This is a genomic window from Janibacter sp. Soil728, assembly GCF_001428305.1.
Lineage (GTDB): Bacteria > Actinomycetota > Actinomycetes > Actinomycetales > Dermatophilaceae > Janibacter.
The window spans coordinates 57,297-113,754 of sequence record NZ_LMRZ01000006.1 but is presented as its reverse complement, the minus strand read 5'-3'; the positions used below and the strand labels follow the sequence as shown (position 1 = coordinate 113,754).

51 protein-coding genes and 1 pseudogene (2 of these 52 only partly in view) are annotated in these 56,458 nt (G+C 69.7%); 30 read left to right on the top strand and 22 right to left on the bottom strand.

From position 1 onward, the window contains the following. A protein-coding gene (locus ASG73_RS13740) for a pirin family protein (protein WP_055996373.1) crosses the window boundary here: on the bottom strand, nucleotides 1-804 show its 5' portion. The gene continues 114 nt to the left of window position 1, outside the view; only the first 804 of its 918 coding nucleotides appear in the window; it begins with the start codon at nucleotides 802-804; the stop codon falls past the left edge of the window. A 61-nt stretch (nucleotides 805-865) separates the two neighbouring features. On the opposite strand from ASG73_RS13740, the gene malQ reads away from it, so the two are divergent. From malQ to ASG73_RS13710, 6 genes are all read left to right on the top strand, one after another. Beyond that, nucleotides 866-2,959, top strand: coding sequence for a 4-alpha-glucanotransferase (gene malQ / locus ASG73_RS13735; RefSeq protein ID WP_055996370.1), 2,094 nt, complete (start codon nucleotides 866-868; stop codon nucleotides 2,957-2,959). A gap of 228 nt (nucleotides 2,960-3,187) precedes the next feature. Further along, complete coding sequence (locus tag ASG73_RS13730; protein ID WP_235499463.1) at nucleotides 3,188-4,780, top strand: peptide ABC transporter substrate-binding protein; 1,593 nt, start codon at nucleotides 3,188-3,190, stop codon at nucleotides 4,778-4,780. 170 nt (nucleotides 4,781-4,950) lie between these two features. Beyond that, complete coding sequence (locus ASG73_RS13725; protein ID WP_055996364.1) at nucleotides 4,951-5,880, top strand: ABC transporter permease; 930 nt, start codon at nucleotides 4,951-4,953, stop codon at nucleotides 5,878-5,880. Then, entirely contained in the window at nucleotides 5,873-6,865 is a 993-nt protein-coding gene (locus ASG73_RS13720; protein ID WP_055996361.1) for an ABC transporter permease, read from the top strand. The genes ASG73_RS13725 and ASG73_RS13720 overlap by 8 nt, the downstream gene beginning before the upstream one ends. Nucleotides 6,866-6,884: 19 nt before the next feature. Further along, nucleotides 6,885-7,895 carry an ABC transporter ATP-binding protein gene (locus ASG73_RS13715; RefSeq protein WP_055996359.1) on the top strand — a complete coding sequence of 337 codons (1,011 nt, stop codon included), beginning with the start codon at nucleotides 6,885-6,887 and terminating at the stop codon, nucleotides 7,893-7,895. Next, the gene (locus ASG73_RS13710; protein ID WP_055996356.1) at nucleotides 7,888-9,042 is read left to right on the top strand and encodes an ABC transporter ATP-binding protein; all 1,155 of its coding nucleotides are present in this window, start codon (nucleotides 7,888-7,890) and stop codon (nucleotides 9,040-9,042) included. Before ASG73_RS13715 ends, ASG73_RS13710 begins: the two co-directional genes overlap by 8 nt. Before the next feature lie 111 nt (nucleotides 9,043-9,153). Here the strand turns inward: ASG73_RS13710 and ASG73_RS13705 are convergent, their stop codons facing one another. The 5 genes from ASG73_RS13705 to ASG73_RS13685 form a co-directional block, all read right to left on the bottom strand. Next, on the bottom strand, nucleotides 9,154-10,302 hold the full coding sequence (locus ASG73_RS13705; protein ID WP_055996353.1) for an ABC transporter ATP-binding protein: 1,149 nt from the start codon (nucleotides 10,300-10,302) through the stop codon (nucleotides 9,154-9,156). Beyond that, the gene (locus ASG73_RS13700) at nucleotides 10,299-11,354 is read right to left on the bottom strand and encodes an ABC transporter ATP-binding protein (RefSeq protein WP_055997537.1); all 1,056 of its coding nucleotides are present in this window, start codon (nucleotides 11,352-11,354) and stop codon (nucleotides 10,299-10,301) included. The genes ASG73_RS13705 and ASG73_RS13700 overlap by 4 nt, the downstream gene beginning before the upstream one ends. Before the next feature lie 5 nt (nucleotides 11,355-11,359). Continuing rightward, a complete protein-coding gene (locus tag ASG73_RS13695; protein WP_235499462.1) occupies nucleotides 11,360-12,358 on the bottom strand; it encodes an ABC transporter permease in 999 nt (332 codons plus the stop codon). Next, a complete protein-coding gene (locus ASG73_RS13690) occupies nucleotides 12,355-13,362 on the bottom strand; it encodes an ABC transporter permease (RefSeq protein WP_055996350.1) in 1,008 nt (335 codons plus the stop codon). Before ASG73_RS13690 ends, ASG73_RS13695 begins: the two co-directional genes overlap by 4 nt. 91 nt (nucleotides 13,363-13,453) lie before the next feature. Then, nucleotides 13,454-15,112, bottom strand: coding sequence for an ABC transporter substrate-binding protein (locus ASG73_RS13685; protein ID WP_055996347.1), 1,659 nt, complete (start codon nucleotides 15,110-15,112; stop codon nucleotides 13,454-13,456). Nucleotides 15,113-15,415: 303 nt separating this feature from the next. Between ASG73_RS13685 and typA the strand changes: the two genes are divergently transcribed. Genes typA through ASG73_RS13660 form a run of 5 tightly spaced genes read left to right on the top strand, consistent with a single transcriptional unit; the run spans nucleotide 15,416 to nucleotide 22,223 of the window. Next, nucleotides 15,416-17,311, top strand: coding sequence for a translational GTPase TypA (typA, locus tag ASG73_RS13680; RefSeq protein ID WP_055996345.1), 1,896 nt, complete (start codon nucleotides 15,416-15,418; stop codon nucleotides 17,309-17,311). 13 nt (nucleotides 17,312-17,324) lie between these two features. After that, a complete protein-coding gene (locus ASG73_RS13675) occupies nucleotides 17,325-19,073 on the top strand; it encodes an ABC transporter substrate-binding protein (RefSeq protein ID WP_055996342.1) in 1,749 nt (582 codons plus the stop codon). Further along, complete coding sequence (gene mshB, locus ASG73_RS13670; RefSeq protein ID WP_055996339.1) at nucleotides 19,070-19,981, top strand: N-acetyl-1-D-myo-inositol-2-amino-2-deoxy-alpha-D-glucopyranoside deacetylase; 912 nt, start codon at nucleotides 19,070-19,072, stop codon at nucleotides 19,979-19,981. Before ASG73_RS13675 ends, mshB begins: the two co-directional genes overlap by 4 nt. After that, nucleotides 19,978-20,466 carry a flavin reductase family protein gene (locus ASG73_RS13665; RefSeq protein ID WP_055996335.1) on the top strand — a complete coding sequence of 163 codons (489 nt, stop codon included), beginning with the start codon at nucleotides 19,978-19,980 and terminating at the stop codon, nucleotides 20,464-20,466. The genes mshB and ASG73_RS13665 overlap by 4 nt, the downstream gene beginning before the upstream one ends. Nucleotides 20,467-20,471: 5 nt before the next feature. After that, nucleotides 20,472-22,223 (top strand): VanW family protein, encoded by a 1,752-nt coding sequence (locus tag ASG73_RS13660; protein ID WP_055996332.1) that lies wholly within the window; start codon nucleotides 20,472-20,474, stop codon nucleotides 22,221-22,223. A 135-nt stretch (nucleotides 22,224-22,358) separates the two neighbouring features. Here ASG73_RS13660 and ASG73_RS13655 read toward each other — a convergent pair whose 3' ends face one another. Genes ASG73_RS13655 through ASG73_RS13640 form a run of 4 tightly spaced genes read right to left on the bottom strand, consistent with a single transcriptional unit; the run spans nucleotide 22,359 to nucleotide 28,501 of the window. Next, the gene (locus ASG73_RS13655) at nucleotides 22,359-23,399 is read right to left on the bottom strand and encodes an ABC transporter ATP-binding protein (protein ID WP_055996329.1); all 1,041 of its coding nucleotides are present in this window, start codon (nucleotides 23,397-23,399) and stop codon (nucleotides 22,359-22,361) included. Next, the gene (locus ASG73_RS13650; protein ID WP_235499461.1) at nucleotides 23,396-24,898 is read right to left on the bottom strand and encodes an ABC transporter permease; all 1,503 of its coding nucleotides are present in this window, start codon (nucleotides 24,896-24,898) and stop codon (nucleotides 23,396-23,398) included. The genes ASG73_RS13655 and ASG73_RS13650 overlap by 4 nt, the downstream gene beginning before the upstream one ends. 10 nt (nucleotides 24,899-24,908) lie before the next feature. Continuing rightward, the gene (locus ASG73_RS13645) at nucleotides 24,909-25,928 is read right to left on the bottom strand and encodes an iron ABC transporter substrate-binding protein (protein ID WP_055996323.1); all 1,020 of its coding nucleotides are present in this window, start codon (nucleotides 25,926-25,928) and stop codon (nucleotides 24,909-24,911) included. Continuing rightward, nucleotides 25,925-28,501: a non-ribosomal peptide synthetase gene (locus ASG73_RS13640; protein WP_055996320.1), complete on the bottom strand. Its 2,577-nt coding sequence runs from the start codon at nucleotides 28,499-28,501 to the stop codon at nucleotides 25,925-25,927. Before ASG73_RS13640 ends, ASG73_RS13645 begins: the two co-directional genes overlap by 4 nt. 60 nt (nucleotides 28,502-28,561) lie before the next feature. On the opposite strand from ASG73_RS13640, the gene ASG73_RS13635 reads away from it, so the two are divergent. After that, a complete protein-coding gene (locus tag ASG73_RS13635; protein WP_055996319.1) occupies nucleotides 28,562-29,107 on the top strand; it encodes a 4'-phosphopantetheinyl transferase family protein in 546 nt (181 codons plus the stop codon). Between the two features lie 125 nt (nucleotides 29,108-29,232). Here ASG73_RS13635 and ASG73_RS13630 read toward each other — a convergent pair whose 3' ends face one another. Further along, nucleotides 29,233-30,243, bottom strand: a complete 1,011-nt coding sequence (locus tag ASG73_RS13630; RefSeq protein ID WP_156466301.1) for a GNAT family N-acetyltransferase — start codon at nucleotides 30,241-30,243, stop codon at nucleotides 29,233-29,235. Nucleotides 30,244-30,265: 22 nt separating this feature from the next. Here ASG73_RS13630 and fdxA point away from each other — a divergent pair, with 22 nt between their 5' ends. From fdxA to ASG73_RS13615, 3 genes are all read left to right on the top strand, one after another. Continuing rightward, nucleotides 30,266-30,592, top strand: coding sequence for a ferredoxin (fdxA, locus tag ASG73_RS13625; RefSeq protein ID WP_007923767.1), 327 nt, complete (start codon nucleotides 30,266-30,268; stop codon nucleotides 30,590-30,592). Continuing rightward, nucleotides 30,589-31,746, top strand: a complete 1,158-nt coding sequence (gene dapC / locus ASG73_RS13620) for a succinyldiaminopimelate transaminase (RefSeq protein ID WP_055996312.1) — start codon at nucleotides 30,589-30,591, stop codon at nucleotides 31,744-31,746. The genes fdxA and dapC overlap by 4 nt, the downstream gene beginning before the upstream one ends. Nucleotides 31,747-31,876: 130 nt before the next feature. Then, nucleotides 31,877-33,160, top strand: a complete 1,284-nt coding sequence (locus tag ASG73_RS13615; RefSeq protein WP_055996309.1) for a citrate synthase — start codon at nucleotides 31,877-31,879, stop codon at nucleotides 33,158-33,160. Between the two features lie 156 nt (nucleotides 33,161-33,316). On the opposite strand, the gene ASG73_RS13610 is transcribed toward ASG73_RS13615, so the two are convergent. The 3 genes and pseudogenes from ASG73_RS13610 to ASG73_RS18505 form a co-directional block, all read right to left on the bottom strand. Next, complete coding sequence (locus ASG73_RS13610) at nucleotides 33,317-34,192, bottom strand: hypothetical protein (RefSeq protein ID WP_156466300.1); 876 nt, start codon at nucleotides 34,190-34,192, stop codon at nucleotides 33,317-33,319. 2 nt (nucleotides 34,193-34,194) lie between these two features. Beyond that, nucleotides 34,195-35,127 carry a 2,3,4,5-tetrahydropyridine-2,6-dicarboxylate N-succinyltransferase gene (gene dapD / locus ASG73_RS18430; RefSeq protein WP_055997529.1) on the bottom strand — a complete coding sequence of 311 codons (933 nt, stop codon included), beginning with the start codon at nucleotides 35,125-35,127 and terminating at the stop codon, nucleotides 34,195-34,197. Between the two features lie 264 nt (nucleotides 35,128-35,391). Further along, nucleotides 35,392-35,601 (bottom strand): annotated as a pseudogene (locus ASG73_RS18505) (helix-turn-helix domain-containing protein); the annotation flags it as partial. Between the two features lie 592 nt (nucleotides 35,602-36,193). Between ASG73_RS18505 and dapE the strand changes: the two are divergent. From dapE to ASG73_RS13575, 6 genes are all read left to right on the top strand, one after another. Further along, the gene (gene dapE, locus ASG73_RS13600) at nucleotides 36,194-37,270 is read left to right on the top strand and encodes a succinyl-diaminopimelate desuccinylase (protein WP_055996306.1); all 1,077 of its coding nucleotides are present in this window, start codon (nucleotides 36,194-36,196) and stop codon (nucleotides 37,268-37,270) included. Nucleotides 37,271-37,280: 10 nt separating this feature from the next. Next, the gene (locus ASG73_RS13595) at nucleotides 37,281-38,057 is read left to right on the top strand and encodes a TIGR00730 family Rossman fold protein (RefSeq protein ID WP_055996303.1); all 777 of its coding nucleotides are present in this window, start codon (nucleotides 37,281-37,283) and stop codon (nucleotides 38,055-38,057) included. Between the two features lie 3 nt (nucleotides 38,058-38,060). After that, a complete protein-coding gene (locus ASG73_RS13590) occupies nucleotides 38,061-38,366 on the top strand; it encodes a DivIVA domain-containing protein (RefSeq protein WP_055996300.1) in 306 nt (101 codons plus the stop codon). Continuing rightward, entirely contained in the window at nucleotides 38,344-39,663 is a 1,320-nt protein-coding gene (locus ASG73_RS13585) for a hypothetical protein (RefSeq protein WP_055996298.1), read from the top strand. Before ASG73_RS13590 ends, ASG73_RS13585 begins: the two co-directional genes overlap by 23 nt. 119 nt (nucleotides 39,664-39,782) lie before the next feature. Beyond that, on the top strand, nucleotides 39,783-39,962 hold the full coding sequence (locus ASG73_RS13580) for a DUF3117 domain-containing protein (protein ID WP_055996295.1): 180 nt from the start codon (nucleotides 39,783-39,785) through the stop codon (nucleotides 39,960-39,962). Nucleotides 39,963-40,114: 152 nt separating this feature from the next. After that, complete coding sequence (locus tag ASG73_RS13575; protein WP_055996292.1) at nucleotides 40,115-40,471, top strand: hypothetical protein; 357 nt, start codon at nucleotides 40,115-40,117, stop codon at nucleotides 40,469-40,471. A 3-nt stretch (nucleotides 40,472-40,474) separates the two neighbouring features. Here the strand turns inward: ASG73_RS13575 and ASG73_RS13570 are convergent, their stop codons facing one another. Next, the gene (locus ASG73_RS13570; RefSeq protein WP_055996289.1) at nucleotides 40,475-41,107 is read right to left on the bottom strand and encodes an O-methyltransferase; all 633 of its coding nucleotides are present in this window, start codon (nucleotides 41,105-41,107) and stop codon (nucleotides 40,475-40,477) included. Between the two features lie 59 nt (nucleotides 41,108-41,166). On the opposite strand from ASG73_RS13570, the gene sigE reads away from it, so the two are divergent. The 3 genes from sigE to ASG73_RS13555 are packed head-to-tail and all read left to right on the top strand — an operon-like array spanning nucleotide 41,167 to nucleotide 43,705. Continuing rightward, nucleotides 41,167-41,802 (top strand): RNA polymerase sigma factor SigE, encoded by a 636-nt coding sequence (sigE, locus tag ASG73_RS13565; protein WP_055997525.1) that lies wholly within the window; start codon nucleotides 41,167-41,169, stop codon nucleotides 41,800-41,802. Nucleotides 41,803-41,836: 34 nt separating this feature from the next. Then, nucleotides 41,837-43,324: a trypsin-like peptidase domain-containing protein gene (locus tag ASG73_RS13560; RefSeq protein WP_235499460.1), complete on the top strand. Its 1,488-nt coding sequence runs from the start codon at nucleotides 41,837-41,839 to the stop codon at nucleotides 43,322-43,324. A gap of 3 nt (nucleotides 43,325-43,327) precedes the next feature. Continuing rightward, on the top strand, nucleotides 43,328-43,705 hold the full coding sequence (locus ASG73_RS13555) for a hypothetical protein (protein ID WP_156466299.1): 378 nt from the start codon (nucleotides 43,328-43,330) through the stop codon (nucleotides 43,703-43,705). 75 nt (nucleotides 43,706-43,780) lie between these two features. Here the strand turns inward: ASG73_RS13555 and ASG73_RS13550 are convergent, their stop codons facing one another. Genes ASG73_RS13550 through ASG73_RS13535 form a run of 4 tightly spaced genes read right to left on the bottom strand, consistent with a single transcriptional unit; the run spans nucleotide 43,781 to nucleotide 47,329 of the window. Beyond that, nucleotides 43,781-44,923 (bottom strand): Mrp/NBP35 family ATP-binding protein, encoded by a 1,143-nt coding sequence (locus tag ASG73_RS13550; RefSeq protein ID WP_055996286.1) that lies wholly within the window; start codon nucleotides 44,921-44,923, stop codon nucleotides 43,781-43,783. Between the two features lie 48 nt (nucleotides 44,924-44,971). After that, complete coding sequence (locus tag ASG73_RS13545; protein WP_055996283.1) at nucleotides 44,972-45,514, bottom strand: DUF1003 domain-containing protein; 543 nt, start codon at nucleotides 45,512-45,514, stop codon at nucleotides 44,972-44,974. After that, nucleotides 45,507-46,781 carry a magnesium transporter MgtE N-terminal domain-containing protein gene (locus tag ASG73_RS13540; protein WP_055997522.1) on the bottom strand — a complete coding sequence of 425 codons (1,275 nt, stop codon included), beginning with the start codon at nucleotides 46,779-46,781 and terminating at the stop codon, nucleotides 45,507-45,509. The genes ASG73_RS13545 and ASG73_RS13540 overlap by 8 nt, the downstream gene beginning before the upstream one ends. Nucleotides 46,782-46,816: 35 nt before the next feature. Continuing rightward, nucleotides 46,817-47,329, bottom strand: a complete 513-nt coding sequence (locus tag ASG73_RS13535) for a hypothetical protein (RefSeq protein ID WP_055996280.1) — start codon at nucleotides 47,327-47,329, stop codon at nucleotides 46,817-46,819. A 143-nt stretch (nucleotides 47,330-47,472) separates the two neighbouring features. Here ASG73_RS13535 and ASG73_RS13530 point away from each other — a divergent pair, with 143 nt between their 5' ends. From ASG73_RS13530 to ASG73_RS13515, 4 genes are all read left to right on the top strand, one after another. Then, complete coding sequence (locus ASG73_RS13530) at nucleotides 47,473-48,543, top strand: HpcH/HpaI aldolase/citrate lyase family protein (RefSeq protein ID WP_055996277.1); 1,071 nt, start codon at nucleotides 47,473-47,475, stop codon at nucleotides 48,541-48,543. Between the two features lie 3 nt (nucleotides 48,544-48,546). Then, nucleotides 48,547-49,416 (top strand): HpcH/HpaI aldolase/citrate lyase family protein, encoded by an 870-nt coding sequence (locus ASG73_RS13525; RefSeq protein ID WP_055996274.1) that lies wholly within the window; start codon nucleotides 48,547-48,549, stop codon nucleotides 49,414-49,416. A gap of 125 nt (nucleotides 49,417-49,541) precedes the next feature. Continuing rightward, the gene (locus ASG73_RS13520) at nucleotides 49,542-50,555 is read left to right on the top strand and encodes a L,D-transpeptidase family protein (protein WP_055996271.1); all 1,014 of its coding nucleotides are present in this window, start codon (nucleotides 49,542-49,544) and stop codon (nucleotides 50,553-50,555) included. 170 nt (nucleotides 50,556-50,725) lie between these two features. Then, complete coding sequence (locus ASG73_RS13515) at nucleotides 50,726-51,925, top strand: acyl-CoA dehydrogenase family protein (RefSeq protein WP_055996268.1); 1,200 nt, start codon at nucleotides 50,726-50,728, stop codon at nucleotides 51,923-51,925. Nucleotides 51,926-51,955: 30 nt separating this feature from the next. Here the strand turns inward: ASG73_RS13515 and ASG73_RS13510 are convergent, their stop codons facing one another. After that, a complete protein-coding gene (locus ASG73_RS13510) occupies nucleotides 51,956-53,323 on the bottom strand; it encodes a serine hydrolase domain-containing protein (RefSeq protein WP_055996264.1) in 1,368 nt (455 codons plus the stop codon). Nucleotides 53,324-53,403: 80 nt separating this feature from the next. Here ASG73_RS13510 and ASG73_RS13505 point away from each other — a divergent pair, with 80 nt between their 5' ends. Both ASG73_RS13505 and ASG73_RS13500 read left to right on the top strand, forming a co-directional pair. Then, a complete protein-coding gene (locus ASG73_RS13505; protein ID WP_055996261.1) occupies nucleotides 53,404-54,015 on the top strand; it encodes a general stress protein in 612 nt (203 codons plus the stop codon). Nucleotides 54,016-54,157: 142 nt separating this feature from the next. Continuing rightward, nucleotides 54,158-54,898, top strand: coding sequence for a PIG-L deacetylase family protein (locus ASG73_RS13500; protein ID WP_055996258.1), 741 nt, complete (start codon nucleotides 54,158-54,160; stop codon nucleotides 54,896-54,898). Nucleotides 54,899-54,913: 15 nt separating this feature from the next. Here ASG73_RS13500 and ASG73_RS13495 read toward each other — a convergent pair whose 3' ends face one another. Beyond that, the gene (locus ASG73_RS13495) at nucleotides 54,914-55,969 is read right to left on the bottom strand and encodes a MaoC family dehydratase (RefSeq protein ID WP_055996255.1); all 1,056 of its coding nucleotides are present in this window, start codon (nucleotides 55,967-55,969) and stop codon (nucleotides 54,914-54,916) included. A 155-nt stretch (nucleotides 55,970-56,124) separates the two neighbouring features. Next, a protein-coding gene (locus tag ASG73_RS13490; RefSeq protein WP_055996253.1) for an RBBP9/YdeN family alpha/beta hydrolase crosses the window boundary here: on the bottom strand, nucleotides 56,125-56,458 show its 3' portion. The gene runs 239 nt beyond the window's last position; the window shows 334 of its 573 coding nt (coding positions 240-573); its start codon lies beyond the right edge, outside the window; the stop codon is at nucleotides 56,125-56,127.

Sequence of the window (56,458 nt, the reverse complement as noted above, 5' to 3'; positions counted from 1 at the left end):
GGCCATCCACTGCTCGCGGGCAGCGACGATCTCGTCGTGGCTGCCCCCGATGAAGTTCCACCACATGACGATCTGCTCGCCGAGCGGCTCACCGCCGATGAGCACCAGGCGGGCGCCGGTGGCGGACCGGATGGTGATCGTGCGACGCCCGGGGGCGAGGTAGCCGAGCTCGCCGCGCTCCAGCGCGGTGCCCTCCAGGGTGACGTCACCGTCGTCGAGCAGGACCGCGTGCTCGTGCCCCTCGGGGACCTCGATCACCGTCTCGGCGTCGGCGTCGAGGAGGATCTCCGCGCCGGTGAGTGGAGTGTGGGTGGCGACGGGGGAGACGACATCGAAGAGCTCTCCGAGGAAGACCCTGGCGATCCCTCCGGGCACGAAGATCGGCTCAGGGACGTGGTGGTCGAAGCTGGGGGCTGTGCCCCGAGCGCGCGCGGGGAGGGCCAGCCAGAGCTGGACCCCGTGCAGCGTGCTCGTCTGCGGCGTCGAGAACTCCGAGTGGCTCACCCCGAGACCTGCCGTCATGAGGTTGAGCTCGCCGGGCCGCACGATCGCGTGCGCGCCGGTCGAGTCACGGTGCTCGACCTCGCCCGTGAAGAGCCAGGAGACCGTCGCCAGCGCGGTGTGCGGGTGACGTGGCACGACCATCCCGCCGGTCGCGGAGACGTCATCGGGGCCGAAGTGGTCGAGGAAGCACCAGGCGCCCACGAGGCTGCGCTGCCGAGAGGGGAGGGTCCGCCGCACGGGCATCGCGCGTGGGCCGCCCAGCGGCACCTCGCGTGGGATCAGGATCTGCACGTCGTCCACCACTACGACGCTACCCCGATCCCGGTGGACAGGGGTGGCCCGCCTCCTGAAAGGTGGCCCCGTGACCGATGCGACCGCCCAGATCGTCGACCTTGCCCGAGCGAAGGGAGTCGACACCCAGTGGTGGGACTGGCGCGGTGAGCACCGTGAGGTTCCCGAGTCCTCCCTGCGCGCCGTCCTCGAGGCCATGGGTGAGGACACCTCGAGCGAGGAGTCGCTCACCGCTGCGCTCGAGCGCACCCGAACCGCGCCGTGGCGCCGCGTCCTGCCCCCGACCGTCGTCCAGCGTGAGGGCGACCCCCTTCGCCTCCTCGTGCACGTGCCGCACGGCAGCGCGGTCCGGGTCCACGTCGTCCTCGAAGGGGACGATCGTCGTGATCTCGAGCAGCTGGAGCACGTGGTCGACCCGCGCGACGTCGACGGCGCACTCGTCGGCGAGGCCGCCTTCGAGATACCTGCCGACCTGCCGCTCGGCTGGCACCGGCTCGTCGCCGAGCCCGGCGACGCGTCGCTCCCGGACGGTGGTGAGCGAGCCGTGCTGGTCACCGTCCCGCAGCGGCTCGAGCTGCCGGCCCTGCTCCAGGAGGAGCCGCGCACGGGCCTGATGACGCAGATCTACCAGGTGCGCAGCTCGGGCAGCCAGGGCATCGGTGACCTGGGGGACCTGGCGGTGCTGGGGGAGTGGGCCGCCCGAGAGCACGATGCGCACTTCCTCCTCGTCAACCCGCTGCACGCTGCCGAGCCGATCGCGCCGATGGAGCCGTCTCCGTACCTGCCGACCTCGCGTCGCTTCCTCAACCCGGTCTACATCGACCTGAGGCTCGTGCCGGGACTGGAGGACCTGCCCGCGCCGGCCCGCGCCCGGGTGGAGGAGCTCGCGGACCGAGCGCGCGAGCTCAACACCGTCGACATGATCGACCGTGATGCCGCCTGGGCGCTCAAGGACGCAGCGTTGCGCATCGCCTTCCGCCACCTGGGACCGGCGCAGGCACGCGAGGTCGGGCAGATGCACCGTGAGGAGGGCCAGCCGCTCGTGGACTTCGCGACGTGGTGCTCGCTGGCCGCGACGCACGGAACCCTCTGGCAGACGGACTGGCCGCAGGAGCTGCAGGACCCCTCGTCGGCAGCGGTCGAGGCGCACCGTGAGACCCACCGCGAGGAGATCTCCTACGTCGTCTGGACCCAGTGGGTGGTGCGCAGCCAGCTCGCCCGTGCCCAGCAGCGGCTGCGTGCCGCCGGCATGGGGATCGGTGTCATCGCCGATCTGGCCGTGGGCATCCACCCCGAGGGCGCCGATGCGTGGGCGCTGGGGGAAGCCCTCGCCCGAGGCATCGACGTGGGCGCTCCGCCGGACCAGTTCAACCAGCTGGGACAGAACTGGTCCCAACCGCCGTGGCGACCGGACCGGCTCGCGGAGCTCGGCTATGCCCCCTTCCGAGACATGCTGCGCGCGGTGCTCGCGGAGGCAGGAGGGCTGCGGATCGACCACATCATCGGCCTCTTCCGCCTGTGGTGGGTGCCCGAGGACGCCGCTCCCGGCGACGGGGCGTATGTGCGCTACGACCACGAGGCGCTCATCGGGATCCTCACCCTGGAGGCCCAGCGCGCCGGCGCGATCGTCATCGGCGAGGACCTCGGCGTCGTCGAGCCGTGGGTGCGCGACCACCTCGTCGAGCGCGGGGTCCTGGGGACGAGCGTCGCGTGGTTCGAGTGGGGCGACGACGGGCGTCCTCGTCCGCCGGAGGACTACCGGGAGCTCTGCCTGGCGACGGTGACCACCCACGACCTCCCGCCGAGCGCCGGCTACCTCGCGCTGGAGCATGTCGCGATCCGTGAGCGTCTGGGGCTGCTGACGCGGCCCGTCCAGGAGGAGGCGGCAGCCGAGGAAGGGAGGATCCGTGCGGTCCGTGAGGCGCTGCACGAGCGGGGCCTGCTCGAGGAGGTGGACGCCCCGGACACCGCCGTGGTGGCCGCGCTCCACCGCTGGCTCGGGCTCACCCCTTCGCGCCTTCGGGGTGTCGCGCTGACCGACCTCGTCGGTGACGTGCGGGCCATCAACCAGCCCGGGACCGACGAGGAGTACCCCAACTGGCGCCTCCCGCTCGCGGGGGCGGATCGGCGGCCCATCACGCTCGACGCGGTGGTCGAGGGATAACCCTCCATCTGACGGGAGGGGTGCCGGAGTGGTCACCGAAGAGTCACAGTTGTGTCTCACAGCACACTCGATCGTGGCCACAGGGTGCGTCGTGGTTTTTGATGGCTCGTGCAGCCGCGGATCGCGGCTGCACCCAGGGGTGGACCCGGACCGTCGGGAAAGCCGATAGACCCGCCCTTCCCGGCGGAATGACGTAGGAGGACATCCATGCGAGTGAAGTCTCGCGCGATGGCAATCGCCAGCATCTCCGCGGTCGCGCTTCTCGCGACCGCGTGCGGTGGCAGCAGTGACACGGACAGCACCTCGGGCGGCACGGCCGGAGGTGCGATCGTCTCCGGTGGCTGCAACCCCGAGAACCCGCTCGTCGCGGGCAACACCGCTGAGACCTGTGGTGGTGACGTCCTCGACGTCCTGACCGCCAAGCTCATCCACTACAACCCCGAGACGGCGCAGCCCGAGAACGACATCGCCGAGTCGATCGAGACGAAGGACAACCAGACCTTCACCGTCAAGATCAAGAAGGGTTACAAGTTCCACGACGGCACCGAGGTGCTCGCCAAGAACTTCGTCGACGCCTGGAACTACACCGCCTTCGGGCCCAACGGCCAGCAGGGTGGCTACTTCTTCGAGCCCGTCGAGGGCTTCAAGGAGGTCTCCGACCCCAAGTCCAAGGTCAAGAAGCTCTCCGGCCTCAAGGTCGTCGACGACCACACCTTCACCATCAAGACCACCACGCCGGTCTCCAACCTGCCGCTGCGTCTGGGCTACACCGCCTTCGCCCCGCAGCCGGACTCGTTCTTCGACGACCCGGAGGCCTTCGGCAAGAAGCCGGTCGCCGCCGGTCCGTACAAGTTCGACTCCTGGGAGGAGAACTCCGCGATCGTCGTCAGCAAGTTCGACGACTACTCGGGTGACTTCGGCGGCAACTCCGACAAGATCACCTTCAAGATCTTCCAGGACGCGGACGCGGAGTACACCGCCCTGCTCGCCGGTGAGATCGACGTCGTCCGTCAGATCCCGCCGAGCGCGCTCATCGACAACAAGTTCAAGACCGACCTGGGTGACGGGCGTTACCTCGAGAAGGAGAACTCAACCTTCCAGTTCGTCGGCATGAACTACCACGTCGACCCGAAGCTGAAGAACGTCAAGGTCCGTCAGGCGATCTCGATGGCCATCGACCGGCCGACGATCGTCAAGCAGATCTTCAACGACGCCTACACCCCCGCCACCGGCTGGGTCTCCCCGGTCGTCGACGGCTACAAGGCCGGCGCCTGTGGCGAGTACTGCGAGTTCAACCCGGAGAAGGCCAAGAAGCTCCTCAAGGAGGGCGGCGGCTACGACGGCAAGCTCACCCTGTCCTACAACGGTGACGGCGGCCACAAGGAGTGGACCCAGGCGGTCTGCAACTCCGTCAAGAAGTCCATCGGCATCGACTGTGTCGCCACCCCGTCCGTCGACTTCAAGACCATCTTGACCAAGCTCGGCAAGGACGAGGTCAAGGGTCTCTTCCGCATGGGTTGGGTCATGGACTACCCGTCCATCGAGAACTACCTCTCGCCCATCTACGGTGCGACGGCGAGCTCGAACTACTACGGCTACGACAACGCCGCCTTCCAGAAGAAGATGAGCGAGGCTGGCGCTGCGGACACCCCCGAGGCGGCCAACAAGCTCTACCAGGAGGCCGAGGGTCTGATCGCCAAGGAGTTCACCACGATCCCGCTGTGGTACGGCAAGACGATCATCGGGTGGTCGGACAAGGTCACCGACGTCAAGGCGACCCCCTTCGGTAACCCCGACCTGGCCGCGATCAAGGTCAAGTGACCCAGCCCCTGGGCTGATTCAGCACGACGCCGGCCGGCCATCCCTTTTCGTGATGGCCGGCCGGTGGCGTGCATGCCGGACGCCGGGAAGCGACCGGCGTCACACCGTATGAGATAGCCTCTCCCGGCACCCCGGGCATGAGGTGCGTACCAGATCCGAAGGAGGTGCTCGTGGGCAAGTACATCGTTCGCCGGTTGCTGCAGATGATCCCGGTGGTCATCCTTTCCACGTTCCTGATCTACGCCATGGTCTTCGCCATGCCGGGTGACCCCACGGCAGGCAAGTGTGGCGAGCGGCCTTGTCCCGCGGCATACATCGAGAAGTTCAACGCCAAGTACCACCTGGACGAGCCACTGCCGGTCCAGTACGGCTACTACGCGAAGAATGTCGTCCAGGGTGACCTGGGCGAGAACCAGTACGGCCGTCCCGTCGCGGAGGAGCTCAGCGAGCGCTTCACGGTCACGGCCAAGCTCGCCGTCATGGCGCTGATCTTCGAGGGCGTCATCGGTATCCTCGCGGGTGTGCTCGCGGGACTGCGCAAGGGCGGGTTCATCGACAACCTGGTCCTGATCAGCACCCTCTTCGTCATCTCGGTACCCATCTTCGTCACCGGTTTCGCCGCGCAGTACTTCCTGGGTCTCAAGTGGGAGATCTTCCCCGCCCTGGCGACCGGCAAGGACCCCAGCCTCTTCTCGTTGGTCCTGCCCGCGATGGTCCTCGGGTCCACCTCGTTGGCCTACATCGCCCGTCTCATGCGCAGCAACATCGCTGAGAACATCAAGTCCGACTACGTGCGCACCGCCAAGGCCAAGGGCCTGACCCCGCGCCGTGTCGTCGGGGTGCACACGCTGCGCAACTCCCTGATCCCCGTGGTCACCTTCATGGGCTACGACTTCGGCGCCCTGCTCGGCGGCGCGATCGTCACCGAGGGGATCTTCGGGATCAATGGCGTGGGCGGTTACATCTTCAAGGGCATCCAGAACCGCGACGGCATCGCCGTCGTCGGCGCCGTGACCGCTCTGGTCATCGTGTACCTCCTGATGAACCTGCTCGTCGACCTGCTCTACGGTGCCCTCGACCCGAGGATCAGCAATGACTGACAAGACCACGGCGCAGGGCGCTACCCCGGGCGGCCCCGGCAACGACGAGGCCGACGCCACCACGACCCGTGCGGCCGTCGTGGCCGAGGCAGCCGATGGCACCTCGCGCTCGCTGACCGCCGACGCCTTCCGCTCGCTGCGGCGCAACCCCTTCTTCTGGATCTCGAGTGCACTGATCGTGATCTTCATGCTGATGGCCGTCTGGCCCTCGCTCTTCACCACCTATGACCTGGGCTTCAACGACCTCAGTCGCTCGCGGGAGACCCCGAGCGGGGCGCACTGGTTCGGGACCGACACCCAGGGCGCGGACATCTACACGCGCACCGTCTACGGCGCGCGCGCCTCGATCCTCGTCGGTGTGCTCGCCACGACCGGCGTGCTGCTGCTGGGTTCCCTGCTCGGCCTGATCGCGGGGTACGTCGGCGGCTGGGTGGACACGCTCATCAGCCGTCTCGGCGACATCTTCTTCGCCATCCCGCTGCTGCTCGTCGGCATCATCTTCCTGTCCTCCCTGCAGGACACCCCGACGCTGCTGGGCATCCCGATCCAGGGCTACTTCGGCGTGATCTTCCAGGTCGTGCTCGTCTTCGTCCTCTTCGGCTGGCCGAGCCTGATGCGCTTGATGCGCTCGTCGGTCATCCAGGTCAAGCCCAACGACTACGTCCAGGCAGCTCGTGCCCTCGGTGCCACGCCGATGCGGATCATCCGTCGGCACGTCCTGCCCAATGCGATGGCTCCGGCGATCGTCGTCGCGACGATCAACCTCGGTGCCTACATCGCGGCTGAGGCGACGCTGTCCTTCCTGGGCATCGGCCTGCGGCCGCCGACCGTCTCCTGGGGTGTGATGATCAACGACGGCCTGACGCCGCTGCGCGCATCGCCGCACATCCTCTTCTTCCCGGCCCTCTTCCTCAGCATCGCGGTCCTGGCCTTCATCATGCTCGGCGATGCCGTGCGTGATGCCTTCGACCCCAAGAGCCGCTGAGAGCAAGGTGAGTGAGCACATGAGCACACAGACGACACCTGCGACCGGTGAGCAGCACCTGCTCGAGGTCGAGGACCTGCACGTCGAGTTCCACACCAGCGAAGGAGTGGCCAAGGCGATCAACGGCGTCGACTTCAGCCTGGACGAGGGGGAGACCCTCGCGATCCTGGGCGAGTCGGGGTCGGGCAAGTCCGTGACCGCGCAGGCGATCATGGGCATCCTCGACATGCCCCCGGCCACGATCCCCGCCGGTCGCGTCCTCTACAAGGGTCAGGACCTGCTGACCATGCCCGAGGAGGAGCGGCGCCTCACGCGCGGCCCGGAGATCTCGATGATCTTCCAGGACGCGCTGAGCTCGCTGAACCCCGTCTTCCCCGTCGGGTGGCAGATCGCCGAGATGTTCCGCGTCCACCGCGGGGTGAACAAGGCCGATGCCTACGCCCAGGCCATCAAGCTGATGGAGCGGGTCAACATCCCGGCCGCCAAGGACCGGGTCAAGGCCTACCCCCACCAGTTCTCCGGGGGGATGCGCCAGCGCATCATGATCGCCATGGCGATCGCCCTGGACCCCAAGGTCCTCATCGCCGACGAGCCGACGACCGCGCTCGACGTGACGGTCCAGGCCCAGATCATGGCCCTCCTGCAAGAGTTGCAGGAGGAGTTCCGGATGGGTCTGATCCTCATCACCCACGACCTCGGCGTCGTCGCCGATGTCGCCGACCGCATCGCGGTCATGTACGCCGGGCGGATCGTCGAGCGGGCCGAGGTGGGCGACATCTACGCCCGCCCCGGACACCCGTACACCAAGGGCCTGCTCGAGTCGATCCCTCGTCTTGACCAGAAGGGGCAGAAGCTCTCCGCCATCGGTGGCCTCCCGCCCAACCTCACGCGGATCCCGCCGGGCTGCGCCTTCCACCCGCGCTGCGTGATGGCCCAGGACATCTGCCGGACCGAGCGGCCCGAGCTGCTCGACGTCGGCCCGCAGCGCCAGTCGGCGTGCCATTTCAGCCAGGAGGTGCTTGATGCCTGAGGTGATCCTCAAGGCCAGTGGCCTGAAGAAGCACTACCCGATCAAGGGCGGCGTCCTGCGTCGCACGGTCGGTCACGTCAAGGCCGTCGACGGCGTCGACTTCGAGCTCTACAAGGGTGAGACGCTCGGCATCGTCGGCGAGTCCGGGTGTGGCAAGTCCACGCTCGGTCGCCTGCTCATGCGACTCGAGGACCCCACCGAGGGCACGGTCGACTTCGACGGCGTGGACATGTACGCGCAGTCGGGCAGCGACATGCGGCGGCTGCGCCGCGACATCCAGATCGTCTTCCAGGACCCGTACACGTCGCTCAACCCGCGACGCACCGTCGGCGAGATCGTGGCCGAGCCCCTGGAGATCCACTCCGACGTCGTCCCCAAGGGCAACCGGCAGGCGCGTGTGCAGGAGCTGCTGGAGCTCGTGGGGCTCAACCCCGAGCACATCAACCGCTACCCGCACCAGTTCTCGGGAGGCCAGCGTCAGCGCATCGGCATCGCCCGTGGCATCGCGCTCAACCCCAAGGTGCTCATCTGCGACGAGCCGGTCTCCGCGCTCGACGTGTCAGTGCAGGCCCAGGTGATCAACCTGATGGAAAAGCTGCAGGACGAGCTGGGGCTGTCCTACATCTTCATCGCGCACGACCTGTCGGTCGTGCGGCACATCTCCGACCGGGTCGGGGTCATGTACCTCGGTCGCATGGTCGAGATCGGTGACGAGGACGACATCTACTCGCGCCCCACGCACCCCTACACGCAGGCACTGCTGTCCGCTGTGCCCGTGCCGGACCCGTCGCTGCGCGGCAAGCGGGACCAGATCGTGCTCCAGGGGGATGTGCCCTCGCCGGCCAACCCTCCGTCGGGCTGCCACTTCCACACGCGCTGCTGGAAGGCGCAGGACATCTGTCGCACGGAGACCCCCGTGCTGGAGCTGCGTCCCGACGGTGTCGGCCAGCACCTCTCCAAGTGCCACTTCGCGGAGCCTCGGGTCATCGTCGAGACGACGGACGTGAGCGGGCAGGACCAGGACTCCCTCTTCGCCGGGCAGGGCATGGTCGACTCGACCGACGCGGCCGCCGCCGGTCGGACTGGCGGTGCGGGTGCAGGTGTACCCGACACCGACACCTCGACCGCTGGCGCCAGCGGTGTCTGAGCACTGACGCACGCACGAAGGGGGGCGCCCCACCGGATGACCGGTGGGGCGCCCCCTTCGTGCTGCGTCTGTAACTAACCTGCATTGCCCTAGGGCAATGCAGACGAGCGGTCAGGCGAAGGGGAGGTCCCCCGTCAGGCGCTCCGCCTCGGCGTCCGCCGCGAGCTGGGTAGCGGTCTCGTCGACCTTGGCGGTGACCGAGTGCGGCTGGATCTCGCCGGTCTCGATCTGCTCGGCCCAGTGGCAGGCGACCTTGTGATCGGCGCCCTGCACGACCCGCAGCTGTGGTCGCTCGGTGTCGCACAGGGTCTCCTGGCGCCACGGGCAGCGGGTGTGGAAGCGGCATCCGGACGGCGGGTTGGCGGGCGAAGGGAGGTCACCGCTCAGCAGGATCTGCTCACGTGAGTCCTCGACGACGGGGTCCGGCACCGGCACTGCCGACAGCAGCGCCCGCGTGTACGGGTGCCGCGGCGTGGCGTACAGGTCGTCGGCGGGGGCCTCCTCGACGAGTCCGCCGAGGTACATCACCCCCACGCGGTCGGAGATGTGCCGCACGACCGCGAGGTCGTGTGCGATGACGAGATAGGTGAGCCCGTACTCCTCCTGCAGGTCCGACATCAGGTTGATGACCTGGGCCTGCACGGACACGTCGAGTGCCGAGACCGGCTCGTCGGCGACGATCAGCTCCGGGTTGACGCTCAGCGCCCGGGCGATGCCGATGCGCTGGCGCTGGCCGCCGGAGAACTCGTGCGGATACTTCTTCAGGGCAGCGGTGGGCAGACCCACGTCGGCGAGGAGCTGGCGCAGCCGTGGCTGGGCCTCCTTGGCATCCTTGACGATCCCGTGCGCCTTCATCCCCTCGACGAGCAGGGCCTCCACGCTCTGCCGCGGGTCGAGGCTGCCCATGGGGTCCTGGAAGACCATCTGCAGGTCCTTGCGCCGGCGGCGCAGCTCCTCACCCTTGAGCGTGGAGATCGGCTGGCCGTCGAAGGTCACCGTGCCCGCGGTGGGGGGCTCCAGGTGCAGGATCGCCCGGCCGAGCGTCGACTTGCCGCACCCGGACTCGCCGACCAGACCGTAGGTCTCGCCGCGTCGGATCTGCAGGTCCACACCGTCGACCGCGTAGACGTGTCCCACGACCTTGTCGAAGATGATCCCCTTGGTGATGGGGAAGTGGACCTTGATCCCGCGGACGTCGACGAGTACCTCGCCGGGAGTGCCGCTCGTGGGTGCGTCGGTCATCGTGGCGTCGGTGGTCATCGGACCTCCTGGGTCGTCGTGCCCTCGGCGGGGGAGGGGTCGCCCGCGAGCGGGTTGAAGCAGCGCAGTGCCCGGCCACCGGGGGCCACGGCCAGATCAGGGGTCTCCTCGCGGCAGTGCTCGACGGCATTGGCGCACCGGGGGGCGAACGCGCAGGCGCTCGTCCACGGCAGGTTGTCGGAGACGGAGCCCGGCACCGGGGTGAGTCGGGTCCCGCGCTCGTCGTCGAGGCTCGGCACGCTCGCGAGGAGGCCACCCGTGTAGGGGTGGCGGGGCTCGGCGAAGAGGTCGTGACGCTCAGCGCGCTCGACGAGACGTCCGCCGTAGAGGACATTGATCTCGTCGCACAGCCCGGCGACGACGCCGAGGTCGTGGGTGATCATGATCAGTGCCGTGCCGGTGTCCTCGACGAGCTCTCGCAGCAGCGCGAGGATCTGCGCCTGGATCGTCACGTCGAGGGCCGTCGTCGGCTCGTCGGCGATGAGCAGCCGTGGCTCGCAGGCCAGCGCCATCGCGATCAGGGCACGCTGGCGCATGCCGCCGGACAGCTGGTGCGGGTACTCCTTGAGCCGGCGGTCAGGGTCGGGGATGCCCACCTTGTCGAGCATGTCGCGGGCGTGCGGCGTGGCCTCCTTGCGGGACATGCCCTTGTGTCGCTCGAGGACCTCGCTGACCTGGCGACCGATGGGCACGACGGGGTTCAGCGAGGACAGCGGATCCTGGAAGATCATGCTGATGTCCTTGCCGCGCTTGGCGGTCATCTCCTTGTCGGAGAGCGACAGCAGGTCCGAACCGCCGTAGGTGACGGTGCCGGTGACCCGGTTGCCGCGCGGGGGCAGCAGCCCCATGATCGCCAGCGAGGTCACCGACTTGCCGCACCCGGACTCGCCGACCAGGCCCACGGTCTGCCCGGGGCGCACGTCGAAGCTCAGCCCGTCGACGGCGGTGAAGGGACGCTCGTTCTTGATGCCGAAGGTGACCGAGAGGTCGCGCACGGACAGCAGCGGCTCGTCGCCGCGTCGGGACGTGGGGGAGGTGCTGGGGGAGGTCATGTCGCTCACCGCCTGCTCTTGGGGTCGAGGGCCTCGCGAAGCGACTCACCCATGAGGGTGAAGCCGAGGGCGACGACGATGATGCACGCCGCCGGGTAGAAGGCCAGGTGCGGGTTGTCATAGATGTACTGCTGGGCCTGCCCGAGCATCTGGCCCCACTCGGGCTTGCTGTCGTCGGGGTTGCCGAGGCCGAGGAAGGACAGCGCCGCGGCATCGATGATCGCCGTGGCCAGCACGAGCGTCGCCTGCACGATGACCGGGCCGAGCGAGTTGGGCAGCATGTGCCGCAGGATGATCGCCGACCGCTTGACGCCGAGGGCTCGCGCCGCGAGGACGTGGTCCTTGCCGCGTTGGGCGAGCATCGACCCACGCAGGAGGCGGGCGAAGATCGGGACCTGCACGACGGCCACGGCGATGATCACCGTCCACTGGCTGGGCTCGGCCGCCAGGGCCGAGATCGACACTGCCAGCAGCAGCGACGGGATCGAGAGCATGACATCGACGATGCGCATGACGACGGAGTCGACCCAGCCGCCGAAGGCTCCCGCCACGGTGCCCAGGGTGAGGCCGCCGATGAGCCCGAAGAGCGTCGCGAAGACCCCCACGAGAAGCGTCTGCTGGCTGCCGACGAGCAGGCGCGAGAGCAGGTCTCGTCCGGAGTCGTCGCCGCCGAGCGGGAAGCCCGGCTCGGGCCCCGGGATGGGGTTGCTCTGCCGGCTCACCTTGTCGATGAGTGGGTTGTCGGCTGCGTCGTGCGGTGCGATCCACGGCGAGAGCACGGCGAGCAGGACGAAGGCGACCGTGATCGCCAAACCGGTGAGGAAGATCGGGTTGCGCCGCAACCGCCGCCAGGCGGAGGCGATCAGGCCGACGCCGCCGGAGTCGTCGACGGTACCGGCCTCCGCGACGGTCGTGCCGCCGCTGGTCGCGGCGAGGTCGTCGATGCGTTGCTTGCGGCGGGCGCCCAGCCCGCGGGGCCGGTCGGGCATCTGGGAGTCGTTCATCGGGTCCTCACTCGGGGGTCGACGACGGCGTACAGGATGTCCACGAGCAGGTTGACCAGCACATAGGTCAGGGCCGCGACGAAGACGAGCAGCTGCAGCACGGGGTAGTCACGCAGGGTGAAGGCGAACTTGAGTGCCTCACCGATGCCACCGAAGTTGAAGACCGTCTCGGTGAGGACGGCGCCGGCGAGCAGCGCGCCTACCTGCAGGCCCACGGCGGTGATGACCGGGAGAAGTGCATTGCGCATGATGTGGCGACCGCGCACGACGCGGTGACTCAACCCCTTCGCCTGGGCGGTGCGCACGAAGTCCTCGTCGAGGACCTCCAGCACCGACGCGCGGGTGATGCGGAAGATCATCGCGAAGGGGATGGACGCCAGCGCGATGCCGGGCAGGACCAGGTGTTTCAGGGCGTCCCACGCGGCATCCCACTCACGGGTGAGCAGACCGTCGAGGACGAAGAAGCCCGTGACCTGGGTGGCATCGGGGATGCTCGACCGACCGGAGACCGGGAGCCAGCCGAGCTTGATCGCGAAGACGTACTTCAGCAGGAAGGCGAGGAAGAAGACGGGGACCGCGACACCGATGAGCGACACGACGATCGAGCTGTTGTCGAGGAAGCTGGCGCGCTTCTTGGCTGCGAGATAACCGAGCGGGATCGCCACGACGACCGCCAGGAGGAGCGCGACGACGCTCAGCTCCACGGTCGCGGGGAAGCGTTCGATGAGGATCGAGGTGGCCGTCTTTCCGGGCTGCACGCCCGTGGAGACGCCGAAGTCACCCTGCAGCGCCCGGGTCAGGAAGCGCCAGTACTGCACCGGCAGAGGCTCGTTGAGCCCGAAGGCCTCGGTCAGGCGGGCGCGGGACTCGGGGGTCGCGCGTTCGCCGAGCATCGCCGAGACGACCCCACCCGGGAGGGCACGCAGCCAGGCGAAGAGCAGGATCGAGAGGACGAAGAGGACGACGACCAGCTGTAGCAGTCGCCGGATGATGAACTTCAGCACGTGTGTGCGCTCCTGACGTGGATCGCGGACGAGGGCCGCCTCGACCAGATGGTCGAGGCGGCCCCGTCACGAGGTCACCTACGGGTGTGGCTCACTTGCCGCCGACGGTGACGGTGGAGAACTCCTCGGCCGTCAGCGGGCTCGTGACCAGCCCCTTGACGTCCTTGCTGACCACGATGGCCGGCGGGGAGTGGGAGATCGGCGCACCGGGGACGTAGTCCTCGGCGATCTTCTTGTTGATCGCCTCGTACTTGGCCGAGCGCTCCGCCTCGTCGACGGTCGAGTCCGCGTCCTTGAGCTCCTTCGACAGCTCCTTGCCGTAGCCACCCGCCACGGTGCTGAAGTCGTTGAGCTTGGCATTGCCGAAGAAGGTGCCGATGAAGTTGTCGGCCGAGTCGTAGTCACCGGTCCAGCCCAGCAGCCAGGCGTCGTACTTGTGGGCGTCGACGTTGTCGAGGTACCCGCCGTTCCACGGCTTGGTGGTGACCTCGACCTTGATCCCCGCCTTTTCGAGGTCCTTGCGGATCGCCTCGTGGATCTTCTGCGGGTTGGGCATGTACGGGCGGGTGACCTCGCTCGGGTAGGCGAACTTCAAGGTCATGCCCGTGGCGCCGGCCTCCTTGAGCAGGGCCTTGGCCTTGGCCGTGTCGTACGGGTAGGGCTCGAGGTCCTTGTTGTACCCGCTCACCGTGTCCGGCATGAACTGCGAGGCGGGCGTGGCGCCCTCAGGCAGCTGGGACTTCACGAGCTGGTCGCGGTTGATCGCGTAGTTGATCGCCTGCCGCACCCGCACGTCCTTGAGCTTGGCGTTGGCCTCGGGCTGCAGGCCCAGGTAGAGGATGTTGAAGGGGTCGCGGACCTCGACCTTGTTGCCGGACTCCTCCAGGCCCTTCCAGTCCACCGGGTTGGGCAGGTCGTAGCCGTCGATGCTGCCGGCCTCGAGCTCCTGACGACGGGTCGACTCGTCGGGGATGATCTTGAAGACGATCTTCGCGGTCTTGGCCTTCTCGCCCCAGTAGTCGTCGTTGCGCTTGAGCGTGACCGTCTTGTTGGCGGTGTCGTACTTCTCCAGCGTGTAGGGGCCGGTGCCGACAGGATTCTCGGAGTTCGCCGGGTAGACGAAGCCCTCGCCCTGCACCTTGACGTCGTTGGCCTTGCCCTCCTTGAGCGCCTTGGGCGACTGCATCGCGAAGGAGGAGAGGGAGAGCATCGCCGGGAACTTGGAGGTGGCGGACTTGACCTTGATGACGACGGTCTTGGCGTCCTTGACCTCACACCCGTCGTAGAGGGCGTCCTTGCCGAAGCCGCCCATGCCGGTGCTCCAGTACTCGGCCGGGCCGGACTGGGCCGCTTCGTTCTGGTTGGCCATCCGCTCGAAGTTGGCGCACACGGCCTTGCCGTCGAACACCTCGCCGTCGGTGAACTTCACGCCCTCGCGCAGGTGGAAGGTCCAGTCCTTGCCGTCCTTGGACGGCTCCCAGGACTCGGCCAGGCCCGGGCCGAGCTCGGCGCTTCCGGGCTTGACCTCGACGAGGCCCTCGAAGATCTGGCGGGTCACGCGGAAGGTCTCGCCATCGGTGGCGTAGAAGGGGTCGAAGACCTCCGGGGCGCCCGCGGCGCCGAAGGTGAAGGTCCCCCCGGTGTCACCGCCGTCGGAGCCCGAGTCGTCACGGTCGCTCGCGGCGCACGCACTGAGCGTCAGTGCGGTTGCTGCCAGAGCGGCCAGCGGGGCTGCTTTCCTCATCGACATGTTTCCTCGCTCTTGTGGCCGGCCCCGGCACCATTGCCGGGGTGGGGCACCCGTGGGCGCGATGGTGATCCACCGCACACTGGGGCTGGTCGGGCAATCTAGCCAACATCCGGTCCGGACGGGGAGATACGCAGCAGTTTTGCGGGATTGTGACCTCTTTCCCGATGTTTGTCCGGTGGCAGCCGCGGTGCCTCCCGGGACGGCGCGAAGGGGGTGGCCTCGCCCGTCCCCTTCGTGGCTCGTGCGTCACACCTCAGGGCAAGCATTTGGGGAGAGGCCGTTTCTGCTGAGAGAATCCCTGACATGCCCATGATCTCCCGCAGCGACATCCGCAATGTCGCCATCGTCGCCCACGTCGACCACGGCAAGACCACCCTCGTCGACAAGATGCTCTGGCAGGGGGGTGCCTTCGGCGAGCACGACCACATCGACGAACGCGCGATGGACAGTGGTGACCTCGAGCGCGAGAAGGGCATCACGATCCTCGCCAAGAACACGGCGATCCACTACAACGGCCCGTCCGCCGCGGCGCACGACGCCCCCGACGGCGTCACGATCAACATCATCGACACCCCTGGTCACGCGGACTTCGGCGGCGAGGTCGAGCGTGGCCTGTCCATGGTCGACGGTGTCGTCCTGCTCGTCGACGCGTCCGAGGGCCCGCTGCCCCAGACCCGCTTCGTCCTGCGCAAGGCGCTCGCCGCGAAGCTGCCGGTCATCCTGGCCATCAACAAGGTCGACCGTCCTGACAGCCGCATCGCCGAGGTCGTCGACGAGGCCTACGAGCTCTTCATGGACCTCGAGGCCGACGAGGACCAGATCGAGTTCCCCATCGTCTACACCTCCGGCAAGAACGGCGCCGCGAGCCTCAACCGTCCGGACAACGGCACCCTGCCGGACAACGACGACCTCGAGCCGCTCTTCCGGACGATCATGGAGACGATCCCTGCCCCGTCCTACGAGGACGACGCCCCGTTGCAGGCGCACGTGACCAACCTCGACTCGAGCAACTTCCTGGGTCGTCTCGCTCTGCTGCGCGTCTTCAACGGCGAGCTGCGCAAGGGCCAGCAGGTCGCCTGGTGTCGTCACGACGGCACGCAGGAGCGGGTGAAGATCACCGAGCTGCTCATCACCGAGGGCCTGGAGCGCAAGCCGCTCGACCAGGGTGCTGCCCGCCCGGGCGACATCATCGCCATCGCCGGTATCCCCGAGATCATGATCGGCGACACCATCGCCGACGTCGACAACCCGATCCCGCTGCCCGTGATCACCGTCGACGAGCCGGCCATCTCGATGACGCTCGGCACCAACACCTCCCCGCTCGTGGGACGCGGCGAGACGAAGAACACCAAGGTCACCGCCCGCATGGTCAAGGACCGCCTCGACAAGGAGCTCGTGGGCAATGTGTCGCTGCGCGTCCTGCCGACCGCGCGTCCGGACGCGTGGGAGGTCCAGGGCCGTGGTGAGCTCGCCCTGGCCATCCTCGTCGAGCAGATGCGTCGCGAGGGCTTCGAGCTGACCGTCGGCAAGCCGCAGGTCGTCACCAAGGAGGTCGACGGCAAGGTGCACGAGCCGGTCGAGCGCCTGACGATCGACACCCCCGAGGAGTACCTCGGCGCGATCACCCAGCTGATGGCTGCCCGCAAGGGCCGCATGGAGCAGATGACCAACCACGGAACCGGCTGGATCCGCATGGAGTTCCTCGTGCCTTCCCGCGGTCTCATCGGGTTCCGGACCGAGTTCCTCACCGAGACGCGAGGCGCGGGCATCGCCAACCACGTCTTCGAGGGCTACGAGCCGTGGTTCGGCACCATCACCACGCGCGTCTCCGGGTCGCTCGTGGCCGACCGCTCCGGTCCGGTCACGGCGTACGCCATGGTCAACCTGCAGGAGCGCGGATCCCTCTTCACCGAGCCGGGCACCGTGGTCTACGAGGGCATGATCGTCGGCGAGAACTCGCGCGCCGACGACATGGATGTCAACATCACCAAGGAGAAGAAGCTCACCAACGTGCGCGCCTCCTCCGCCGACAACTTCGAGAAGGTGGTTCCGCCCCGCAAGCTGACCCTCGAGCAGTCGCTCGAGTTCTGCCGCGAGGACGAGTGCGTCGAGGTCACCCCGGACACGATCCGTATCCGCAAGCTCGTGCTCGACGCCAACCTGCGGGCGCGCACCGCCTCCAAGGCCCGCAACTCCTGAGAAGGGAGCGCCCATGAGGCGCATCGCTCGAGGACTCATCGCAGGAACAGGTGCACTCGCCCTCGTGGCGAGTGTCTCTGCGTGCACCACTGACGAAGGGGGTGGCGCGGGCTCCGCAGCCACCCCCTCCGCCGGGCAGGTCAGCGGTCCGAAGGACCGGCTGACGGTGCTCTCGACCGGTCCGGTACAGGCATGGGACCCGCAGCGGATCACGCAGCGGCAGGTCGCCGGGTTCGCCTCGCGCACCTGGATGCGCACGCTCACCGCCTACACCCCGGCGACCGCCCTGGGGGGTCAGCGCAAACTTGCGGGTGACCTCGCGACGAGCTCGGGCAAGGCCAGCAAGGACGCGTCGACGTGGACCTTCACCCTGCGCAAGGGCGTCACCTGGCAGGACGGGTCCCCGATCACCTGCAAGGACGTGCGCTACGGCGTCGCGCGCTCCTTCGACCCGGACATCTCCTCCAGCGGCTACGCCCTGACCTTCCTCGACATCCCCAAGAAGAAGGACGGCAGCTCCACCTATCCCGGCCCCTTGGCGAAGGGAGGGACCTCCAAGGCCGCCCGCAAGCTCATCAACGAGGCCGTGGAGTGCAGGGACGAGCGGACCGTCGTCTTCCACCTCGACGAGCCGGTCGGGTACTTCGACGAGGTCGTCTCGCTGCCGGAGTTCGCGCCGTACAAGGCGTCGCACGAGGCCAAGGACGCGACCTACGAGGCCTTCTCGTCCGGTCCCTACCAGCTGTCTGACGGCTGGACACCCAGCACCGGGGGCACCTGGGTGCGCAACCCGAGGTGGAAGCGCGCGTCGGACCCCCTTCGCACCCCCGGGCCCACCACGATCCTGCACAAGGAGGGGGTCGCGGCCAAGGACGCCGTCGAGACCATCGTCGACGGCGACGACGGCGGGCGCACGCTCGCCCTGGACCCGGTGCCCACCGTCCTCGGGCCGGCGATCGACGAGGCGGGCGAGCGCGCCCAGACCGTCCAGGTCGACGGGCAGCTCGTCGACTACCTGGCGGTCAGCACCCGCAGCAAGGCCATGAAGTCCCCTCGGGTGCGCCGCGCGCTGGCCGAGGCCACCGACCGCGAGGCCTACAACCAGGCGCGTGGCGCCGCCTCGGGGACGCCGACGTGGTCCCTGCTCGGGGCCGCGCTGCCAGCCGCCCACGAGGACGTCGCCGACCACGGACCGTCCGGCGACCCCACGCACGCGCGCGCGCAACTGGTCAAGGGCAAGGTCAAGACGCCCGTCAGGATCACCGTCGCCTATCGGGGTGGGGGCACCATGGACGACGCCATGCAGGCGCTCGAGCGGGGGTGGGACAAGGCCGGCTTCGACGTGACCCTCAAGGCACTGGGCGAGGACTACTTCACCCAGATCGGCAAGCGCAAGGTCGCGGAGGACTACGACGTCGTCTGGGCCAACTGGGGCCCGGACTTCCCCTCGGCGAGCACCGTCCTGCCGCCTCTCTTCGACGATCGGATCAACCTGAGCAAGACCTCGGTGGGCCGCGACTACGGACTGTTTGCCGACAAGAAGGTGACTGCCGCCATGGACAAGGCGGTCGGCACGCGTGACCGCACGTCCAGCGCCGCGCAGTGGAGCGCGATCGACACCGGCCTGCTCGAGGACGGCGCCTACATCCCCCTTCGGCAGAGCCGGTTGTCGTATGTCGCCGGGTCCGAGGTCACCTCGCTCATCGGCAACCCCGTCTACGGCGGTTCGCCGGAGATGGGCGTCATCGGGGTGTCCGAGTGACCGCAGCAGCGCCGGTCCTCGTGTCCGGGCGGTCCGCGCGGCTGCTCTTCGTGCACGCCCATCCTGACGACGAGATGCTGGCGACCGGGGTCGCGATCGCCCACCACATCACCGCCGGCGACGAGGTGCACGTGCTCACGTGCACCCTCGGAGAGCAGGGCGAGGTCATTCCGCAGGAGCTCGCCCACCTCGACGCCGACCACGAGGACACGCTCGGTGAGTTCCGTCGCGACGAGCTGCGCGGAGCCATGACCACGATCGGCGCCCACAGCACCGTCCTCGGTGAGGACCCGGCGGTGGGCAGGCTCTCCCGGTGGCGTGACTCCGGCATGGCTGGAACCCCGAGTGCGCTCGACCCGCGCGCCTGGGTCCGCTCGGACGACGTGCATGCGGTCGCGGCCGTCACCGCGGGCATCGAGTCCGTCGCACCCGACCTCGTCGTCACCTATGACGCCCGGGGCGGTTACGACCACCCCGACCACGTCCGCACCCACGAGGTGACCCGTCGCGCGCTGGCCGGCATGGACGAAGGGAGCCGCCCGGCCCTCTTCGCCGTCCTCACCCCGCGGTCGTGGGCCCGGGAGGACCGTGAGGTCCTGGCCGTGGTCGACGAGGTGCGCGGCCTGGGCTGGGCGCTGCCGACGGGGGACTTCCCCCCTTCGGTCGTGGCGGACGACGTGGTGACCCACGCCATCGTCGACGAGACCGCGGTGGAGCGGCAGACCGCCGCGCTGCGCCACCACCGCACCCAGGTCACCCTCGGGCCGCGGGGGACCTACGCGCTGTCCAACGACATCGTCGCCAGGCTCTCCGGGCGAGAGGGCTATGCCCGCCTCGACGTGGCCACGGGCGAGCCGCTGCCGGCCCTGGTCCCGGGCGAACGGCCGCCGCTGGTGGCCCGCCGATGAGCGGTCCGACGCCGACGAGCCTGCGCCACGCGATGGCGCACTTCGCGACCGGGGTGACCGTCGTGACGACCCTGGAGGACGGCCACGACCACGCGATGACCGCCAACTCGGTCACCTCCGTCTCCCTCGAGCCACCGCTCGTCCTGGTCTGCGTCCAGCAGGACAGCGGCTGGCACGATGCCGTGGTCTCGTCCGGGGTGTGGGGTGTCTCGATCCTGCCGGTCGGGGCGCGTCCGACGGCGACCTGGCTGAGCACGGGCGGGCGGCCGCTCTACGGGCAGCTGTCCGGCATCCCGCACCATCGCGGCGAGCTCGGGGTGGCGCTCGTCGACGACGCGCTGGCCACGCTCGAGTGCCGCACCACCGCCCTCCACGAGGCCGGGGACCACACGATCGTCGTCGGCGAGGTCATCACGAGCCTGGCGGATGCCCGTCGGGATGATCCACTGATCTACTACCGCAGCCGCTACACGAGCACGAGGTGACCAGGATGAGCACGCACGAGAGCTGGACGGACAGCGAGGAGGTCGTGGGCCGCCGGCGAGGAGGTCGCACCTTCTTGGCCGTGGCCTTCGTCCTGGTGGTCCTCGCGGGCCTGTATGTCGCCGCGGCGCTGTACTTCGCCGACCGGGTGCCGGCCGAGACCCGCATCGGTGGGGTGGCCGTCGGTGGCCAGACCCCCGACGAGGCGAGCCAGACCCTCGAGAGTCGTCTGTCCGACGAGGCGGCCCGCAAGGTCGCCGTGACCGTCGCCGGCAAGAAGGTCGAGCTGGCCCCCGCGGACTCGGGCCTGACCTACGACTACGCGGCCTCCGTCGAGGGTCTCACCGGCTTCAGCCTCAACCCGGCGGACCTGTGGAACCACGTGCGCGGTGGCGTCGACCGTGAGGTCGAGGTCGATGTCGACAAGGCCGCGCTCACCAAGGCCGTCGACGCCAAGACCAAGGCTCTGGACAAGAAGCCGGTCGAGGGCAAGGTGACACTCGAGGGCGCGACGATCAAGAAGACGGCGTCGGCGCCCGGGCTCACCGTCGATCGTGCCCACGTCGTCGACTCGATCGCGCAGGACTGGCCCCAGCAGCGATCCTTCGACGCGCCGACCAGCGCACCGGCCCCCGAGCTCAGCCAGACCGAGATCGACCGTTTCGTCAAGGACGACCTCGCTCCCCTCGTCTCGGGACCCGTCACCGTCACGTCCACCGACCCCACGGGTGAGGGCGCGGCCAAGGACATCTCCTTCTCCGTGCCGGCCGACCAGCTGGCCGCGGCCGTCTCGATCACCAACACGGACGGCAAGCTCTCTGCCACCGTGGACGAGAAGAAGGTCGGTCAGGCAGCGATCGACGCGGGCAAGGCCTCCGGCAAGTTCCGGTCGGCCAAGGACGCGACCGTCGTGCGTCACGGGTCGGGCTTCGAGGTCACGCCGTCGAGCACGGGGCTGGCACTCACGGAGGACGGCATCGGGGCCAAGGTCGTCGCCGCCATGAAGAAGTCGGGCGATCAGCGCACCCTCGACGTCGCGTCGAAGGAGTCGCAGCCGCAGCTGACGACGGCGCAGGCGAAGAAGACCCTGCCCAAGGAGCAGATCTCCACCTTCACGACCTACCTGCCGAGCACCACCGGCGTGCGGGCCGACAACATCCGTCTGGCTGCACGCAGGCTCAACGGCGCCTACGTCGCCCCGGGCGCGACCTTCTCGCTCAACCAACAGCTGGGGCAACGCACCGCAGCCGCGGGTTACGGCAAGGCCGGCGTCATCATGGGTGGCCGACTCGCCAATGACTACGGCGGCGGCATCTCGCAGCTGTCGACGACGCTCTTCAACGCGGTCTTCTTCTCCGGCGCCAAGATCGAGGAGTTCCACCCGCACTCGTTCTACATCTCCCGCTACCCGGAGGGTCGCGAGGCGACGATCTCCTGGCCCAATGTCGACAACCGCTTCACCAACGACACCGGCGCCGGGATCCTCATCACCGCGGAGGTCAACGGCAACGAGGTCACGGTGTCCTTCCACGGTCGCAAGGCCTACGACGAGATCAAGGCCGGCAAGAGCGCCCGCAAGAACATCACCCCGCCCAAGAAGATCGTCGACGACAAGAAGGGCTGCGTCCCGCAGTCACCCGCCCCGGGCTTCTCCGTCGACATCACCCGGACCTTCATCAAGGATGGCAAGACGGTGAAGTCCTCGACCTTCACCACCCGCTACATCCCCCAGGACAGCGTCACCTGCACCAACCCGTGAGCCCCGCTCTCGAGCGTCCGCGACGCTCGCGGGCAAAGGGGAGGGGTGGCCCCAAGGCTCAGGCCTGGCGGCCTTCGCCATGAGTCGGGCCGACCCCTCCCTTCGCCCGCTCCTGGTCGCCCTTCAGCCGCGACGTCAGGGGCGCGGGTAGGCCAGGACGGGGCCGATGACGCTGACGGGCACCTGCTCGCCGGGCTCGGGAGTCCAGCGGCCGACGACCCGCACGCTGACGGTGGTCCCGTCGTCCAGGGCGACCCGGACGAGCGCGTGGGCGCCGTGGTAGCTGATGTCCTGGACCGTGCCGTGGGGACAACCGGGGGAGTCGGTCAGGGTCAGGTCCTCCGGGCGGACGACGACGTCGACGTCACCAGAGACGGCCGCTGGCGAGTCTCCGCGGGCCGTGACCAGGCCCAGCGGGCTGGCGATGCCGTCGTCGGTGCAGTGGCCGGCGAGGTGCACGACGTCGCCGAGGAAGGAGGCTTCGCGCATGTCGATGGGCGCCTCGTAGATCTCGCGAGGGGTGCCGACCTGGCTGAACCGGCCGTCGCGCATGATCGCGACCTGGTCGGCGAAGGACAGCGCCTCCTGCTGGTCGTGCGTCACGAGGATCGTCGTGGCCGCGGTCTCGGCGAGGGCAGCTGCGACGGCGTCGCGGGTGCTGGCTCGCAGGGCCGTGTCGAGCGAGGAGAAGGGTTCGTCGAGCAGCACGACGCCCGGGGAGAGGGCCAGCGCGCGCGCCAGGGCCACACGCTGCTGCTGACCGCCGGAGAGCTGGGCCGGTCGCCGGGTCGCGGTCTGCGCGGGTAGGCCGACGAGCTCGAGCAGCTCGGCGACGCGGTCGCGCCGACGCCGGGCTGCGCGGGGCAGCCCGAAGGCGATGTTCCCGCCGACGTCCAGGTGGGGGAAGAGACCGCCGTCCTGACGCACGTAGCCGATGCCGCGACGCTCGGGCGGCACGGCTCGTCCGTCGCTGCACACGATGCGCTCGTCGAGACGGACCGTGCCGGCGTCGGGGGCCAGGAAGCCGGCGATGACCCGCAGCAGCGTGGTCTTGCCGCCCCCGGAGGCGCCGAGCACGGCCGTCGTCGTGCCGGTCGGGACGACGAGGTCGATCTCGCGCAGGACCGGATCGCCGCCGTACCCGACGGTGATCCCTCGGACGTCAACAGTGCTCATTCTTCGATCCCACTCTGTCGCAGCATCAGGACGGTCAGGGGCGCTGACAGCAAGATCATCATCGCCGCGAAGGGAGCAGCCCCCGCGTAGTCGAACTCGTCGCTCGCCGCCCAGAAGGCGGTCGCGAGCGTGGAGGTCCCGGTCGGTGACAGCAGCAGGGTGGCCGTCAGCTCGGTCGCTGCCGCGATGGCGACGAGCGCGGCCCCGGTGAGGACCGAAGGGAGGATGAGGGGGAGCACCACCCGGCGGAAGGCGCTGAGCGGGCTGCTGCCCAGAGAACGGGCGGCATCGCTCAGCTCAGGTGGCGCGGCAGCCAGCCCGGAGCGCAGCGAGACCATGGCCCGCGGGATGAAGAGGATCGTGTAGCCCAGGACGAGCAGCGCGGGGCTCTGGTAGACGGACGGCAGGTACCTGACCGTCAGCGTGATCATGGCCAGCGCGATGACGACGCCCGGCAGGGAGCTGGCGACGTAGGTGACGCGTTCGAGCAGGAGCGTCCAGCCGGAGCGTCGTCGGCTGAGCAGCCACGCGCCGGGGAGGGCCATGACGGTCGTGAGGACCGCGGCGGCCAGCGCGAGCGAGATGGTGCTCCCGGTGGTCAGGAGCAGTGACGGGCGCAGCCCCGGGTCGGGGGTCGGGTCGGCGAGGTGAGCCAGGAGCCACCGCCCGACGAGGGTGACGGGCACGACGAGGGAGACGAGCACGACGACGGACAGCGCCGCGCACGCGAGGGGTGCCCAACGGCCGAGGGGCACGGGCTCGGCGGCGCGGTGCACGCCGCGGCCGACGCGGGAGGTGCGCGCGGACCCGCGCAGGAAGTGCTCGAGCGTCAGGACGGTGATGCACAGCAGCACCAGGACGACGGCGAGCAGGCTGCCCTGGTTGCTGCTGAAGCTGACCTGGTACTGGACGAGGATCGCCGTGGTGAAGGTCGGGTAGCGCATCATCTCCAGCACGCCGAACTCCGCGAGGAGGTGCAGTGCGACGAGGAGCGCGCCGCCGCTGACCGCCGGTCGTAGCCGCGGCAGCACGGTGCGTCGCCAGGCGGCGAAGGCGGTCAGGCCGAGTGCCCGGGCGTCCTCGGCGGGCGCCGCGTCGAGGTCACGCAGGATGGCGGCGACCGGGAGGTAGACGAAGGGGAAGTAGGCGGCGGTGGTGACGAGGGCCGCCCCGGCGAGCCCGTCGAGTCCCGGCCGCACGGACACCCACGCGTACGCGGCGACGAAGGCGGGCACGGCGAGCGGTGCGCCGAGCAGGACGCGCCAGACCCCGGCGAAGGGGAGGTCGGTGCGCTCCACGAGCCAGGCCACGCCCACCCCGAGGGCGATGCACGCCGGGACGGTGACGGCCACGAGCAGGAGGGTGTTGCTCAGCAGCTCCCCGATCCGGGGTCGCAGCAGGTAGTCCAGCGCCCCACCCGGCGACGTCCCCAGTCCGTCCGCCGCGACGAGCGCGATCGGGAGCACGGTGATGGCCGCGACGATGATCGCCGCGGCCATCAAGAGGTGCCTAGAGGAGGCCGGCATCGGTCATCAGCTGGGTGACCTTCTCTGAGTCGAGGGCGAAGGGGTCGACGGCGGGCGCCTGCAGGGACTCGAGCGTCGGGAGGTCGGGGTCGGACGCCGCACCCTTGGCCACGGCGTACTCCTTGGAGCCACTCGTCTCGAGGACCTTCTGCCCCTCGTCAGAGAGAATGTACTCGACGAACTTCTGCGCCTCGTCCGGGTGCTTGGCGGACGCGAGCACACCCGCGGCGGAGAGGCTGACGAAGGCGCCGGGGTCCTTCTGCTTGAAGTAGTGCAGCTTGGTGTTGGCCGTGCCCTCCTTGGTCTCGGCCTGGTCGCGGTACCAGTAGTAGTGGTAGATCACGCCCATCGGGACCTCGCCGGAGTTGACGGCCTTCATGGTCGCGATGTTGTTCTCGTAGATGCGGGCGTTGGTCTTCATGCCCTCGAGCCAGCTCTTCGTCTTGGCCTCGCCCTGGTCGGCCAGCATGCCGGCGACGATGGCCTGGAAGTCGGCGCCGGTGGCACCGGCACCCCACTGGTCCTTGTACTCCGGCTTGCTCAGGTCCATCAGCGAGGCGGGCAGGTCCTTGTCGCTGACCTTGTCCGGGTTGTAGACGAGGACGGTGGATCGGGCCGCGACGCTCGTCCAGTCACCGCTGGAGGGGCGGCGGTTCGTGGGCACCTGAGCGAGGGTCGTGGAGTCGATCGGTGCGAGCAGGCCGCTGTCCTCGACGAGGGTCATCGCCGGGCTGTTCTCCGTGAGGAAGACATCGGCCGGGGACTTCTCGCCCTCCTGGACGATCTGGTGGCCCATCGAGGCGTCCTTGCCGGGGCGGATCTGGGTCTTGATCCCGGTCTTCTTGGTGAAGCCCTCGGCCCACGCCTTGGTGAGGCTGTCGTGCTGGCTGGAGTAGATCTGGAGCGCATCCGGGTCGGTCGTCGGACCGTCGGCGCCACCGCAGGCGGCGAGTGCCAGGACCGAGGAGCTGAGGGCCGCGGTGAGGAGGGTGCGTCGGTTCATGAGGGATCTCCGGTCGGGGTCGGGAGGGTGGGGCGGAGTCGGACGAGACGGTCGGTGAGCGCTCGGGTGGGCGCCTGGAAGAGCCACCACACGGCGATACCGGCGGCGAAGGAGGTGAGCAGGGCGAGGACCGGCTGGTCGACGACCCGGAAGACCTGCCACTGGACGAGGTAGATGTGCAGGGAGGCGGCGGCGAGCAGCCCGAGGGGTAGCACGAGGAGGCGTGGCAGCGGGATCCGCGGGACGAAGGCGAGCACGGTGATGGCGACGAGCACGGTCAGGCCGCGGCTGGGCTCGACGAAGAAGTCCCACATGCCGATGCCGGTGAGCGCCATGGTGGCCACGCGCTGCCTGCGGGTGCGGGCCACGCCCAGCGCCATGCCGATGGCGAAGAGCCACAGGACGGACCCGGGCAGCCCACGAGTGGCGCCGGTGGAGTCAGGGACGAGGATCCAGCGGGGGACGAGCGCAGCCGCCGCCAGCGCCATGCTCCAGGCCCACGGGTGGCGCACGTGGACCAGTCCGAGACGCGGCACGGACAGGAGTGCGAGGACGGCGAGGCTGCAGGCGAGCAGCGCCTCGATGAACCACAGGTTGATGCGTGCGCCCCACTCCATCTCCCCGATGAGCCAGTTGACGAGCAGCACGTTCTCCCAGCCGTATCCGCCAGCGGTGACCAGGCCGATCAGGGCGACGACCATGGAGGGGATGGCCAGGGCGGCGATCGAGCGCAGCCCGCTCCGTCGGCGGAGCGTGGGTTCGGGGGTGTCGAGAGTGAAGCGACTCATCGACCACCCGGCGAGGGCCAGCAGCGTGTGCGCACCGCCGGGGGCGGCGACGAGTCCCAGGTGGCTGGCGCAGATCGCGATGGCCGCGACGGCCCGCAGGAGCAGTGGGGTGTCCACCCAGTGAACGTGGCGGCCGGGCGGGGTGGCGTCCTGCGCGAGCTGACGAAGGGGGATGTGGTGCCACCCGTCGGGCAGCGTGCCGAGCACCCGCTCGAGGCGCACCGAGGTCTGGACGAGGTTGTAGGAGTCGCCGCCGAGCTGCGCGAAGGACCGGTCGGGGTCGGCCTCGTCGCGGCCGAGGGCGCTCGCGACGATCGAGACCGTTGCGGCGAGGTGGTCGTCGCTGGTGTCGGCCTCCCGATCGATGCTGGCCAGAGCGTGCTCACGGCAGGCGATGCGGTCGGTCTTGCCGTTGGGCAGCAACGGGATCGCGTCGACGGGAGCGACGACGACGGCCCCCGGCTGCAGGCCGGAGGCCTGTGCCGCGAGGCCCCGGACCGACTGCAGCAGGCGAGAGGCGCTCCCTTCGGCAGGGTCGGTCACGAGGGTGACGAGGAGGTGCTGCGCGTCAGCCGTGACCATGGCGCGGTGCCCGGCGCCGGTGAGGGCCGCGTTCACCCGACCGAGATCGATGCGCAGACCCAGGATCTTGGCGACCTGGTCGCAGCGGCCGACGACGCGGACGAGGCCGTCCTCGTCCACGTGCCCGAGGTCGCCGGTGCGCAGCTCGTCGATCATGCGGCCCAGGGCCAGCTCGTCGGGGTGCTCGGCGTACCCGAGCATCACGCCCGGGCCGGTGAAGACGAGCTCACCGGCACCGTCGTCGCGGTCCTCGTGACCGGCGCGGTCCACGCGCACGGCGGACCCGACCAGGGCATGGCCCACGGCCTCTGGAGCCTGCGCCACCCCGTCGCCGATGTGGATGGCCATGCGCGCGGTCGCCTCGGTCTGGCCGTACATGACGCCCAGCTGCCATCCCTGGGCCCGTCCGATCTCGGTGAGCTGCGTGATGCGGTCGGGGGCGAGCGCGCCGCCTGCCTGGGTGACCAGGCGCAGCCCCGGCAGGCCGCCGCGCAGGCGCGGCTCGATGAGGTCGAAGGTGTGCGGTACTCCCGCGAGGACGCTGACCTGATGCGTGACGTGCTCCCGCCAGAACGCGTCGTCGGTCACCGACTGGTCGGTGACGACGACGCTGCCTCCGACGTGGAGCGTGCTGTGCAGCACCGACAGCCCGTAGCAGTAGTGGAGGGGAAGGGAGGTGATCGCGCGGTCCGTCGGGCCCAGGCCGAGCGCCTCGGCGATGGCGGCGGCATTGCTGGTGATGTTGTCGTGGGACAGCCGTACCAGCTTGGGGCTGCCGGTGCTCCCGGAGGTGGACAGCAGGAGCGCCAGGTCCGGGTGGAGCAGGTGGGCGGCGTGCTCCACCAGCGTCTCGACGTGCTCGTCCGTCAGGCGCAGGTCGGGGGCGAAGCGTTCGGTGATCGACTCGGCGCCCGGTCCGGTGACCAGGGCGACGTGACCGGCGGCCTGGACCGCGAGGTGACCGACGATCCCGGCGACGTCCCGGGCGAGGGGGAGGTGCACGAGGCGGCGGCCGGTCGCGACCGGGGGCAGGCGATCGGCGAGGTCGGCGACGCGACGAGCCAACGCGTCGTGGGTGATGACCCGGCCGTGCTCGACGAGGGCGGGGTCGGGGGAGCCCGGGTGGAGGAAGGGGCCGACACGCCGCGAGGTGCGCTCGGGCGCTGCGGTCGGCATCGCCTCGAGGGGGATCGTCAGCGTCATGTTGGTGTGCCTATCCTTAGTCTGCGGGTCAGAGTACAGCCGCGGAAGGGCCTGACACACATGCCGAACCACGTCGTGGACATCTGGTGGTCAGACCTGCGCGCGATGGACCGCCGGCTGCTCGCCCACCTCGACCCCGTGGAGACCCGCCGGGCGGAGGGGATCGCGTCGGCGGCCGACGTGGGGCGCTTCGTCGTCGGGGCCGCGCTGCTGAGGGTGGCCGTGGCGGCCGCGACGGGTCTCGACCCGCGAGAGGTGCCCGTCGACCGCGCCTGCGACGAGTGCGGCGGCCCCCACGGCCGCCCCCGCGTCCCGAGCCTGCACGTCTCCGTCGCGCACGCCGGCCCGCTCGTCCTCGTCGCGACCTCACCCACCCGCGTCGGCGTCGACGTCGAGGCGACCACCCGTGGTGACGACATCGGGCGCTGGGTCCGCGAAGAGGCGGCCTTCAAGGCCTCGGGCTCGAGGGACCTGGCGGGCCTGCAGGTCCAGTCCCTCCCCGTGCCCCTCCACGGCTACCTCGCCGCCCTCGCCTGCCATGACACAGATGAGGTCGGGGTCATCACCCACACGCAGGAAGAGTCCGCCGACCACCTGAGCGGGTGACGGTCAGGTGTCGGCCCGACTCATGGGCGAAGCCGGCACAAAAGAGCAACACACGTCCGAAGGGAGAGCCCGCCGGCTTCGTCCTTGGGGCCACACCTGGTCCGGTACCCGCGGAGCAGGCCGGGTCAGGGACGCTTGGCCAGGTAGACGTAGTCGTGGTGCGTGGTCATACCGAGCCCCCGGTACAGGCGCTGGGCGGGCTCGTTGCCCGGCTCGACCTGCAGGTAGGTGAGCGAGGCGCCCGCGTCGGCGGCGGCTCGCAGGGCCTCCGCGGTCAGCCAGCGCCCCAGACCTCGTCCGCGGTGCTCGGGGTCGACGTGCAGACCGAAGATGCCGGCCCAGCCGTCGTTGAGCGCCACCCGCACGACGCCGGCGACGTGGCCTGCGTCGTCGCGGGCGGTGAGGAAGAACTGATGCGCGGGCAGTGCGAGGATCTGGCGGGCCGCGTCGAGGTGGCCCAGGATCCGCGGCGAGCCGCCGGCCAACCAGTCCTCGTCGGGGGCATCGCCCACGTGGAGCGCGAAGCCGTCAGGGGAGGGGGCGGCGCCGCGGAGCAGTGTCTCGGTCCGGCCGGTGAGCACGTCGGCGGGGTTGCCCTCGATCCAGCCGCGTTCCAGGAGAAGGGCTCCCAACGGGTCGTCGGCCGTGCCGGCGCCGACGGGCCGGGGGAGCATCACGAGCGGTACGAGCTCGCGCTCGCGGTACCAGGACTCGATCGCGTCCACGGCCTGCGGCAACGGCAGACCCGGGTCGCCCACGGGGGCAACGGAGTTGGACCGTCCGGTCCACCCGGCGCCGGCCCGCAGGAGCCAGCCCGCCCCCTTCGTCCCCAGCCATGCCTCCTCGAGGCCGGGCTGGCCCTTGGTCATGACGAGGTGGAGGTCCTCGATGGTGATGGCCCGGTGGGGGGCGCCGCGGCGGGTCGGCTTCGGGGGGATGGCGCGGGCCGCGACGACGAGGTCGCGGCGCAGGGTCACCTCGCCGGTGCGGGTCGCGATGCGGACCTGCTGCCCGTCCAGGGCGAGGATCTCGCCGACGGTGTCGGTCAGGGTCGGGCCGTGCGCCGGCGCGGGGTCGATCCGCGTGCGGACCGCGACTCGTGTCCCTGTGGTGAGACCCACCATCAGATCGCTCATGGAGCGTCATAGTATGTGCGGCATGACGTACGTGATCGCGCAGCCGTGTGTAGACCTCAAGGACAAGGCCTGCATCGAGGAATGCCCCGTCGACTGCATCTACGAGGGCAAGCGCAGTCTCTACATCCACCCCGACGAGTGCGTCGACTGCGGCGCCTGCGAGCCGGTGTGCCCCGTGGAGGCCATCTACTACGAGGACGACACCCCCGAGGAGTGGGCCGACTTCTACAAGGCCAATGTCGAGTTCTTCGACGACCTCGGCAGCCCCGGTGGTGCGGCCAAGATGGGCATGATCGACAAGGACCACCCGATTGTCGCGGCGCTGCCCCCGCAGGAGCACGACGAGTGATCTCGTCGCTGCCTGACTTTCCCTGGGACTCGCTCGCTCCTGCCAAGGAGCGGGCGAGAGCCTTTTCATCGTCGGACGAGGCGAAGGGGGAGGGCATCGTCGACCTGTCGGTCGGCACCCCCGTCGACGCGACCCCAGAGGTCGTCCAGGACGCGTTGCGCGAGGCCGCTGACGCGCCCGGTTACCCGCAGACGTGGGGCACGCCGGACCTGCGCGAAGGCATCGCCGACTGGTTCGCCCGCCGCCGCGGTGCGCCCGGCCTGGACCCGGACGGCATCATGCCGACCATCGGCTCCAAGGAGCTCGTCGCGTGGCTGCCCACCCTGCTCGGCCTGGGGGCCGGTGACATCGTCGGGTTCCCCCGGGTCGCCTACCCGACCTATGACGTGGGCGCACGGATCGCGGGGGCGACCCCCTTCGCTGCTGATGCCACGACGGCCTTCGGCCCGACGACCTCCTCGAGCGCACCCAAGCTGCTGTGGCTCAACACCCCGAGCAACCCGACGGGCAAGGTCCTGGGTGTCGAGCACCTGGCCAAGGTCGTCGCGTGGGCCCGAGCGCGTGGCGTCGTCGTTGCCTCGGACGAGTGCTACGCCGAGCTGGACTGGCGCTCGGAGCAGGAGCGCCAGCAGTCCTACGCCGAGCTGCCGACGACCCCGTCGATCCTCGACCCGCGCGTCACCGGGGGGTCCACCGAGGGCCTGCTCGCCGTCTACTCGACGTCCAAGCAGTCCAACCTCGCCGGCTACCGGGCGGCTTTCGTCGCCGGTGACCCGACGCTCGTGAAGCAGCTGCTCGAGGTGCGCAAGCACGCCGGGATGATCGTGCCCTGGCCCGTGCAGCGCGCGCTGCTCGCGGCCGTGCGCGACGACGAGCACGTCGCCGCACAACGGGAGCGTTACCTGGCGCGGCGCGAGGTGCTGCGCCCTGCCCTCGAAGGCTTCGGCATGCGCATCGACGACTCCGCCGCCGGCCTCTACCTGTGGGCGACCGCGGGGGAACCCTGCCGGGTCACGCTCGACCGGTTGGCCGATCTGGGCATCCTCGTGGCACCCGGTGACTTCTACGGCGCTGCGGGTGCTCAGCACGTGCGGGTCGCGCTGTCGGCGAGCGACGAGCGCATCGCGGCGGCGGCCGCCCGGCTGTCCGCCTGAAGCACACACGGCAGTCCGCTGGGTGGTACCCGCGTGGTGATCCAGGCCACCGCTGAGGTAGTTTTGGGATGAAACCGCATGCCCGGGGCCACCGCCTCCGCGGCACGGAACGACTGAAGGGCAGATACCTATGACCGCTGATGCCACCTTCTCCGCCGCAGGCAAGGACCTGACCTTCCCCCTCGTCACGGCCAACGAGGGCAACGACGGATACGACATCTCCTCGCTGATGAAGGAGACCGGTAACACGACGCTCGACGTCGGTTTCGTCAACACCGCCTCCTGCAAGAGCGACATCACCTACATCGACGGTGACGCCGGCATCCTGCGCTATCGCGGGTACCCGATCGAGCAGCTGGCGGGCAAGTCGACCTTCGTCGAGGTCGCCTACCTGCTCATCTACGGCGAGCTCCCCACGGCCGACCAGCTCGGTGGCTTCGAGGAGCGCATCTCGCGCCACACGATGCTCCACGAGGACCTCAAGGCCTTCTTCAACGGTTTCCCGCGGGACGCGCACCCGATGCCGGTGCTGTCCTCCGCCGTCTCGGCACTGGGCACCTTCTACCAGGACAGCCTCGACCCCTTCGACCCGGAGCAGGTCGAGATCTCGACCATCCGCCTCCTGGCGAAGCTGCCGACCATCGCCGCCTACGCGCACAAGAAGAGCGTCGGCCAGCCCTTCCTCTACCCGGACAACTCGCTCAGCCTGACCGAGAACTTCCTGCGGATGACCTTCGGCTTCCCGGCCGAGCCCTACGACCTCGACCCCGAGATCGTCGCTGCGCTCGACCAGCTCTTCATCCTGCACGCCGACCACGAGCAGAACTGCTCCACGTCGACCGTGCGTCTGGTCGGCTCGGCCCACGCCAACATGTTCAACTCGGTCTCCGCGGGCATCCACGCCCTCTCGGGCCCGCTGCACGGTGGCGCCAACCAGGCCGTCCTGGAGATGCTCGACAAGATCAAGGCCTCCGATGACGGTGCCGAGACCTTCATGAAGCGGGTGAAGAACAAGGAGGACGGCGTCCGGCTCATGGGCTTCGGGCACCGCGTCTACAAGAGCTACGACCCGCGCGCCGCGATCGTCAAGGAGACGGCGCACTCCATCCTCGAGAAGATGGGTGGCGGCGAGCAGCTCGACATCGCCATGAAGCTCGAGGAGATCGCGCTGGCCGACGACTACTTCGTCGAGCGCAAGCTCTACCCCAACGTGGACTTCTACACGGGCCTGATCTACACGGCCATGGGCTTCCAGCCGAAGATGTTCACCGCGCTCTTCGCGATCGGTCGCCTCCCGGGCTGGATCGCCCAGTGGCGCGAGATGATCGAGGACCCGGACACCAAGATCGGCCGTCCGCGCCAGATCTACACCGGTCCCACCGAGCGCGACTACGTGGGCATGGACAACCGCTGACCCACGGCGCGCCACCGCGTCACAAGACGCACAGCACCCCCTTCGTCCTCACGGGCGGAGGGGGTCGCTGCATTCCCCTATGGCAATGCAGGAAGGGGGGAGCGGGCGGAGGGGGTCGCTGCATTCCCCTATGGCAATGCAGGAAGGGGGGAGGGCTCAGCCCTGGTGGAGGGTGACGACGACCTGGCCGGCGGGGACAGGAGTCGTGGCGTCGGTCCACTGCATGGCGCCGTCACCTCCGCCTCGCGTCCACTGCCGCGCGCCGACCTGCACCGAGAGGACATTGCGGGCCTTGGCCTGGGCGACCGACCAGGCGCCGATCGCCCAGGCGTGGCGGTCGTCCGTGGCGGTGACCGTGATGACCTGCCCTGCGGCGGTGCCCGTCTGCCCGGTCTCCTCGGACAGCGCCCGCACGAAGGTGTCGGGGCGGCCAGCGGCCGTCGGGTCGTCGAGCCGGCAGACGAAGCCCTCGGGGGAGTGGCCGCTCATGGCGGAGGCGATGATCCGGCCTTCTTGCTCGTGGTCGGCGTAGGCCTCGGGATAGCCGCTGCGCTGGACCTCCTGGGCGATCTCGGTGATCACCATGTCCTGCCAGCCGTCGACCTTGACCAGTGCGTCGTAGAAGGCGTTGGTGGCGAAGACGGGCTCCTGCAGCTGCTCCACGGTGCCCCAGCCCTGGCTCGGCCGCTGCTGGAAGAGGCCCACCGAGTCGCGGTCACCGTAGGAGAGGTTGCGCAGCTTGGACTCCTGGATGGCCGTGGCAATGCCGATGCTGCCGGCGCGTGCGGGCATCCCGCGCTTGACCGCGATGAGGACGATGGTGCTCGCGTGGTGCATCTGTTCCGGTTGGAAGTTCACGCTCTGCTGCAGTGCGGTCGCCCGGCACTCCTCGCTGCGGAAGAGGCCGATGCGGTCCCGGGCGAACCACACCCCGATGCCCACGACGAGCGCGAGCACGCACACGATCGCCACAGCGGTGGGCCACCGGGGGCCACGCTCGTCGGCCAGGGGTGGGTGCTCGCGTCGGGGCACGATCAGTCGTTGGCGTGCAGCGCGTCGTTGAGCGCGATGCCGTGGCCGGTGCGGTCGCGGGCCTCTACGGTGCCGGTGACGGAGTTGCGGACGAAGAGCAGGCCGTTGCGGCCGGAGAGCTCGGCTGCCTTGACGACGGTGCCGTCGGGCAGGGTGACCTTGGTCCCGGCGGTGACGTAGAGGCCCGCCTCGACGACGCAGTCGTCGCCCAGCGCGATGCCCACGCCCGCCTCCGCGCCGACGAGGCAGCGCTCGCCGATCGAGACGCGCTGCGTGCCGCCGCCCGAGAGGGTGCCCATCGTCGAGGCGCCTCCGCCGATGTCGGAGCCGTCGCCGACGACGACGCCCTGGCTGATCCGGCCCTCGACCATGGAGGTGCCCAGGGTTCCGGCGTTGAAGTTGACGAAGCCCTCGTGCATGACGGTCGTGCCGGAGGCGAGGTGAGCGCCCAGGCGGACGCGGTCGGCGTCGCCGATGCGCACGCCGGCGGGGGTGACGTAGTCGGTGAGGCGGGGGAACTTGTCGATGCTCGTCACCTGGACGGGTCCGCGGGCGCGCAGCCGGGCGCGGGTGGTCTCGAAGCCCTCGACAGGGCACGGACCGTGGTTGGTCCACACGACATTGTTCAGCTGACCGAAGAGGCCGTCGAGGTTGATCGAGTTGGGCGCCACGAGGCGGTGGGAGAGCAGGTGCAGGCGCAGGTAGGCATCGGACGCGCCCTCGGGAGCGGCGTCGAGGTCGATGGCGATGGTGACGACCTCGGTGCGGACACCGCGGGCCTCGTCCTCGCCTGCGAGTGCCAGCAGCTCCGCGGGCACCTGGACGGCCTCCGGGGCCTCGCCCAGGGTCGGCTCCGGGTACCAGGTGTCCAGGACCGATCCATCGGTCGTCACGGTGGCCACTCCATGGCCCCAGGCTGCGCGCGTCGTCGTCATGGACCCGATCCTACGAAACCCCGCCGCGCACCTGACAACTGCTTGCTGCCTGTGGACACGCCAGGTCCATGGATTCTCGTGACCGCGGGCGCCCGCCATCAGCCTCCGGTCGATGGCCGGGTTCCACGAGACCTCGGCGTGGGGCGGCGGACGCCGGCCGAGGGCGTCCCGGGCGATCAGGTCGGGCGCGCCCCAGGCCTCGTCCGGATCCTCCCCCAGGGCGACCGCCGCGTCGCAGTGGACGGGCACGACGGCCAGCCGGTAGCCCAGGTGCCTCAGGAAGGCTCCGGCCCGACGCAGGCTCAACGGCGCCGCATCGCGCTCTGCCCGGTTGACGCTCGGCTGGGTCCAGCCGAGCTCGTCGGCGAGCATCCGCTGGCTCAGGTCGTGCTCGCGGCGGTAGCGGCGGCTCACCAACCCGATGCGTGCGCCGATGTCGAGGGCAGTCCGGAGGCGACGCAGGTCCTCGGTCATCGTGGGGGCCATCGCTCCCGTGGGCGGCGCGATCTCGCGGGGCGAGCTGGCCGGGGGGACCTCCGGCCAGAGGAGGCAGTCGAGGCAGTCCTCGCAACCGCCGGGGCCCATCTCGTCGCACCGGTCGCAGGGCATCGGGCACAGGACCGCGTCAGGTTCAGCGACGCGGTCTGGTTCAGCGACGCGGCCTGGTTCGGCGGCGGGGTCGGGGTCCGGATCGGGGGCCATGCCCCATCCTCGGTGCCCGGGCGCCGCACGGCCGGAGGTCCTCACGCCCTGTGGAAGGACCGCACGCTTCGGCGAGGGGTGCGCAACGCTGAGTCTGGTCAATGGCGCTGAGTCTGGTCAATGGCCCGGCGCGGGCTTCCCGAGGGACGCTGCAAGGGGTCTCCAGCACCTCCGGCCGTGACTCATCCCATGCATCGATGCACGGCGTGAGTCACGGCCGGAGGGCCCGAGACGAGGCTCCCGGGCGCCGAGACCGCATGGCGATTCACCGCGTGAGTCACGGCTGGAGCGGCAGGGACGGGATCTCGGATGCCGACGCCGGGTGCCGACAGCGGGTCGGGCCGGACGCCATAGGCTGGCGGGCATGCCGAGCCTGGACCTCACCGCCGACGTCGTGACCCTCACCCAGCAGCTGTGCGACATCGAGTCGGTCAGCCATGACGAGGCGGCGATCGCGGACGCTGTCGAGGCGGTGCTGACCCCCCTTCGCCATCTCGAGGTGATCCGCCGGGGCAACACCGTCATCGCCCGTACCCACCTCGGGCGCGAGGAGCGCGTCGTGCTCGCCGGGCACATCGACACCGTGCCGCTCACGAGCGAGCCGGCCAACCTGCCCGTCCGCCGCGAGCAGGTCGGCGGCGTCGACGTCCTGTGGGGCCGCGGCACGGTCGACATGAAGGGAGGCGTTGCCGTCCAGCTGAAGGCCGCCCTCATCGAGGAGCCGAGCCGGGACATCACCTTCCTCTTCTACGAGGCCGAGGAGGTCGACGCGGTCCACAACGGGCTGCAGCTGCTCGCCGAGTCCGACCCCGAGCTGCTGGCCGGGGACTTCGCCGTCCTCCTCGAACCCACCAACGCCGAGGTCGAGGGCGGCTGCAAGGGCACGATGCGGGTCGAGGTGCGCCTCAAGGGCATCGCCGCGCACTCGGCCCGCCCGTGGAACGGCCACAACGCCATCCACGACGCCCACGAGGTCCTCGCCGCGCTCGCCGCGCACGAGGAGCTCACCGTCCACGTCGACGGGCTGGACTACCACGAGGCGCTCCAGGCCGTCGGGATCACCGGCGGCATCGCGGGCAATGTCATCCCCGACAGCTGCACCGTGCTCATCAACTACCGCTTCGCCCCGGACAAGGACGCGGAGGCTGCGCTGGCCTACGTGCAGACCGTCCTGCCCGGCCGCGAGCTGCACGTGCGCGACATGGCCGAGGGCGCCCGACCCGGACTCGACCTGCCGGCGGCGCAGGCCTTCGTCGCCGCCCTCGACGTCCCCGTCGGGCCCAAGGAGGGGTGGACGGACGTCGCGCGCTTCTCCACGTTGGGCATCCCGGCGGTCAACTTCGGTCCCGGCGACCCCAACCTCGCACACCACGACGAGGAGCGCTGCCCGGTCGAGCAGATCGTCACCGCGGAGCAGGCCGTGCTGCGCTGGCTCGCGTAGGGTCGCGACCGTGACGGATCAGGGGAAGAACTCAGAGCGCTGGTACCACAAGGGCCCCGTGCTCATGCGTGGTCGGCAGGTGCCCAAGTCGACGACCGACCAGCGTCTCCTCGACGACAAGGGTCACGCCGACTGGTTGCACACCGACCCCTGGCGGGTGCTGCGCATCCAGGCCGAGTTCGTCGAGGGCTTCGGCGCGCTCGCCGAGCTCGGACCGGCCGTGAGCATCTTCGGCAGCGCCCGCACCCCCGTCGACTCCCCGCGCTACGCGGACGGGATCGAGCTCGGCCGACTCGTCGCCGAGGCCGGGTACGCCGTCATCACCGGGGGAGGCCCGGGTGCGATGGAGGCCGCCAACCGCGGCGCTCGCGAGGGCGGCAGCACGAGCGTCGGGCTCGGGATCGAGCTGCCCTTCGAGGCCGGCCTGAACCCGTACTGCGACCTCGGCATCAACTTCCGCTACTTCTTCGCCCGCAAGACGATGTTCGTCAAGTACAGCGAGGGCTTCCTCGTCCTCCCCGGCGGCTTCGGCACCCTCGACGAGGTCTTCGAGGCCGTAACCCTCGCCCAGACCGGCAAGGTGACCAGCTTCCCGATCGTCCTGATCGGCACCCAGTACTGGGCCGGCCTCATCGACTGGCTGCGCGACTCCGTGCTCGAGGGCGGCATGATCAGCCCAGACGACCTCGACCGGCTCTACGTCACCGACGACCTCGTCGACGCCGTCGAGTACGTCAAGAGGGAGTCGGCGCGGGTGCGTCCCGAGACCCCGAAGCAGCCGGAGTAGTCGATGGTCTGGATCCTCTTCGCCCTCGTCGCCGTCCTCGTCGTCGTGGTCTTCGCCGCGGTGCTCACCGGTCACCTCAGCCCGGACCCGATGGCCCCGGCCGTCGGCACCTCGCCCCACCACGGGCTGCCCGACACCGACTGGCGGGCAGCAGACGTCGACCAGATCCGCTTCGACACCGCACTGCGCGGGTACCGCATGGACCAGGTCGACGAGGTCCTCGACCAGCTCCAGCGGCGGGTCGCCGAGCTGGAGGAGCGCGCAGAGCGCCCCGTCGAGCGGCGTGATGACGGCACCGACCTCCTCTGACACCGCGACCACCGCCGGCGAAGGGGGGCACCCCCGTCCCGCGCGGTGGCGCACCTCTGCCGGCCGGTCCGAGCTCGGCCGAGCCGTGCTCGCGCGTCCCGTGCGCTCACTGCTCGTCATCTACGCAGTCAGCCGGGTCGTGGCGGTGCTCGCGATCTGGATCGCAGCGCACTACTACCAGTCGCCCGCTGGGGTCGGTCACCTCCACCCGGGGCTGGCGGACATGTTCCGCCTGTGGGACACCGAGTGGTACCGGCGCATCGTCACCGACGGCTACCCCATCCCCCTTCCGTCGGACCCCGAGACGGGACAGATCACCTACAGCGCGTGGGCCTTCTTCCCGCTCTTCCCCGCCCTGGTCCGGTTGCTCATGCTCACCGGTCTGGGCTTCACCGCCTCGGCCGTCCTGCTCAACCTCGCACTCGGCGCCGCCGCGACCCTTCTGGTGTGGAAGGTCCTGAGCTTCCCCGGTCACGCCGCCAGCCAGCCCGCCCGCGAACGCCTCGCCTTCGTGGCCGCCGCCCTGTGGTGCTTCTACCCCGCCACCGGGGTGATGGTCCTGCCCTACACGGAGGCGCTCGCGGCGGCCCTGATCGCGGGCTCGCTCCTGATGCTCATGCGTGGCCGGTACCTCACGGTCGCGGTCCTCGTACTCCTGCTCGGTTTCACCCGCGCTGCCGCCGCCCCGCTCGGACTGGCGGTGCTGGCACACCTGTGGCTGCGCTGGCGGGAGGAGCGGGGCAGCGGCACCGCTCCCTTCGCCCATGACCGGCTGCGCATCGTCGTCATGTGCCTGGCCACCGCCGTCTCGGGGGTCGCCTGGCCGGTCGCCGTGGGGTACCTGTCGGGACTGCCGGATGCCTTCTTCCAGGTGCAGGCCGCGTGGGGGCAGCGCCCCGACGAGGGCCCCTTCGTCTTGTGGTTCAACTGGGCGTGGGAGCAGCGCGGCCTCTTCTCGGTCATCGTCATGGTCGCTCTCGTGGGGACCTACCTGGCGCTCGTCATCGGTCGACACGGTGCGTGGATCCCGATCGAGGTGCGGATGTGGGCGCTGGTCTACCCGCTCTACCTCTTCGCGGTCGTGCGCCCGATCACCAGCATGTGGCGCTTCCTGCTGCTCGACTTCCCGCTCATGGCGCTCCTGGCGTCGGTCACGATGCGCACCTCGACCGGAGGTCGGGTCGTGCGGCACTGGCGGCGTCGCGCCGCAGTGGTGGTGCTCCTCCTGGCGCTCGGTGTCGTCGCCTGGTCCTGCGGACTGCTGCCCTACGTCCCGTGGCATGTCACCCCGCCGTGACGCCCAGCCCCCTGATTAGGCCGACGGCGTGGCAGGGGTGGATAATGAGCGCAAGCGTTGGCGCGAATGCGCCGCCGGTCGGTGAGGCACCGGTCGGTTTTGGATCGAAGGGAACGCACATGGCGGCAATGAAGCCACGCACGGGGGACGGCCCGCTCGAGGTCGTCAAGGAAGGTCGCGGCATCGTGCTGCGCATGCCGCTCGAGGGCGGTGGCCGGCTCGTCGTCGAGATGAAGCCGGACGAGGTCCTCGCCCTCGGTGAGGCCATCGACAGCTGCGAGGGCCTGCAGAAGAAGTAGTCCCCCGTCGAGGAGCCTCCGGACGCCGTGCGTCCGGGGGCTCTCGCGTGCTCGGAGCGTTCGGATGATGACACGGGGATGCCCAGCATCGGAGCCACTGGTTACGGTGCTCGGACACTGCTGACGTGGCTCTCGGGCCCGAGGGGATCTGAATGAACGCTGGATATGGACTCGCCGTCCGTTGGTCGCTGACCGACGCACCTGCCGATGTCGCCGCGCAGCTGCGCGAGTACGTGGTCGGGACCTCGATGGCCAACTTCATGTTCCTCGACGGTCTGGCCTTCAAGACCTGGCGGATGGTCGAGGGGCAGTGGTTCGAGGGCACCTATGTCTTCGACGCGGCCAAGGACCGGGACGAGTTCTGCGAGGACTTCACCGGCAAGGCCGCCGACTCCGCAGGCAGCCAGATCATCGGGTCGTCCCCGACGGAGATCACGCCCTTCGAGGTCGTCGCGATCGCCGAGGGGCCCGCGCAGTTCCGGCGCGGTCCCGGTCCCGGAAGCCGCTGACGCTCAGCGCTTGACGGCCGCGAAGAGCCCGTCGCCCACCGGCAGCAGGCTGGGGATGAGCCGCTCGTCGTCGCGCAGCTGCTTGCCGAGGTCGCGCAGCAGGACGGTCGTCGCCTCGCGTGAGGCGGGGTCGGCGACCCGGTCGTGCCAGAGCATGTTGTCCATGGCCAGGACGCCACCGGGCCGCAGCAGCCGGATGGCGTGCTCGACGTAGTCGGGGTAGCCCTCCTTGTCGGCGTCGATGTGCACGAGGTCGTAGGAGGCGTCGTTCATCCGCGGCAGGACGTCGAGGGCGCGGCCCGTGATGACGCGGGTGCGCTGCACGGCGATGCCTGCAGCAGCGAAGGAGCGCTTCGCGCGCAGCGCGTGCTCCGGCTCGATCTCGATGGAGGTCAGCACACCGTCCTCGGGCATGCCCCCGAGCAACCACAGGCCCGAGGTCCCGGCCCCGGTCCCGACCTCGATGACGTGGCGGGCCCCGACCGCGGCCGCGAGGAGGCGAAGGGCGGCTCCGCCACCGGTGCCGATCGGCACCGCTCCGAGCTCGGTCCCGGTGCGACGGGCGGCCTCGGCGGCCTCGTCCTCGGGGATGAACTGCTCGGCGTAGGCATGGCTGTTGAGCTGTGCGGCGGTCATGGGAGTCCACCCTAGTCCGGGTCCGCATCCCCAGACTTCCTTCAGGTTGGGCGGTGACCATGGACACCGTGAGCAGCGATATCGCGACCACCGACGACACCCGGCCCGAGTGGGTCCCGCCGACCTGGACCGAGGTCGTCGAGGAGCACGGGGCCCGGGTCTACCGCCTGGCATACCGGCTGACCGGCAATGTCCACGATGCGGAGGACCTCACGCACGACGTCTTCATCAGGGTCTTCCGCTCGCTCGACGGCTACACCCCCGGGACCTTCGAGGGGTGGTTGCACCGCATCACGACCAACCTCTTCCTCGATCGCGCCCGCCGCAAGCAGAGGTTGCGCTTCGATGCCCTGACCGACGAGTTCGCGGCGCTGCTGCACAGCGGGACGGCCAGCCCGGAGCAGGTCTACCTGGAGCATCACCTCGATGCCGACATCCAGCGCGCACTGGACGAGCTGCCGCCGCAGTTCCGCGCTGCCGTCGTCCTCTGCGACATCGAGGGACTGACCTACGAGGAGGTCGCCGAGACCCTCGACATCAAGCTCGGCACCGTCCGCTCGCGCATCCACCGTGGCCGGGCCCTCCTGCGCGAGAGCCTCAGCCACCGCCAGCCAGCCCCGTCCACACGCACCGAGAGCCGCCGCCGTGGTGGTTCAGGCTTCCCGATGGCACGCCCGGTGACCGGCACCCTGTGACGCCGGGGCCCCCACGACAAGGCAGAATCGCAGCATGAGCTCTCCGCACCCGGGTGAAGAGCCCCGCCCCTCGGACACGCCCGCCGAGCCCGCAGGCCCGGCCTTCTCGGCCGATGGTCACCTGAGCAGCGCGCACGGCGCCGAGCACGACGCTGCCGAGCAGGCCGCTGCCCAGCACACCCAACCCGTGCCGCAGAGCCCCTACCTGCCCTACGAGACCTTCGAGCAACCGGTCGGTGACCAGCCGGCCCAGACCTACGGGCAGCCCTTCGGCCAGACCAGCAGCGACGGCCCCCATGAGCAGACGAATGCCGTCCCCGTGATGAGCGGGGCCTACCCACAGGCTCCCTACCCGCAGGCTCCCTACCCGCAGGCTCCCTACCCACAGGCCGCGGGCACGGCGCACCCGCAGCAGCTCCCCCCTTCGCCTCGGCGGCGGCGTGGACCCGGCTGGGTGGGCGCGGGCGTGATGACGCTGACCGCCGCGCTGCTGGCCGGGGGCATCGGCGGTGCCGGTGGTGCGCTGCTCGGCGACAGCGGCGGCGGCCCGACGATCGTCCAGCGCGACGGCAACCCCACACAGCGTCCGGACGGGTCGATCGCGGCCATCGCGGCCGATGCGGTGCCGAGCGTCGTCACGGTGCGCGTCCGCGGCAACGGTGGGGGAGGGACCGGGTCCGGGTGGGTCTATGACGACCGCGGCCACATCGTCACCAATGACCACGTCGTCGACGCCGCAGGCGCCAGCGGCAAGGTGAGCATCGAGATGACCGACGGCACCCGCCTGCCCGCCAAGGTGGTCGGCCAGGACTCCTCCTACGACCTGGCCGTGCTCAAGGTGGAGCCCGATTCGCTGCAACCGCTGTCGATCGGCACCTCCGGGGATGTCGTCGTCGGTGACGAGGTCGTCGCCGTGGGTTCGCCCCTCGGGCTCGGGTCCACCGTCACCGCTGGAATCGTCTCCGCGCTCGAGCGCCCGGTCACCGCGGGCGAGGCCGGCGACGAGTCCTTCATCTCCGCGATCCAGACCGACGCGGCGATCAACCCCGGCAACTCCGGCGGACCGCTCCTCAACAGCGACGGCGACGTCATCGGCGTCAACTCCGCGATCGCGCAGGTGCCCGGGCAGGGTCAGGCCTCCGGATCGATCGGCGTCGGCTTCGCCATCCCCTCCGACGTGGTGGTGCGCACCGTCGACCAGCTCATCGCCACCGGCAAGGCGGTCCACCCGATGATCGGCGTGAGCCTGGACCGGCGCTGGAGCGGTGAGGGCGCCAAGGTGCTCCAGGACTCCGACGTGCCGGGCGGTGACGCTGTCGTCCCCGGCGGACCGGCCGACGACGCGGGCATCGAGCCCGGCGATCTCATCACGGAGATGGACGGGCGGCGGATCACCGACCTCGACCAGCTGATCACGCGCATCAGGGCCAAGGCCGTGGGGGATAAGGTCACCCTGAAGGTGCGTAGGGATGGCAAGGACCAGGAGCTGACGATGACGCTCGAAGCGGCGAAGGAAGGCTGACCGATGCCGGTCCATGGGAGCGAGTTCCTCGTCCTGATCTTGCTGGCCTTCATCATCCTCGGCCCCAAGCAGCTGCCCGAGTACGCCGCCAAGCTGGCTCGCGTCATCGTCAAGGCGCGACGGATGGCCAACGACGCCAAGATCCAGCTCAAGGAGCAGATGGGTCCTGAGTACGAGGACCTCGACTGGCGTCAGTACGACCCGCGTCAGTACGACCCGCGGCGCATCGTCAAGCAGGCGCTCCTGGAGCCCCTCGACGACGCCTTCCGGTTCGACGACAAGCCGGCCACCACCAGCCGCTCGGACGAGTCGGACGCCCCAGAGCCGGCTGCGGTCGCCGTGCTGCCGATCGGTACCCCGTGGGACCGCGAGGCCACCTGAGTCCGCTGCAGACATGACGAAGGGGGGCCGAGGAGTTCAACTCCTCGGCCCCCCCTCGTCGTGGTGGGACGGGGCTCAGCGACCCATCGGGGTCAGACCCAGGCTGCGACCGGCGAGTCCGCGGGAGCGGGTGGCCAGACCACGGGCGATGCCGCGCAGTGCGACCGCGGCGGCGCCGTCGGGGTTGGACAGCACGGCCGGGTCGCCGTTGTCGGAGCCCTCGCGAAGGGAGACGTCGAGCGGGATCTGGCCGAGCAGCGGCACATCGGCGCCGACCGTGCGGGTCAGCGAGTCGGACACGGCCTGACCGCCACCGGAGCCGAAGATCTCCTGGCGCGATCCGTCGGGCAGCTCGAGCCAGGACATGTTCTCGATGACGCCGACGAGACGCTGGTGCGTCTGCATGGCGATCGAGCCGGCCCGCTCGGCGACCTCGGCGGCGGCCTGCTGCGGGGTGGTGACGATGATGATCTCGCTGTTGGGGATCAGCTGGGCGATGGAGATCGCGATGTCGCCGGTGCCCGGGGGCAGGTCGAGCAGCAGGACGTCCAGGTCGCCCCAGAAGACGTCACCGAGGAACTGCTGCAGCGCACGGTGGAGCATCGGGCCACGCCAGACGACGGGCTGGTTGCCGGGGACGAACATCCCGATCGAGATCACCTTCACCTCGGAGGCGATGGGCGGCAGGATCATGTCGTCGACCTGGGTCGGCGCGTGCGTGACGCCGAGCATGCGCGGGATGGAGAAGCCGTAGATGTCGGCGTCGACGACGCCCACCTTCAGGCCCTCCTGCGCCAGTGCAGCGGCGAGGTTGGCGGTGATCGACGACTTGCCGACCCCTCCCTTGCCCGAGGCGATCGCGTAGACGCGGGTCAACGAGCCCGGCTTGGCGAAGGGGATCTCCTTCTCCGCCTGACCGCCGCGCAGGTGGGTCTTGAGCTCGGAGCGCTGCTCGTCGTTCATCACGCCCAGCGTGACCTTGACGTCGGTGACGCCCTCGACGCCGAGCATCGCCTGGGTGGTGTCCTTGGTCAGCGTGTCCTTCATGGGACAGCCGGAGACCGTGAGCAGGATGGTGACGGCGGCGAGGCCGTTGACGTCGACGGCGGCGGACTCGACCATGCCGAGCTCCGTGATGGGACGACGGATCTCGGGGTCGATGACCGTCTCGAGTGCGGCGCGCAGTTGCTCGTCGGTGATCGTGGGATGGGGAGCCATTCCTCCATGGTAGGTCGGCGTCGACGGGCCCCATACCCGGGTCCGGCGTCAGGAGCGGGGTCTGGGCTCCGACACCTCGTCCTCGCGGGTCCTGACCTCGAGGCTCTTGCGTTCCATCTCCTCGAGCAGGTCCCGCAGCTCGCTGCGGATGAAGTCGCGGGTCGCCGCATCGCGCAAGGCGATCCGCAGTGCCGCCACCTCACGGGTCAGGTACTCGGTGTCGGCCAGGGCCCGCTCGGCCTGCACGCGGTCCTGCTCCAGAGCCACTCGGTCGCGGTCGTCCTGACGGTTCTGCGCGAGGAGGATCAGGGGCGCGGCGTAGGAGGCCTGCAGCGACAGGATGAGCGTCAGCAGGGTGTAGTTGAGCGAGCGGGGGTCGAACTGGGCGGCCTCGGGCACGAAGGTGTTCCAGGCCAGCCACACGATGACGAAGACCGACATCCAGATGAGGAACCTGGGCGTGCCCATGAAGCGGGCGAACTTCTCCGAGATCACCCCGAAGGCCTCGGTGGAGAAGGCGGACGGGCGGCGGATCAGCTGCCGGCGCACCTCCTGCGGGGTGTCCACACGGCTCTGGCGGCGCTCAGTCATCGCTCACCTCGTGCCTTTCCTCGCGCCAGTCCTCGGGGAGGATGTGGTCGAGGACGTCGTCGACCGTGACCGCGCCGAGGAGGCGCTCGCTCTCGTCGACGACCGGTGCCGAGATGAGGTTGTAGGTCGCCAGCGTGCGGGTCACCTGCCCGAGCGGAGCCTCCGGACGAAGGGGGTCGATCGCCTTGTCGAGGTACCGGCCGATGCTCTCGTGCGGGGGCTCACGCAGCAGGCGCTGGATGTGGATCATCCCGAGGTACTTGCCCGTGGGGGTCTCCAGCGGGGGTCGGCAGACGTAGACGGTGGCAGCGAGCGCCGCGGTGATCTCCTCACGGCGCACGACGGCCAGGGCTTCGGCCACGGTGTCCTCGGGCGCGAGCACCACGGGCTCGGTGGTCATCAGACCACCGGCGGTGTTCTCGTCATAGCTGAGCAGACGACGCAGCGGCTCGGCGTCGTCGGGCTTCATCAGCTGCAGCAGCGTCTCGGCCCGCTCGGGGGGCAGGACGGCCAGGAGGTCGGCCGCGTCGTCGGGGTCCATCGCCTCGAGCACGTCGGCGGCGCGTGACTGGGTGAGCAGGCCGAGGATCTCGCCCTGGTCGTCGTCACCGAGCTCTTGGATGATGTCGGCCAGGCGATCGTCGTCGAGGGCCGCGATGACCGCCTCGCGACGCTCGGGGGCGAGGTCGATGACGACCTCGGCGAGGTCGGCGACCTTGAGGTCCTCGACGGACTCGAGCAGCTTGACCGCGGAGTGCTCTGCAGCGCTCACCGACGCGGAGAGGCCGGTGACGTCCTCGACGGGGACCGTGAAGGTCTCGCCCCTGCGGCGCACGAGGAGGCCCCGACGCGACTGCCGGCCGCCACGGACGAAGACCTTGGTCACCGTCCAGTTGCGGCTGGCGGACTGCTCGACACCGACGTCCTCGACGGTCGCCTCGACCTGACCGTCGTCGGTGCGCACGGTGACCGGGCGCTCGAGCAGGTCGGCGAGGACGAGGGTCTCGGTGGCGCGCTGCTCGAAGCGGCGCATGTTGACCAGACCGGTGGTGATGACCTGACCGCCCTCGACGGAGGTCACCCGGGTCATCGGCACGAAGACGCGCCGACGTCCCGGGACCTCGACGACCAGACCGATGACTCGTGGCCGGCGGGAGGGGGAGAAGGTGACGACGACATCGCGCACCCGTCCGACCTGGTCACCGAGGGGGTCGAAGACGTTGAGACTCGCCAGGCGCGCGACGTAGAAGCGGGTGGGAGCACTCACGGTCACAGACTAACCGCGGGCACGACGAGGATCGGTCAGCCGCGGCGGCCGCGCCCGCCGAGGTGCCACGGACGTCGCACGCGGGTGCCGGCGGCGCCGACCGTGACGGGCGCCGCTGCACGGGCGCTGCCCTCCGGGCCGGGACGTCCCGGGGCCTGCGCCGGCGCGCCGAAGGGAGCCAGCAGCCAGATCGTCGACTCGCTGCGCCACCTCTGGAGCAGGTCGCTCGGAGCGTTGAGCCGCTTGGTGAGCAGGACGGCAGCGGCCGGGTCCCACCACGGGTTGTCGTAGGTCAACGACTGCGCGCGCGCTCGCAGGGTGAGCAGACGTCCGCCGTTGCCCTTGCTGCGCAGGACGATCTCCAGCTGTTCGGGCAGGGGCCCGAGATCGGCCTCCGGGCCGCCGGAGACGAGGAGGACGCGTCCGTCGAGGTCCTCGGTGCCGGTCGCGAACCACGTGAGCCGCTCGCCCGCCGGCAGTCGCAGCCACAGGATGTCGGACTTGCCCAGCGCCTCCGTCGTGAGTGCGGAGAGGTTGACCTCGCTCATGTCGCCACTCTAGGCCCGGGGTGCACGGTCTCGAGGAGATGTGGCTCGGGGGTGGGTGGTCTCCGTCATAACCAGTGGGGGAGGCCGCTTGCTAGGTTTCGCGGAGATTCCCCCTTCGCTCCCCCTGAGAGGACTCGCCACACATGCGCAGCGCCAAGGACTTCTTCACCCCACTGGCCGTGGGTGCCCCCACGCCCGTCCGTGAGGTGCCCGCCCGGCCCAGCCGGATGATCCACTTCTTCGACCCGAGCAACGAGAAGATGGCGGCCAAGGTCCCCGCCATGGTCGGCGTCTCCGACGTGCTCCTGGGCAACCTCGAGGACGCCGTCGTCGCGGACAAGAAGGAAGCCGCCCGGGCCGGTCTGGTCAAGATCGCCAAGGAGGTCGACTTCGGTGAGCACACCCAGCTGTGGACCCGCGTCAACGCCCTCGACAGCCCGTGGGTCCTCGACGACCTGACCACCTTGGTGACCGAGGTCGGCGACAAGCTCGACGTCATCATGGTGCCCAAGGTCCAGGGCCCCGAGGACATCCACTACGTGGACCGCATCCTCGCGCAGCTCGAGGCGAAGGGGGGCGTCCAGCGCCCGATCATGATCCACGCGATCCTCGAGACGGCTCGCGGTGTCGCCAATGTCGAGGCGATCGCCGGCGCGAGCCCGCGGATGCAGGGCATCTCGCTCGGCCCGGCCGACCTCGCGGCCGACCGCCGGATGAAGACCACCCGCGTCGGTGGAGGCCACCCCGGCTACCTCGTGCGTCAGGACCCGACCAAGGGCGCCGACGGTGTCCCGGACTACCAGGGGCAGCGCACCGTCTTCCAGCAGGACCTGTGGCACTACACGATCTCGCGCATGGTCGACGCCTGCGCGATGCACGGCATCTTCCCCTTCTACGGGCCCTTCGGCGACATCAAGGACACGGTCGCCTGCGAGGACCAGTTCCGCAACGCCTTCCTCCTCGGCTGCGTCGGCGCGTGGAGCCTGCACCCGGTGCAGATCGAGATCGCGAAGAAGGTCTTCAGCCCCTCCGCGGAGGACGTCACGCATGCCCGCCGTGTCAAGGAGGCCATGCCTGACGGCGCCGGCGCCGTGATGATCGACGGCAAGATGGAGGACGACGCCTCCTGGAAGCAGTGCATGGTCATCCTCGAGCTCGCCGAGCGGCTGTCGGCCAACGACCCGGAGCTCGCCGAGCTCTACGCGAAGGCCTGAGCCATGACCGAGAGCACCTACACCCCTCGTCGCTCGGTCCTCTACATGCCGAGCTCCAACGCGCGTGCGCTGGACAAGGCCAAGACCCTCCCGGTCGACGCCCTGATCCTCGACCTCGAGGACGCCGTCGGTCCCGACGACAAGCCCGCCGCGCGCGAGGCCGCCTGTGCCGCAGTGCAGTCCGGTGAGTACGGCGACCGTGAGCTGACGATCCGGGTCAACGGCATCGGCACCCAGTGGCACGACGAGGACATCGCGGCCGCGTCGAAGGCCGGTCCGCACGGCATCGTCGTGCCCAAGGTCAACTCGGCCGACGAGGTGCGTCAGCTCGTCGCGGCGATGGAGGCCGCCGGCGCCCCCGAGCACACCAAGCTCTGGGCGATGATCGAGACGCCCGCCGCGATCTTCAACATCCGTGAGATCGCGCAGGCCTCCGACCGGCTCGTCGCCTTCGTCATGGGGACCAACGACCTGGTCAAGGAGCTGCAGGCCGACCACGTCCCCGGGCGCGCCCCCCTTCTCACCGCTCTGTCGTGGTCGCTGCTGGCCGCTCGCGAGGCCGGCATCGCGGTCCTCGACGGCGTGTACAACGCGGTCAAGGACCTCGAGGGCTTCACCGCGGAGTGCGAGCAGGGCCGCGACATGGGCTTCGACGGCAAGACCCTGATCCACCCGGGTCAGGTCGAGGTCTGCAACACGACCTTCGCCCCGAGCGAGGCGGCGGTCGAGGAGGCGCAGGGGATCCTGCAGGCGTGGGAGGACGGTGCCGGGAAGGGTGTCGTCACCTTCAACGGCAAGATGATCGAGAACCTGCACGTCGACATCGCGCGTCGGGTCCTGGCGACCCACGAGGTCATCTCCGCACGCTCGTGACCTGATCGAGATGTGGTTGCCCGTAAGATCTCGCTGATCCCGGGCAACCACATCTCGTGCTGGTGCGTCTGAGGGTGAAAGGGGGGCTTCAGGGGGCTCTCCACGGAGGAATAGGAAAACTTCAGATGAGCACCTACGAAGCACGTCACGCCATGCTCGACGTGGAGCCCTCGCCCCACCGTCGACTGCTCATGCGCGGGGGGCTGGCCGCGGCATCCGTCACGGCAGTCACGGGCGCTGGATTCTTCGTGCCCGCAGCTGCGGCGACCCGCCGCACCATCAAGCTGGGCGACCGCGGCCTCGTCGTGGCCGGCCTCCAGCGTCGGCTGACGGCCGGCGGCTACTCGCCCGGACCGGCCGACGGCATCTTCGGTCGGCAGACCCATACCGCGGTCGTCAAGCTCCAGGGTGACCACCACCTCGTCAAGGACGGCGTCGTCGGACCCCGGACCTGGGATGTCGTCATCGGCCTGTCCGGGTCGACGCCGCCGCCGGACCCGGAGCCCACCGACCCCGAGCCGGCCGATCCCCCGGCGAGCTCGCACCCGCTGCTCAAGCCGGGCAGCAAGGGCGCCGCCGTCAAGGAGCTGCAGATCAAGCTGCGGGCCAACGGCTACTGGCACTCGGGAAGTGACGGCGAGTACGGCGACACGACGATGCAGGCCGTCATGACCGTGCAGAAGAACTACGGGATGACCCGCGACGGCGTCTGCGGTCCGGTCACCTGGGCGAGGATCGACCGCCTCACCCGTCCCCGGTGCCGCACCACGAGCGGCAATGCCATCGAGGTCGACCTCACGCGTCAGGTGCTTCGCCTCGTGCTCAACGGCCGCACCGCGTGGGTCTTCAACACGAGCACCGGCAGTGGCAAGCGCTACTACCAGGGCGGTCGGTGGCACACGGCCACGACGCCGACGGGCCGCTACCGTTTCTTCCGCAGGGTCAACGGCATGGACTACGGCCCGCTCGGGGCGCTGTACCGCCCGGTCTACTTCAACGGCGGCATCGCCGTGCACGGCTACTCCAGCGTGCCGGCCTACCCGGCCTCGCACGGTTGCTGCCGGGTCTCCAATGCCGCGATGAACGCCATCTGGGCGAACAACTGGATGCCCAACAACCGCCTCGTCTGGGTCTACTGAGCCCACGACGATCGCGCGACCGCCCAAGGTCTCGAAGGGGGAGGAGCAGCCGCTCCTCCCCCTTCGTCGTGCCCGCGTGGCAGAGGACACCCGTGGACACCATGGCAAGGGAAGTGGCGCGCTGGGATACTGGCGCAAAACCCCGCACCCCGAACAACGAAGGTGGACGCATGTCCCGACTGCAGACGACCGACGGACTGACCGAGGAGCAGCAGGACCTGCTCAAGCTGGTCAAGGAGTTCGTCGACGAGCAGATCATCCCTGTCGCGCAGGAGCTCGAGCACGCTGACGAGTACCCGCAGAAGATCGTCGACCAGATGAAGGAGATGGGGATCTTCGGTCTGATGATCCCCGAGGAGTTCGGCGGTCTCGGCGAGTCGCTGCTGACCTACGCCCTGTGCGTCGAGGAGATCGCCCGCGGCTGGATGCCGGTCTCCGGCATCATCAACACCCACTTCATCGTGGCGTACATGATCCTCAAGCACGGCACCGAGGAGCAGAAGCAGCACTACCTGCCCAAGATGGCCACCGGTGAGATCCGCGGCGCCTTCTCGATGAGCGAGCCCGCGCTCGGCTCCGACGTCTCCGCCATCAAGACCAAGGCCGTCAAGGGTGAGGGTGACGAGTGGGTCATCAACGGTCAGAAGATGTGGCTGACCAACGGTGGCTCCTCCAACCTCGTCGCCGTCCTGTGCCGCACCGACACCGGTGCCGAGGGGCCGTACAAGAACATGTCGACCTTCCTCATCGACAAGACCGAGGGCTTCGGCGAGACCGCGCAGGGCGTCACGGTCCCCGGCAAGATCGAGAAGATGGGCTACAAGGGAGTCGACACGACCGAGCTGATCTTCGACAACCACAAGACCACCACCGCGCAGCTGCTCGGCGGCGAGCCCGGCAAGGGCTTCTACCAGATGATGGACGGCGTCGAGGTCGGTCGGGTCAACGTCGCCTCGCGGGCGTGCGGCCTGATGATGCGCGCCTTCGAGCTGGGCATCGAGTACGCCCAGCAGCGCGAGACCTTCGGCAAGAAGATCATCGAGCACCAGGGCATCCTCTTCCGCATCGCCGACATGGCCGCCAAGGTCGAGGCCGGTCACCAGCTGATGGTCAAGGCCGCCCGCCTGAAGGACAAGGGCGAGCGCAACGACCTCGAGGCCGGCATGGCCAAGTACATGGCCGCCGAGTACTGCGCCGATGTCGTCGAGCAGTCCTTCCGGATCCACGGTGGCTTCGGCTACACCAAGGAGTACGAGATCGAGCGCCTCTACCGCGAGGCCCCGATGCTGCTCATCGGTGAGGGCACCGCCGAGATCCAGAAGATGATCATCGGCAAGTCCATCCTGAAGGACTACCCCGCCAAGCGCTGAGTCCGGCAGACGAAGGGGGTTGGCCCGCACCTAGGTGGTGGGCCAGCCCCCTTCGTGCATGCCACCCGGGATCACGTCACCGGGCTCGTAGGGGCGCCGGGTGAGGACGAAGGTCCCGATGTCGAGGTGGGTGGCCGCGCCGTGCGCGTCCCGCACCACCCGCAGGGTCTCGCCGCGGAAGTAGCGGTGCAGGCCCACCCAGGTGTCCTCGCCGGTCGGGCGGAATCGGCTGGGTGGCATCATCCCCGAGACCGAGTCGAGCTGCAGCCAGCCGTCGGGCAGCAGGCGCAGCACTCCCTCGGAGGTGCCCCAGAACCACGACCCCGTGAGCGCGAGCAGGTCACGCGGAACTGCGTCCTGCGCGAACCACGCATCCGGCAGACGGGGCTCGCACTCGTCGAGGACGTCGAAGGGGTCCTCGGCGTCCTGTGCCTCGCCGGCGGTGGTGGCATTGAGGACCATGACCACGCCGGTGCGCGTCGCCCGATCCACCCGCAGGCTCGCTTGGAAGCCGGGCATCGACCCGCCGTGCCCGGTGACAAGCCGACCACGCTCCCGGACGATCTCGAAGCCCAGTCCACGGGTGCGCGAGCCGTCGTTGCCCTCCGTGGCGGCGACCGGCTCGCACATCTCCTCGAGCGAGTCGGGGGAGAGGACCTCGCCGGTGTCGCCGGCGACGAAGGCGGCCCATCGTCCGAGGTCGGGCACCGTCGACCACAGCTGACCGGCCGGTCCCATCGCCCGGGCGTCCTGGACCGCCTCGGGCAGGAGCACGTCGGCGTGCGGGTGGACGGCATACCCGGTGGCGGAGGGGGCGACCGGCAGCGCCGTCGTCCGCGACATCCCGAGCGGCGCGAGGATCTCGTCGGTGACGACCTCGTGCCACGGGCGGTCGGTGAGCCTCTCGACGAGATCGCCGAGGACTGCGAAGCCGAGGTTGGAGTAGTGCACATGCCGTCCGGCGCGGGCGAGGACCGTGCCGCTGCGCATCGCCTCGTGCAGACCCACGCGGTCGGGTCCGGGGGAACGCTCCCACCACGCGCCGGGCAGCTCGGCCGACACACCACCGGTGTGGGTGAGCAGCTGGGCGATCGTCACGGAGGCGAAGGGGGTGCCCGGCACGTGGTCGCCGATCGGGGTGTCCAGCCCCAACCGTCCCGCGTCCCGCAGGCGCATCACCGCGACGGCGACGAAGGTCTTGGTGATCGACCCGATGCGGTACTGCACCTGCAGTGGGTCGACGTCCGGCGCGAAGCTCCCTCGGGCGCACGAGTGCACGAGCTCCCCGTCGCGGACGACGCCGGTGACGAGGGACGGGACACGGCCTCGGGCCTGTCGGATCGCGGTGCTGCGGTCCAGCCGCCGGGTCGTCGTGGGCAGGAGCGAGGCACCGGTCATGCCTCGACACCCTGCCAGACCCCCTTCGGCCCTGTCATGGCCTGTGTCGTACTGACAGGCAAGGATGGGACACTGGAGGCATGAGCACCCAGCCGCACATGAACGCACCGATGCAGCAGCACCTGCGGCTCGAGTACCCGATGTCGCTGGACACTTTCGACACCTATGCCGAGGCGCAGCGAGCGGTCGACTACCTGGCCGACAAGGATTTCCCGGTCCAGGACGTCATGATCGTCGGCACCGACCTCAAGCAGATCGAGCGGGTGCGCGGGCGACTCACCAGCGGCAAGGTCGTGCTCGGCGGCCTGCTCTCGGGCGTCTGGATCGGTGTCTTCGTCGGACTGGTCTTCACGATGTTCGACGGCGGCGAAGGCATCCTTGCGCGCATGCTCTCCACCGTCCTCATCGGCGCCGCCTTCGGGGCGGTCTGGGCCTACCTCGGGTACCGGTCCACCGGCGGCCAGCGCGACTTCACCTCGATCAGTCAGGTCGTCGCCTCGCGCTACGAGGTCTTCACCGAGCACAAGCACGTGCACGCCGCGCGTGAGCTGCTCGCGGAGCTGGACCCCATGCGCGCCGCGCAGGAGCAGCTGCGTCGCAACCAGGAGCGGGCGCGGGCCGAGTTCGATCGGCGTCAGCCCGGTCAGCCCGGTCAGCCGGGGCAGGTCGGACCGCAGGACCCGCGGAGCTGAGTTCTCGTCCGTCGGGCGAAGGGGCGTGGTCGGCGCGCGCCGAAGTCCCTTCGTCGTCGTTCGTCTCATGTTGTCGTACCGGACTTCGGTTTGATGCGCGCCGACCACACCCTTCGTCCTCCTGGCCGCTAGCGTCTGGAGCGTGACCACCCAGTCCGCCCTGGCCGCCCTCGATGAAAACACCTTCGACTCCGTCCTGTGCGTCGTCGCGCACCCCGATGACATCGAGTACGGGATGGCTGCGGCCGTCGCGAGATGGACCGCTGCCGGCAAGCGGGTGAGCTACTACCTGCTGACCCGCGGGGAGGCGGGCATCGACACCATGGACCCGGTCGACGCCGCCCCGGCCCGCGCGGACGAGGAGCGTGCGAGTGCCTCGGTCGTCGGTGTCGACACGGTCGAGTTCGGTGACCACAACGACGGCGTCATCGAGTACGGCGTCCCGCTGCGACGCGACATCGCGGCAGCCATCCGGCGGGCGCGGCCAGACCTCGTCCTCACGCTGACCCATGCCGAGACCTTCTCCACCGGCAACCTCAACCAGGCCGACCACCGTGCGGTGGGGCTCGCGACGCTGGACGCGACCGCCGACGCCGGCAACCGGTGGATCTTCACCGACCTCGTCGCCGACGGGCTCGAGCCGTGGAAGGTCCGTGCGGTCGCCGTCGTCTCGGGTCCCACGCCCACGCACTACGTCGACGTCACCGGGCACCTCGAGGACGCCGTCGAGTCGCTCGAGGAGCACCGGCTCTACAACGCAGCCCTGCCCGAGAGCTTCCCCCAGCCGGCCGAGCTGCTCGGCAACATCCTGGGCGGCGGCGCGGAGGCCGTCGGCGACCCTGCGGTCGAGCACGCCCTGCTGCTGGAGGTCTTCGCCCGCTGAGCCGCCCCCCTTCGCTCAGCGTCGGGGCATCAGGACCGTGTAGTCGAGGTCGAGCACGACCTCGGGCAGGTACTTGCCGTCCTCGCCCTTGTAGGGGAACTCGGCGCACGGGGTGTCCTTGGTCGCGACGGTGCGCAGGCGCAGCGCGGCGACGTCGGTGCGGCCGGGCAGCTCGATCCGCTCGAGGACCTCGGACCAGGCATAGATCGTGTCGCCGGCGAAGGTCGGGTTGGCGTGCGCGCCGGCGTTGATCGCGGCGACCATCTGACCGTTGGCCAGACCGTTGAAGGACAGGCCACGCGCGAGGCTGATGATGTGGCCGCCGTAGATCAGCCGCCGGCCGATCTTGCTCTGGGACTGCGCGTGCTGGTTGAAGTGGACCTTCGCGGTGTTCTGGTAGAGCCGCGTGGCGAGCATGTGGTCCGACTCCTCGATGGTCATGCCGTCGATGTGGTCGATCCGCTCACCGACCTCGTAGTCGTCCCAGACGAAGGGGGAGCCCGCGAGCTCGACGTCGTACTCGCGCCCGGTGAGGTCGAAGGGCACCAGGAGGTCTTCTGCCGCAACGGCGCCCGGGAGGTCGGGGATGACCGTCTCGGGGGCGGGGGAGGCCGGGTCCTTCTTGTGCACCATGACCCAGCGGACGTAGTCGACGACCATCTCGCCGCGCTGGTTGACGCCGACGGAGTTGACGTAGACGACGCCCGTCCTGCCGTTGGAGTTCTCCTTGAGCCCGATGACCGTGGAGCTGGTCGTCACGGTGTCGCCAACGTGCAGCGGCGCCCCGAAGCGGCCGCCCGCGTAGCCGAGGTTGGCGACGGCGTTGAGGCTGATGTCGGGCACCGACTTGCCGAAGACGAGGTGGAAGGCGAGCAGGCTGTCGACCGGCATCCGCTCGAAGCCCATCGACTCGGCGAAGGTGGACGCGCTCGTCGCGGCGAACCGCGGCCCGTAGAGGCCGGTGTAGAGCGCGATGTCGCCGTCGGTCACCGTGCGCGGCGTCGCGTGCCGGATCTGCTGACCGATCGAGAAGTCCTCGAAGTAGTTGCCGGGGACCGTCTTGGTGGACATGCGCAGGACCTCTCGTTGGGCGAAGGGGGGGAAACTCCCGCCATCTTCCCCCTTCGCCCGTGGTGTGGTCAGGTCGTCCGGCTGTTGACTCGCCCACACCCAGGACGTGCATTGCCCTATGGCAATGCACGTCCTGGGTGTGGGCTCGGCTCGGCTCAGTGCACCTGCACCCCCGCTCCGACGGCCCGGATGCACTCGGCGACGAAGGGCCAGTCGCCGAACCCGGCTGCCGGGTTGGCGTGCCCGACCGGGCCCGCCCCGAGGACGCTCGAGCCCCATTGCCCGGCCAGGGCCTCGACCTCCTCGGGCGGTCCGAGTGGGTCGTCGTCGCTGACGAGCACGGTGCTGTCGAAGGGGAGGGGGCCCGCGGGGAGGGGCAACCAGCCGGTTCGGCGCAGCTCCTCCAGACGGGGGTAGGCCTCAGGCAGCTCACGCTCGAGCGTGGGTGGCGTGACGAGGAGCGCGGCATGTACCCGGCCCGTCAGCCCG

Coding starts and splice junctions, on each gene's coding strand:
- ASG73_RS13730 (WP_235499463.1), top strand. CDS start 3,188: ATGGCAATCGCCAGCATCTCCGCGGTCGCGCTTCTCGCGACCGCGTGC.
- ASG73_RS13720 (WP_055996361.1), top strand. CDS start 5,873: ATGACTGACAAGACCACGGCGCAGGGCGCTACCCCGGGCGGCCCCGGC.
- ASG73_RS13715 (WP_055996359.1), top strand. CDS start 6,885: ATGAGCACACAGACGACACCTGCGACCGGTGAGCAGCACCTGCTCGAG.
- ASG73_RS13710 (WP_055996356.1), top strand. CDS start 7,888: ATGCCTGAGGTGATCCTCAAGGCCAGTGGCCTGAAGAAGCACTACCCG.
- ASG73_RS13705 (WP_055996353.1), bottom strand. CDS start 10,302: ATGACCACCGACGCCACGATGACCGACGCACCCACGAGCGGCACTCCC.
- ASG73_RS13700 (WP_055997537.1), bottom strand. CDS start 11,354: ATGACCTCCCCCAGCACCTCCCCCACGTCCCGACGCGGCGACGAGCCG.
- ASG73_RS13695 (WP_235499462.1), bottom strand. CDS start 12,358: ATGAACGACTCCCAGATGCCCGACCGGCCCCGCGGGCTGGGCGCCCGC.
- ASG73_RS13685 (WP_055996347.1), bottom strand. CDS start 15,112: ATGTCGATGAGGAAAGCAGCCCCGCTGGCCGCTCTGGCAGCAACCGCA.
- typA (WP_055996345.1), top strand. CDS start 15,416: ATGCCCATGATCTCCCGCAGCGACATCCGCAATGTCGCCATCGTCGCC.
- ASG73_RS13675 (WP_055996342.1), top strand. CDS start 17,325: ATGAGGCGCATCGCTCGAGGACTCATCGCAGGAACAGGTGCACTCGCC.
- ASG73_RS13665 (WP_055996335.1), top strand. CDS start 19,978: ATGAGCGGTCCGACGCCGACGAGCCTGCGCCACGCGATGGCGCACTTC.
- ASG73_RS13660 (WP_055996332.1), top strand. CDS start 20,472: ATGAGCACGCACGAGAGCTGGACGGACAGCGAGGAGGTCGTGGGCCGC.
- ASG73_RS13655 (WP_055996329.1), bottom strand. CDS start 23,399: ATGAGCACTGTTGACGTCCGAGGGATCACCGTCGGGTACGGCGGCGAT.
- ASG73_RS13650 (WP_235499461.1), bottom strand. CDS start 24,898: ATGGCCGCGGCGATCATCGTCGCGGCCATCACCGTGCTCCCGATCGCG.
- ASG73_RS13645 (WP_055996323.1), bottom strand. CDS start 25,928: ATGAACCGACGCACCCTCCTCACCGCGGCCCTCAGCTCCTCGGTCCTG.
- ASG73_RS13640 (WP_055996320.1), bottom strand. CDS start 28,501: ATGACGCTGACGATCCCCCTCGAGGCGATGCCGACCGCAGCGCCCGAG.
- ASG73_RS13635 (WP_055996319.1), top strand. CDS start 28,562: ATGCCGAACCACGTCGTGGACATCTGGTGGTCAGACCTGCGCGCGATG.
- ASG73_RS13630 (WP_156466301.1), bottom strand. CDS start 30,243: ATGAGCGATCTGATGGTGGGTCTCACCACAGGGACACGAGTCGCGGTC.
- fdxA (WP_007923767.1), top strand. CDS start 30,266: ATGACGTACGTGATCGCGCAGCCGTGTGTAGACCTCAAGGACAAGGCC.
- ASG73_RS13615 (WP_055996309.1), top strand. CDS start 31,877: ATGACCGCTGATGCCACCTTCTCCGCCGCAGGCAAGGACCTGACCTTC.
- dapD (WP_055997529.1), bottom strand. CDS start 35,127: ATGACGACGACGCGCGCAGCCTGGGGCCATGGAGTGGCCACCGTGACG.
- dapE (WP_055996306.1), top strand. CDS start 36,194: ATGCCGAGCCTGGACCTCACCGCCGACGTCGTGACCCTCACCCAGCAG.
- ASG73_RS13590 (WP_055996300.1), top strand. CDS start 38,061: ATGGTCTGGATCCTCTTCGCCCTCGTCGCCGTCCTCGTCGTCGTGGTC.
- ASG73_RS13585 (WP_055996298.1), top strand. CDS start 38,344: ATGACGGCACCGACCTCCTCTGACACCGCGACCACCGCCGGCGAAGGG.
- ASG73_RS13580 (WP_055996295.1), top strand. CDS start 39,783: ATGGCGGCAATGAAGCCACGCACGGGGGACGGCCCGCTCGAGGTCGTC.
- ASG73_RS13575 (WP_055996292.1), top strand. CDS start 40,115: ATGAACGCTGGATATGGACTCGCCGTCCGTTGGTCGCTGACCGACGCA.
- ASG73_RS13570 (WP_055996289.1), bottom strand. CDS start 41,107: ATGACCGCCGCACAGCTCAACAGCCATGCCTACGCCGAGCAGTTCATC.
- sigE (WP_055997525.1), top strand. CDS start 41,167: ATGGACACCGTGAGCAGCGATATCGCGACCACCGACGACACCCGGCCC.
- ASG73_RS13560 (WP_235499460.1), top strand. CDS start 41,837: ATGAGCTCTCCGCACCCGGGTGAAGAGCCCCGCCCCTCGGACACGCCC.
- ASG73_RS13555 (WP_156466299.1), top strand. CDS start 43,328: ATGCCGGTCCATGGGAGCGAGTTCCTCGTCCTGATCTTGCTGGCCTTC.
- ASG73_RS13550 (WP_055996286.1), bottom strand. CDS start 44,923: ATGGCTCCCCATCCCACGATCACCGACGAGCAACTGCGCGCCGCACTC.
- ASG73_RS13545 (WP_055996283.1), bottom strand. CDS start 45,514: ATGACTGAGCGCCGCCAGAGCCGTGTGGACACCCCGCAGGAGGTGCGC.
- ASG73_RS13535 (WP_055996280.1), bottom strand. CDS start 47,329: ATGAGCGAGGTCAACCTCTCCGCACTCACGACGGAGGCGCTGGGCAAG.
- ASG73_RS13530 (WP_055996277.1), top strand. CDS start 47,473: ATGCGCAGCGCCAAGGACTTCTTCACCCCACTGGCCGTGGGTGCCCCC.
- ASG73_RS13525 (WP_055996274.1), top strand. CDS start 48,547: ATGACCGAGAGCACCTACACCCCTCGTCGCTCGGTCCTCTACATGCCG.
- ASG73_RS13520 (WP_055996271.1), top strand. CDS start 49,542: ATGAGCACCTACGAAGCACGTCACGCCATGCTCGACGTGGAGCCCTCG.
- ASG73_RS13515 (WP_055996268.1), top strand. CDS start 50,726: ATGTCCCGACTGCAGACGACCGACGGACTGACCGAGGAGCAGCAGGAC.
- ASG73_RS13510 (WP_055996264.1), bottom strand. CDS start 53,323: ATGACCGGTGCCTCGCTCCTGCCCACGACGACCCGGCGGCTGGACCGC.
- ASG73_RS13505 (WP_055996261.1), top strand. CDS start 53,404: ATGAGCACCCAGCCGCACATGAACGCACCGATGCAGCAGCACCTGCGG.
- ASG73_RS13495 (WP_055996255.1), bottom strand. CDS start 55,969: ATGTCCACCAAGACGGTCCCCGGCAACTACTTCGAGGACTTCTCGATC.